31 protein-coding genes (1 of these 31 only partly in view) are annotated in these 42,264 nt (G+C 56.9%); 18 read left to right on the forward strand and 13 right to left on the reverse strand.

The features are described 5' to 3' along the window. The 3 genes in view from ACXAGD_RS20325 to ACXAGD_RS20335 are tightly spaced (each overlapping or abutting the next) and all read right to left on the reverse strand, a layout consistent with a single transcriptional unit that may run on beyond the window. On the reverse strand, positions 1-266 hold the 5' portion of the coding sequence (locus ACXAGD_RS20325) for a cytochrome c oxidase subunit 3 (protein ID WP_475213424.1). The gene continues 367 nt to the left of window position 1, outside the view; only the first 266 of its 633 coding nucleotides appear in the window; it begins with the start codon at positions 264-266; its stop codon lies off the left edge, out of view. Then, a complete protein-coding gene (locus tag ACXAGD_RS20330) occupies positions 263-2,347 on the reverse strand; it encodes a cbb3-type cytochrome c oxidase subunit I (RefSeq protein WP_475213426.1) in 2,085 nt (694 codons plus the stop codon). Before ACXAGD_RS20330 ends, ACXAGD_RS20325 begins: the two co-directional genes overlap by 4 nt. Continuing rightward, entirely contained in the window at positions 2,344-3,300 is a 957-nt protein-coding gene (locus ACXAGD_RS20335) for a cytochrome ubiquinol oxidase subunit II (protein WP_475213428.1), read from the reverse strand. Before ACXAGD_RS20335 ends, ACXAGD_RS20330 begins: the two co-directional genes overlap by 4 nt. A 186-nt stretch (positions 3,301-3,486) precedes the next feature. Here ACXAGD_RS20335 and ACXAGD_RS20340 point away from each other — a divergent pair, with 186 nt between their 5' ends. The 7 genes from ACXAGD_RS20340 to ACXAGD_RS20370 all read left to right on the forward strand — a co-directional run bounded on the left by ACXAGD_RS20340 (position 3,487) and on the right by ACXAGD_RS20370 (position 12,933). Further along, positions 3,487-4,722 (forward strand): lytic murein transglycosylase, encoded by a 1,236-nt coding sequence (locus ACXAGD_RS20340; RefSeq protein WP_475213430.1) that lies wholly within the window; start codon positions 3,487-3,489, stop codon positions 4,720-4,722. Positions 4,723-5,123: 401 nt separating this feature from the next. After that, positions 5,124-6,752, forward strand: a complete 1,629-nt coding sequence (locus tag ACXAGD_RS20345) for a peptide ABC transporter substrate-binding protein (RefSeq protein WP_475213432.1) — start codon at positions 5,124-5,126, stop codon at positions 6,750-6,752. Positions 6,753-6,818: 66 nt separating this feature from the next. Then, entirely contained in the window at positions 6,819-7,742 is a 924-nt protein-coding gene (gene oppB / locus ACXAGD_RS20350) for an oligopeptide ABC transporter permease OppB (RefSeq protein ID WP_475213434.1), read from the forward strand. A 10-nt stretch (positions 7,743-7,752) separates the two neighbouring features. Then, complete coding sequence (locus ACXAGD_RS20355) at positions 7,753-8,682, forward strand: ABC transporter permease subunit (protein WP_475213436.1); 930 nt, start codon at positions 7,753-7,755, stop codon at positions 8,680-8,682. Between the two features lies 1 nt (position 8,683). Further along, positions 8,684-10,489 carry an ABC transporter ATP-binding protein gene (locus ACXAGD_RS20360; protein ID WP_475213438.1) on the forward strand — a complete coding sequence of 602 codons (1,806 nt, stop codon included), beginning with the start codon at positions 8,684-8,686 and terminating at the stop codon, positions 10,487-10,489. 293 nt (positions 10,490-10,782) lie between these two features. Further along, positions 10,783-11,676: a UTP--glucose-1-phosphate uridylyltransferase GalU gene (gene galU / locus ACXAGD_RS20365; RefSeq protein ID WP_475213440.1), complete on the forward strand. Its 894-nt coding sequence runs from the start codon at positions 10,783-10,785 to the stop codon at positions 11,674-11,676. Between the two features lie 183 nt (positions 11,677-11,859). Continuing rightward, positions 11,860-12,933 (forward strand): DUF2793 domain-containing protein, encoded by a 1,074-nt coding sequence (locus ACXAGD_RS20370; RefSeq protein ID WP_475213442.1) that lies wholly within the window; start codon positions 11,860-11,862, stop codon positions 12,931-12,933. Between the two features lie 32 nt (positions 12,934-12,965). Here ACXAGD_RS20370 and fcl read toward each other — a convergent pair whose 3' ends face one another. The 3 genes from fcl to ACXAGD_RS20385 form a co-directional block, all read right to left on the reverse strand. Then, entirely contained in the window at positions 12,966-13,943 is a 978-nt protein-coding gene (gene fcl, locus ACXAGD_RS20375) for a GDP-L-fucose synthase (protein ID WP_475213444.1), read from the reverse strand. 10 nt (positions 13,944-13,953) lie between these two features. After that, positions 13,954-15,078: a GDP-mannose 4,6-dehydratase gene (gene gmd / locus ACXAGD_RS20380; protein WP_475213447.1), complete on the reverse strand. Its 1,125-nt coding sequence runs from the start codon at positions 15,076-15,078 to the stop codon at positions 13,954-13,956. A gap of 212 nt (positions 15,079-15,290) precedes the next feature. Then, complete coding sequence (locus tag ACXAGD_RS20385; protein ID WP_475213449.1) at positions 15,291-16,175, reverse strand: phytanoyl-CoA dioxygenase family protein; 885 nt, start codon at positions 16,173-16,175, stop codon at positions 15,291-15,293. Between the two features lie 103 nt (positions 16,176-16,278). Here ACXAGD_RS20385 and ACXAGD_RS20390 point away from each other — a divergent pair, with 103 nt between their 5' ends. Continuing rightward, positions 16,279-17,169 (forward strand): LysR family transcriptional regulator, encoded by an 891-nt coding sequence (locus ACXAGD_RS20390; RefSeq protein ID WP_475213451.1) that lies wholly within the window; start codon positions 16,279-16,281, stop codon positions 17,167-17,169. Here ACXAGD_RS20390 and ACXAGD_RS20395 read toward each other — a convergent pair. The 3 genes from ACXAGD_RS20395 to ACXAGD_RS20405 all read right to left on the reverse strand — a co-directional run bounded on the left by ACXAGD_RS20395 (position 17,142) and on the right by ACXAGD_RS20405 (position 19,559). Further along, positions 17,142-18,203, reverse strand: a complete 1,062-nt coding sequence (locus ACXAGD_RS20395; protein ID WP_475213453.1) for a helix-turn-helix domain-containing protein — start codon at positions 18,201-18,203, stop codon at positions 17,142-17,144. The genes ACXAGD_RS20390 and ACXAGD_RS20395 overlap by 28 nt on opposite strands. Positions 18,204-18,279: 76 nt before the next feature. After that, entirely contained in the window at positions 18,280-19,026 is a 747-nt protein-coding gene (locus ACXAGD_RS20400) for a hypothetical protein (protein ID WP_475213455.1), read from the reverse strand. Beyond that, positions 19,023-19,559: an RNA polymerase sigma factor gene (locus ACXAGD_RS20405; protein WP_475213457.1), complete on the reverse strand. Its 537-nt coding sequence runs from the start codon at positions 19,557-19,559 to the stop codon at positions 19,023-19,025. Before ACXAGD_RS20405 ends, ACXAGD_RS20400 begins: the two co-directional genes overlap by 4 nt. A gap of 84 nt (positions 19,560-19,643) precedes the next feature. On the opposite strand from ACXAGD_RS20405, the gene ACXAGD_RS20410 reads away from it, so the two are divergent. Both ACXAGD_RS20410 and ACXAGD_RS20415 read left to right on the forward strand, forming a co-directional pair. Then, complete coding sequence (locus ACXAGD_RS20410; RefSeq protein WP_475213459.1) at positions 19,644-20,582, forward strand: c-type cytochrome; 939 nt, start codon at positions 19,644-19,646, stop codon at positions 20,580-20,582. A 99-nt stretch (positions 20,583-20,681) separates the two neighbouring features. Further along, positions 20,682-22,988: a Tex family protein gene (locus ACXAGD_RS20415; RefSeq protein ID WP_475213461.1), complete on the forward strand. Its 2,307-nt coding sequence runs from the start codon at positions 20,682-20,684 to the stop codon at positions 22,986-22,988. 39 nt (positions 22,989-23,027) lie between these two features. Here ACXAGD_RS20415 and ACXAGD_RS20420 read toward each other — a convergent pair whose 3' ends face one another. Further along, complete coding sequence (locus tag ACXAGD_RS20420; protein WP_475213463.1) at positions 23,028-24,287, reverse strand: replication initiation protein; 1,260 nt, start codon at positions 24,285-24,287, stop codon at positions 23,028-23,030. 580 nt (positions 24,288-24,867) lie between these two features. On the opposite strand from ACXAGD_RS20420, the gene ACXAGD_RS20425 reads away from it, so the two are divergent. From ACXAGD_RS20425 to ACXAGD_RS20460, 8 genes are all read left to right on the forward strand, one after another. Beyond that, a complete protein-coding gene (locus ACXAGD_RS20425; RefSeq protein ID WP_475213499.1) occupies positions 24,868-26,253 on the forward strand; it encodes an AAA family ATPase in 1,386 nt (461 codons plus the stop codon). After that, on the forward strand, positions 26,246-27,331 hold the full coding sequence (locus tag ACXAGD_RS20430) for a ParB/RepB/Spo0J family partition protein (protein WP_475213465.1): 1,086 nt from the start codon (positions 26,246-26,248) through the stop codon (positions 27,329-27,331). Before ACXAGD_RS20425 ends, ACXAGD_RS20430 begins: the two co-directional genes overlap by 8 nt. Positions 27,332-28,470: 1,139 nt before the next feature. Continuing rightward, on the forward strand, positions 28,471-30,126 hold the full coding sequence (locus ACXAGD_RS20435) for a BCCT family transporter (RefSeq protein WP_475213467.1): 1,656 nt from the start codon (positions 28,471-28,473) through the stop codon (positions 30,124-30,126). A 110-nt stretch (positions 30,127-30,236) separates the two neighbouring features. Then, positions 30,237-31,046: a crotonase/enoyl-CoA hydratase family protein gene (locus ACXAGD_RS20440; protein ID WP_475213470.1), complete on the forward strand. Its 810-nt coding sequence runs from the start codon at positions 30,237-30,239 to the stop codon at positions 31,044-31,046. Positions 31,047-31,362: 316 nt separating this feature from the next. Further along, positions 31,363-32,862: a CoA-acylating methylmalonate-semialdehyde dehydrogenase gene (locus ACXAGD_RS20445; protein WP_475213472.1), complete on the forward strand. Its 1,500-nt coding sequence runs from the start codon at positions 31,363-31,365 to the stop codon at positions 32,860-32,862. 23 nt (positions 32,863-32,885) lie between these two features. Then, positions 32,886-34,163, forward strand: a complete 1,278-nt coding sequence (locus ACXAGD_RS20450; RefSeq protein ID WP_475213474.1) for a CaiB/BaiF CoA transferase family protein — start codon at positions 32,886-32,888, stop codon at positions 34,161-34,163. 22 nt (positions 34,164-34,185) lie between these two features. Next, entirely contained in the window at positions 34,186-35,049 is an 864-nt protein-coding gene (locus ACXAGD_RS20455; protein ID WP_475213476.1) for an enoyl-CoA hydratase-related protein, read from the forward strand. A 15-nt stretch (positions 35,050-35,064) separates the two neighbouring features. Next, on the forward strand, positions 35,065-36,033 hold the full coding sequence (locus ACXAGD_RS20460; protein ID WP_475213478.1) for an enoyl-CoA hydratase/isomerase family protein: 969 nt from the start codon (positions 35,065-35,067) through the stop codon (positions 36,031-36,033). Positions 36,034-36,369: 336 nt separating this feature from the next. Here the strand turns inward: ACXAGD_RS20460 and ACXAGD_RS20465 are convergent, their stop codons facing one another. From ACXAGD_RS20465 to ACXAGD_RS20475, 3 genes are all read right to left on the reverse strand, one after another. Continuing rightward, positions 36,370-38,883, reverse strand: a complete 2,514-nt coding sequence (locus ACXAGD_RS20465; RefSeq protein WP_475213480.1) for a CoA transferase — start codon at positions 38,881-38,883, stop codon at positions 36,370-36,372. Positions 38,884-38,978: 95 nt separating this feature from the next. Then, positions 38,979-40,640, reverse strand: coding sequence for a GMC family oxidoreductase (locus tag ACXAGD_RS20470; RefSeq protein ID WP_475213482.1), 1,662 nt, complete (start codon positions 40,638-40,640; stop codon positions 38,979-38,981). A gap of 15 nt (positions 40,641-40,655) precedes the next feature. Next, on the reverse strand, positions 40,656-42,155 hold the full coding sequence (locus ACXAGD_RS20475) for a CoA-acylating methylmalonate-semialdehyde dehydrogenase (protein ID WP_475213472.1): 1,500 nt from the start codon (positions 42,153-42,155) through the stop codon (positions 40,656-40,658). Positions 42,156-42,264 lie beyond the last annotated feature (109 nt).

Below are 42,264 nucleotides of genomic sequence, written 5' to 3' on the forward strand. Positions count from 1 at the left end.
GCCAGGCCTACCGTCAGACTGCTGGTCAACAGGATCAGCGTTTGGGCAAAGATGCTATACAGATCGAACAGCTCATGCGGACCCGGCCCGCCCGCCTGCGCGTCGATCATAGTGATATAGATCGCAAACATCAGGCCGAAATAGACCAGATCGCTCATCAAAAAGACCCAGAAGCCGAAGGTGACAACCTCGGTAGCCCGGTGGGCACTTTCATGGCGCCGTCCAAGGTTCAGACCGGGATAACTGTGAGTGGGCGCGCGCTTCATGTCGCGGCCTCCAGATCGGGGCGGGCGAGCCCACGATTTTCCGGAGCCGTTTCGTGATCGCGGTCCACGGCTGTGGCGCTGCGCACCAGATCAAGCCAAGCTTCGTGCTGTTTGCGCACCTCTTCAGCAGGGATGACTGCTTCAAAGTCGGTTTTGAAGGTCCAGGCGATGAAGGACGCAAGCATCAGAACCGTCGCCAAGATCGCCAACCACCAGATCCACCAGACCAGCGCGAACATCCAGACACCGCTAAGTACACATAGGGTAAACCCGATCGCGGTGTTGCGTGGCATCGAGATATCCTCGTATTCGTCCGGTGTTGGATAGGCCCCGCCGCGCTCCTTTGCGGCGGCAAAGCTGTCTCGGTCGGTCACCTTTGGGATGATGGCAAAGTTATAGGGCGGCGGTGGAGACGGGATCGACCATTCAAGCGTGCGCGCATCCCATGGATCGCCAACCGGCACGCGGGTTTTTTCGCGGTCACGGATGCTGACCCACAATTGGACGATCACCGACAACAACGCCGACAGGATCACCAACGCACCGAAGACGGCGATGATCATATAGGGGTGGAAACTGGGGTCTTCCCAACTGAACGACCGGCGCGGCATGCCCATTAGGCCAACAAAATACAGCGGCAGGAAGGTCAGCATGAATCCGACCGTCCACAGCACGACAGTGATGCGACCCCAGTACTCGTTCAGCCGGAACCCAAAGGCTTTGGGGAACCAGTAGTTATATCCCGCCAGCAGGCCGAACAGCACGCCCGGCAACAACACGTTGTGGAAATGCGCCACAAGGAACAGGGTGTTGTGGACCTGATAGTCAACCGTTGGATTAGCCAGGATCACACCCGACAAACCGCCAATCACAAACAGCATCAGAAAGGACAGGCCGTACAGCATCGGCACCGAAAACCGGATACGGCCACGATACAAGGTTGCCATCCAGTCATAGACCTTCACTCCGGTAGGAATGGCGATCAGCATAGTCGCGATTCCGAACACTGCATTGATCAGCGCGCTCTGGCCCATGGTGAAGAAATGGTGCAGCCAGACGGTGAAAGACAGTACCGCGATGCACATGGTGGCAATAACCAAAGAGTTATAGCCGTACAGCCGCTTTGCTGAGAACGTGGCGAAAATCTCGGAATAGATGCCATAGGCGGGCAGAACCAGCAGGTAGACCTCGGGGTGACCGAACAGCCAAAACAGGTTGGCATAGTTCATCATGTTGCCGCCGAGGTCGTTGGTGAAAAAGTGGAAATCCAGATAACGGTCCGCCGCAAGCATCAGCGCCGCAACACCAAGTGGGGGCATAGCAAAGATGATCAGGATCGAGCTGCTGATGATCGTCCAGCAATACATCGGCAGCCGCATGAACTTCATTCCCGGCGCCCGCAGCTTGTAGATGGTGACGGCAAAGTTGATCCCCGTCAGCGTGGTGCCGATGCCCGAGACGACGATGGCCCAGATCCAGTAGTCCGGCCCCACGCCGGGGTTGAACGCGGCACCGGTATAGGGTGGATAGGCTGTCCAGCCGCCGGTCGAAAACTCACCCACCACCAGCGAAACCATCAGCATCATGCCTGCCGAAACCGTCAAGCCGAGGCTGATCTGGTTCATCACCGGAAAGGCAACATCCCGCGCGCCGATCATCAGTGGCACCAGATAGTTGGCGACGCCAAACACAAAGGGCACCGCAACAAAGAAAACCATGATCGTGCCGTGAGTGCTGAAGAGCTCGGCGAAGTGTTCGGCTTCAAGGAAGCCATCACCCGGCCCCGCCGCCTGTTGAGCGCGCATGACCACACCCTCAAGCACGCCGCGCGCCAACATGACGATGGCGAAGACGATATACATGATGCCAATCTTCTTGTGATCGGCGCTGGTCAGCCAGTCGCGCCACAGCGGGCCCCACAAGCGGAACCATGTCAGCAACCCGACCACGACGACAACGCCAACAACAACGATGCCAGCGGCTGCATTCGCCACGATTTCGTTGATGTTTGGGGTCTGAATCAGACCTGCGATCGGGAATGCGTCCCAGTTCAGGCGGCCAAAGAACCCGGTATCTGTCATTGCGCAACCTCCTGTCCGAACTCAATCGTCCCCGGTTGCTGGTCAACCGGCAGAGGCTGTGAGCCATGATATCGGTGCAGGATCGAGTGAAACAGATCGCCGTCCTCCAGCGTGAAATACAAAGCGTTGAGCGGCATGAGAGGGGTTCCCAATGCCGCCTGCACCTCATCCCGGTCCGTGCGCATCGCCAACGTGCGGTAAGTGTCCTCGGTCAACGGAATGCCATGGGTTCGGACACTTTCAACCCAGGCATTGAAATCCTCGGGCTGCATGGCCTGGGTCAGGAACTTCTGTTTGGTAAAACCACGGCCATTATACTGTGTGTTTTCACCCTGCATCGTCTTTGGCGTGTCCGCCACCAGATGCAGCTTCGTCGTCATCCCGGGCATGGCGTATATCTGCCCTGCAAGCGCCGGGATCATAAAAGATTGCATAACCGTGTCCGTGGTCAGCGTCATTGCAACCTGCTGTTTGACAGGAATACCCAGCTCGCCGACTGTTGCGATACCCAGATCGGGATAAATGAACAGCCATTTCCAATCAAGGCCAACCACCTGAACGTTCAGCGCCGGGGTCTCGCCGAAAGCAGCCGAATAAGGATCCAGCCGATGCGTCGCCTTCCAAAGGTAGAAGGATAGAAGCGCCACGATTACCACCGGAACGCCCCACATCAAAAATTCGAGTTTGGCAGAAAAATCCCATTTTGGCCGATAGGCGGCGGCACTGCCTTTGCGTCGCCGATACCGCAAGGCAATCAACGGCACCAGAACCAGCACTGGTAGAACGGCCACCATGATCAGAACGGTCGCCCGCAACAGATGGGTTTTTTGGACAGCCGCAATCGGCCCTTGCGGGTCCATGAAACTGTCGGCGGCCCACGCCATTTGCGCCGAGGCCACCACAAGGGCGACCACACCAAACACTGCAAGTCTTGAAGGTCTGAGACCAGCCACGCCTGATTGTCCTTTTGTGCCTTCGTTTCGGCCAACTATCGGCAGAGTCAGGAATTTTCTCAAGGTTTTTTCCGAAACCGACGATTGTCCCCAACGTCACCGGGACAACCGTAGCAATAGGAATGCGTAAAACGCTGCCCAAGCTGCAGTTGACTTGGCCCTGCAGGCACGCGACACATTCCATTTATGCGTTGGATTGTTCTTACCCTTAGCCTTTGGTGCCTTTCGACAAGCGCCTATGCGCAGGATCGTGCCGCGATTGAACGTCAGTTCCAAGCGTGGCTACAAAACACGGTCTGGCCGCAGGCCAAAGCCAAAGGCGTTTCTCGTAAAACCATGAAGCGCGCTTTTGACGGTGTTACACTCAACTGGAAGCTGCCGGACCTTGTACCGCCGGGTCAGGCGGCACAGACGCCAAAAAAACAAAAACAAGCCGAATTCGGATCGCCTGGACGGTATTTCAACGCAGGTTCGGTTCAGGGGGCTACGGCTACAGGAAGGCAGATGGCGCGTCGACACGCAGCAACGCTGGCGAGGGTCGAGGCCGAAACTGGCGTGCCCGGTCGTATCATCCTGGCCATCTGGGGCCGCGAGAGCGGATACGGTCAGGTTCCCATTCGCCACAACGCGTTTCAGGTACTCGGCACCAAGGGCTTCATGAGCACCCGGGCCCCCTATTTCACAGACGAACTGATCGCCGCTTTGCAAATTGCCGAAGCAGGACACGCCCCACCAGGTAAGTTGAAAAGCAGTTGGGCCGGTGCATTGGGCCAACCCCAGTTCATGCCGTCGAATTTCCTGACCTACGCGGCGGATGGAAACGGTGACGGACGGTCTGATATCTGGGCCTCATCCGAGGATACACTCGCGTCGATCGGGAATTTTCTGTCGCAACATGGCTGGGTCACCGGGCGCGACTGGGGGTTCGAAGTAAACGTCCCAACCTCGGTTTCCTGTGCTCTGGAAGGGCCGGATCAGGGCAGAACCATTCAGGATTGGGCCGCAGCGGGCATAACACGTGTATCGGGCAAACCCTTTCCGAAACATGAGCTGCCGGGCGAAGGTTTTCTGATGATGCCTGCTGGGCGCAACGGCCCCGCCTTTATCGTAACGCCAAATTTCTACGTTCTGAAAGACTACAACAAGAGCGATCTCTACGCCCTGTTCGTTGGTCATGTCGGAGACCGCATTCAGTATGGCGTTGGAGATTTCAGCGCCCGATGGGGCAAGATCGGCAATCTGTACCGGTCTGATGTGGCCGCGATGCAGAGAGCACTAGAGCGCCTGGGCCATGATGTCGGCGGCGCAGACGGGTTGCCCGGGTTCAAGACCCGCCGCTCGATCGGACGGTGGCAACAAGCGACGGGGCGCCCCGCGACCTGCTTTCCCGAAACCAGCATGAAATCCGCCCTGAAGCCTTAGCGATTCGCAGTGGTCCTTACGTCATCTTGGCGGCCAATCTCGCTCCATTGGGGCAAGGGCAAATCGAAACCTTCACAAAAGTGTTAAGAACTGCCGAAGTTTCATTATAAAATTTCAGGGCCGGACCGGGATTCATACGCAATCCACCTATGGTTGCCCCTTTTTCAGGCAAAGGCTTTATCCTTTTTTGAAATAGTGCCACCTTCGGCGCCAGTGAAAGGCAACTTTTGCAAACACGTTCCCGACCTCAAACCGAGAAACAGCGACGCGGTGTTCATTGCGATCTGAAATAGCATTCATTGAACCAACGCCGATCGTTTCCGGGTCGGACAAACATGGCGGTCAGTGGCCATCCTGAAAGGACAAGGGTGCTGTGCCGCAAAAAACGGGAGTAGAACAACATGAACAAGTATATTCGTACCTCTCTGGCGGGGCTGTTGACCTCGACCATGATTACCGGCGCTGCTTTTGCCGCTGGTACCCATCCTGAAACCGGTGAGGCGCTGGCGGACGACCAGACCTTTGTCTATCGCCTTCTGGACGAAACCACGTCTTTTGACCCTCAGATCGTTGAAGACGTCGACGGCTCGGATATCGTCCGCGACCTGTTCGAAGGGCTGATGAACCAGGACGAAGACGGCAATCTGGTGCCCGGCGTTGCCACCGGCTATACCACAAACGACACCAAAGACGTTTATACCTTTACTCTTCGTGACAATGCCAAATGGTCCAACGGCGATCCGGTGACCGCCAATGACTTTGTCTTTGCTTGGAAACGTGCCGTCGATCCCGCCCTGTCCTCGCCTTATGCATGGTTCATGGAACTGATGTCGATCGAGAACGCGTCTGAAATTATCGCGGGCGACAAACCCGTCGACGAACTGGGCGTCACTGCGATTGACGACCACACACTTGAGGTCAAGCTAAGCGCGCCGCTGCCGTATTTTGCGCAGATGACCACTCATACCACCACCTTCCCGGCTCCTCAGAAAGTCATTGAAGAGCTAGGCAACGAGTGGACCAAGCCCGGCAACATCGTGTCGAACGGCGCCTACGTGCTGACCGAACACCTGCCGCAGGAACGGTCGACCCGTGAGCGCAACGAGATGTACTGGGACAACGAAAACACCATCCTCGACAAGGTCGTTGCGCTGGTCATCAACGACGAAAACGTCGCCCTGACCCGCTATCTGGCTGGTGAACTGGACCGCACCGACGTACCGGCGGGCCAGTTCCCGCGTCTGAAGAAAGAACACCCCGAAGAGGCCGTCAGCTATCCCCGTCTGTGTAACTACTATTACACGTTCAACCTGTCTGAAGGTGGACCCGAGGCGTTCAAAGATCCGAACGTACGTCAGGCATTGTCCCTGGCCGTGGATCGTAAGATCATCACTGAAAACGTCATGGCAGGTGGCCAACCGCAGGCCTACACCTTCGCGCCTGAAGCCACCGCCGGTTTCACCGTACCCGAAGTTGAAATGGCCTCGATGTCTCAGCCGGAACGGGATGAGCTGGCCAAAGAACTGCTGGCAGAGGCAGGCTATGGCCCCGACAACCCACTGAGCTTTGAAATGGTGTACAACACATCTGAGGCACACAAGAAAGTGGCCGTTGCCCTAAGCCAGATGTGGAAGCAGAAACTGGGCGTAAACGCCAATCTTGCGAACATGGAATGGAAAGTGTTCCTGGAAGAGCGCGGCAACCAGAACTTCGATCTGGCCCGTGGCGCATGGTGCGGCGACTATAACGAAGCTTCGACCTTCCTGGACCTGCTGCAATCGCAGTCCGGTTATAACGACGGCAAGTACAACAACGCCCGTGTTGACGAATTGTTGGCCGAAGCGAAAACTTCGGATGACCCGGCCCCGCTGTATACCGAAGTGGAACGGATCATCGCACAAGAGACCCCGGTTATCCCGATCTACCACTATGCTGGCGTCTATATGATCGACAGCGATGTCGGAAACTGGCCAATCAACAACGTAGAGCAGAACTGGTATTCCCGGAACCTCTACAAACGCGCCGAATAATCATCCTGAAAACACGCTTTGCCCCGAAAATCGCTTTCGGGGCAAAGCCAATAACGGGGGCATGAAATGCTTGCCTATATCATCCGGCGATTGCTAATCGCCGTTCCGACGATCTTGTTGCTGATCGTCGCCTGTTTCTTTCTGATGCACTTCGCGCCCGGCGGGCCCTTCACGTCAGAGCGGCCATTGCCGCCGGCGGTTCTGGCCAATATCGAGGCGCGGTATGGGTTGGACCAACCGCTGTGGAAGCAGCTTTGGGACTACCTGTACAACATCGTGGTGCATTTCGACTTTGGCCCGTCCTTTAAATTCAAGGACCGGGACGTGAATGACATCATCTCGCAAGGTTTCCCAATCTCGCTGACCTATGGTTCCTTGTCCTTCCTTGTGGCGACCATCATCGGCGTGGGGCTGGGGATCGCGGCTGCGATCAAGCACAACAGCTGGATCGACTATTTCGCCGTGGGTTTGGGGATCGCCGCACAGGCTTTGCCAAACTTCATCATGGGCCCGATCCTTATCTTGACCTTTACCCTGTGGCTAGGCTGGCTGCCCGGTGGCGGTTGGCATGGCGGTCAATGGCAATATCTGATCATGCCCGTGATCGCACTGGCCACGTCCTACATGGGGTCGATCGCGCGGATTACCCGTTCATCGATGCTTGAAGTTTTGAACTCGAACTTCATCCGCACCGCGCGTGCCAAGGGGTTGCCGACCAGAACCGTGATCTGGCGCCATGCTCTGAAACCTACCCTGCTGCCCGTCGTGTCTTATCTGGGCCCGGTCTTTGTCTACGTGCTGACGGGATCGGTCTTTGTTGACCTGTATTTCTCAACAGGTGGGCTGGGTCAGTCGTATGTGAGCTCGGCGCTTTCACGGGACTACGCGGTGCTGCTTGGGGTCACGATCCTATATGGCACGCTGACCGTCATCGTGAACCTGCTGACCGACCTGGCTTATGCCTGGTTCGATCCGAAAATCCGCTACTGAGGGGCCGGCAATGCTTGGAAAATCACAAAAAGCCGCCCAACTGGCTGAAGATGTCACCGACTACACGGTCATTCAGGGACGCTCGCTGTGGCAGGACGCGCGGATGCGCTTTGTCCGCAACAAGGCCGCGATGGCCAGCGTTTTCATTCTGGTGTTGATCGTTCTGTTTACGATCATCGGCCCGTATTTTGCCGTGTGGAACAACGAAGAAATCGACTGGAACGTCATGGGTGACGTGCGCGGCATGGGGATGCCGTCCGTCGAGACCGGGCACTATTTCGGTGTCGATGATCTGGGGCGTGACCTTTACAGCCGCGTCATTCAGGCAACAACGACCTCTTTGCTGGTTGGTTTGATCGGGGCGGCGACTGCCCTGCTGGTGGGCACCTTCTATGGTATAGCCGCTGGGTATATTGGCGGACGCACCGACAGTGTGATGATGCGTTTCGTCGATATCCTGCTGGCTATCCCGGCCACGCTGATCATCATCCTTTTGCTGGTGGTCGCGGGGCGGTCGTTCTTCATGCTGTTCATCGCCCTTGGTGCGGTCGGCTGGCTAACGATGGCGCGGATCGTTCGGGGGCAAACGCTGACCCTGAAAAACCGTGAATTCATTGAGGCCGCACGCGCCGCCGGAGTCAGCGAGTTTACCATCATGTATCGCCACATCCTGCCCAACCTGCTGGGGGTGGTGATCGTCTATGCATCGCTTTTGGTGCCCGAGATGATCCTGACGGAAAGCTTCATCTCGTTCCTTGGCCTTGGTATTTCAGAGCCCTACACATCACTGGGTCGTCTGATCGCCGAAGGCGCGGGCACGATGGGGTACGGCACCTTATGGCAACTCATGTTCCCCCTGGCATTCTATGTCGCCATCATCATCACGATGTTCTTCATCGGTGATGGTCTGCGTGACGCTCTGGACCCGAAGGATCGCTGATATGAGCCTGTTTTCTATTAAAGACCTGAGCGTCCAGTTCGACACACCGGATGGCGTGGTCGAGGCTGTCAAAGGAATCAGCTTCGACATCAATCCGGGTGAGTGTCTGGGCATCGTCGGTGAAAGCGGATCGGGTAAAAGCCAGACCTTCATGGCCGCGATGGGGTTGTTGCCACCGGCCGGACGTGCACTTGGGTCGGCCACATTGAACGGCAAGGAAATCCTGAACCTGCCGATCAACAAGCTGAACAAGATCCGTGGTTCCGATGTCGGCATGATCTTTCAAGATCCGCTGACGGCCCTGACCCCGCATCTTCGAGTCGGGCAGCAAATGCGCGAGGTTCTTCAAGTTCATGAAGGCCTACAGGGTTCGGCCGCGAGGGCGCGTTGTCTGGAGTGGCTAGAACGTGTCCGCATCCCCGAGGCTAAGCGGCGTTTGAACCAATACCCACATGAGCTGTCGGGCGGAATGCGCCAGCGCGTCATGATCGCCATGTCGATGCTGTGCAACCCCAAGCTGCTGATCGCAGATGAACCCACGACGGCGCTGGACGTGACCGTTCAGGCCGACATTCTTGACCTGATGGTGCGCCTGCAAAAGGACGAAGGCACCGCAATTGCCCTGATCACGCATGACATGGGGGTTGTTGCCCGGATGTGCGACCGCATTCAGGTCATGCGGCTGGGTCAGTTTGTCGAGACCGGGGATACGCGCGAAATCTTCCGCGCGCCGCAGCACGGCTACACACGTACGCTGTTGGATGCGATGCCCCGGATCGATGCTGGCGACGCGCCCAAAGCGCTGGACAATATCGACGAACCGCTGCTCAAGGTCGACGATGTCAAGGTGCACTTCCCGATCCACGTTTCCGGCGGGTTGTTCGGTCGCAAGGTGCCGCTAAAGGCGGTCGATGGCGTCAGCTTTGACATCCGCAAGGGTGAAACGCTGGGCGTTGTGGGGGAATCCGGTTGCGGCAAGTCCACGCTGGCGCGGGCGGTTCTGCAACTGATCGAACCCAGCGCGGGCAACGTCAGCTGGCTGGGTCATCCCATCGTCGGGCTAAAACGGGCCGAGCTGAACAAGTACCGCAAGGACCTTCAGATCGTGTTCCAGGATCCGCTGGCTAGCCTTGATCCACGAATGACGATCTCGGCCTCGATTGCCGAACCACTGAAGACCTATCGCCCCGATCTGACCGAGCGCGAACGCAAGGACATGGTCGCACAGATGATGGAGCGGGTCGGCCTGAAGGCCAACATGATCAACCGCTATCCGCACGAACTGTCCGGCGGTCAGAATCAGCGCGTCGGAATCGCAAGGGCAATGATCAACAAGCCCAAGCTGATCATTTGCGACGAAGCGGTCTCGGCCTTGGATGTATCCATTCAGGCGCAGATTGTGGAACTGTTGCGCGAATTGCAGCAAGAGTTCGGGCTGTCGATGATTTTCATCAGCCACGATCTGTCAGTGGTGCGTGCGGTCTCGAATCGGATCATGGTTCTGTATCTTGGTCGGATCGTCGAACTGGGTGACGGAGAGGTGATCTGTTCCGATCCAATTCACCCGTACACCAAGTCCCTGATCTCGGCTGTTCCGATTCCGGACCCGGATGTCGAACGGACTCGTCAGAGGCTAAAGTTGCCAGGCGAGCTGCCCTCGCCAATGGATCCGAAAGCCGCGCTTCGGTTCCTGCCCAGCCGGTTGGCCGCAGGGGAAACCAACTATGTTCCAAAGCTGAGCGAGGTTCGACCCGATCACTTCGTGGCCGAGCATGATCCGCTTGACGCGATAATGAACCCGACCTAACCCCCCTTGCCCCGAGGCCATTTACAGGGCTTCGGGGCAAGTTGAGAAATCTCGTCCGACTACGGCCCGGGCAGTGACCAGCCTAACGCCTCATTTCACTGCAAAGAGCGCATAAAACCGCAAGGTATGCGCGTGCGTGACCCGATCGTTTTGACTTATCCCCCCCCGGGTGGCACCATCTTGGGAAATCGCGGCCTGATTATCCGTTGGCGTTGAATGTTCATGCCACAGGCCCTAAGAGGTCCGCGTAGTAAAAAACTGTCAATCATTGATTTAGTAACTTGAGAGGTCAAATGGCACGTAAGGTCACAAAAGCGATCTTCCCCGTTGCGGGGCTTGGCACGCGCTTTCTGCCGGCAACAAAGTCCGTCCCGAAAGAGATCATGACTTTGGTCGATCGTCCGCTGGTGCAATATGCGATCGACGAGGCACGTGCTGCCGGTATCAAAGAATTCATTTTTGTAACGTCACGCGGAAAATCCGCTCTGGAAGATTATTTCGACCACAATCTGGTTCTTGAGCAAGAGCTGAAATCCAAGGGCAAGGACAAGCTGCTTGAAACGTTGAACAAGACCAACATGGAAAGCGGCGCGATTGCCTATATCCGTCAGCACAAGGCCCTAGGTCTGGGCCACGCTGTGTGGTGTGCCCGCCGTTTGATCGGCGATGAGCCCTTTGCCGTTATGCTGCCCGATGACGTGATCGCAGGCGACAAGCCCTGTCTTAAGCAGATGGTCGAAGCCTATGAGGAAACTGGCGGCAACATGGTTGCGGCCATGGAAGTGCCGGCCGACAAAACCAGCGCTTACGGCGTTCTGGATGTGGGTGAGAACATCGGCTCGGTCGTCCGCGCGCGCGGTATGGTCGAAAAACCTAAGCCTGAAGAGGCTCCGTCGAATCTGGCTGTCATCGGGCGATATATCCTGGGCCCCTCCGTTCTGTACAACCTGAACCAGATGAAAAAGGGCAGCGGCGGAGAAATCCAGCTGACCGATGCGATTGCCGAGGATATCGGGAACGGCGTGCCGGTCTTCGGCTACAAGTTTAAGGGTCAGCGTTTTGACTGCGGGTCCAAGTCCGGATTCCTTCAGGCCACAGTTGCCTTTGCACTGGCGCGCGATGACCTGCGCGAAGACCTGAGCCAATATCTGCACGACATCGTCGCCACAGGTCAGGCCGCGCAGTAGCGGACTGCCTAAAAACAGGTTCAAGTATTCCGGCCGGGGTGTTCAGCGCTCCGGCTTTTTTGCGCCTGCTTAAGTTAGCAAATGGTTTTTCGGGCGTCCGACCCGGTCAGACAGGATTCATACACGACACGGCAATGTGGCGCGCAATTCAAATGTCAGACCGACAACCTCAGGAGGACGCCCGTGTCACAGAACTCACCCCGCTTGAACCTGCCATTTCTACAGCCGTCGCAGGCGCAAAAACACGTCACCCATAACGAAGCGCTGCGGCAGCTGGATCTGATCACGCAACTGAGCGTGGCTACCACAAACGCCACGACCCCGCCTGCCGTGCCGGATCAGGGTGAGGTTCACGCTTTGGGCGCAGCCCCCACAGGGGATTGGACCGGGCAAGCCGGGAAATTGGCCGCGTGGCTGGACAATGCCTGGCATTTCGTCACGCCCGGCATGGGTTGGCGCGCGTGGGATGAAACGACCGGGCAACTGAAAATCTGGGATGGCGCTTGGGTTGATCCTCCGGTTGCGACGCAAAATCTGGATGGTGTGGGGATTGCCACCGGACATGACAGCACAAACCGTCTTTCGGTGAGATCTCCGGCGACGCTGCTCAGCCATGACGGTGGCGGGCATCAGCTGAAGATAAACAAGGCCAGCGCGGGTGACACCGCATCCTTGTTGTTTCAATCCGACTGGACTGGCCATGCGGAGATGGGACTGTCCGGCAATACCGGCTTTTCCATCAAAGTCTCGCCTGATGGCAGCACCTGGACCGACGCGCTGAGTTTAGATCCCGCGACCGGAACAGCCAGCGGCGCGGCGGTTCAGGCCAGCGCCGATGACACCACCGCCGGTCGTCTGATGCGGGCGGATTACGGCTATGGCCCCGGCAATCTGCTGGGTGTCGTAACACAGAGCAGCGGCGGCCCGACCGGGGCCGTCATCGAACGCGGGTCAAACGCAGACGGCGATTACGTGCGATTTGCTGATGGCACCCAGGTTTGCACCGCCTCTCTGACGGCCACCGGTTGCACGAATGCGGAAGGTGCCCTGTTCGCAAGCAACGCTGCGGTCTGGGGTTTCCCGGCGGCTTTCGCTGTGGGCTCAACCGTTACTGTATCCGGCAGCGGAGGTGCTACCACCCGTTTCGTGGGGTTTGACGCGCCGACTGAAACTCAGGTTGGGTTCAAGGTTCTGGCGACCGCGAATGATGCGACGGCGCTGACCCCAACGGCCACTGCAATTGGCCGCTGGTTCTGATCTCTGATTGCCCAGGGCTTTTGCCCGGGCATTTACTTGGCGCGCAGATCCGCGTCCGCCTGATCCAAGAACCAGGCGTAGGTTTCGCGGATCCCGTCTTCGAGCCCAACACGCGCGCGCCAGCCCATATCAGCCAGACGGGAAACATCCATCAGTTTGCGCATAGTGCCGTCCGGTTTACTGACATCCTGCGTGATCTTGCCGGAGAACCCTGTTGTTTTCGCCACCAGAGCCGCCAGCTCCGCGATCGAGACATCTTCACCACAGCCGACGTTAATATGGCTCAGCATCGGTTGGGTATTTGCCTCGTAAACATCACGCGGCAGGTCGAGCACGTACAGCGAGGCCTCGGCCATATCGTCCACATGCAGGAATTCGCGGCGCGGCTTGCCAGTGCCCCAGATCACCACTTCGTCCAATCCGTCCCGCTGCGCCTCGTGGAAACGGCGGATCAGGGCAGGCAGCACATGGCTGTTTTCCGGGTGGAAATTGTCTCCCGGGCCATAAAGGTTGGTTGGCATAACCGAGCGGTAATCGACCCCGTGTTGCCGGTTATAGCTTTCACACAGCTTGATCCCGGCGATCTTGGCCACGGCGTAGGGTTCGTTGGTCGGTTCCAGCACGCCGGTCAGCAACGCATCTTCGCGCATCGGCTGCGGCACCGCGCGTGGGTAAATGCAGGAGCTTCCCAGTTGCAGCAGGTGTTTTACACCGGCGGCAAAGGCCTGATGGATCACGTTACATTCGATCATCAGGTTGTCGTAGATGAAATCCGCCGGGTAAGTGTTGTTGGCATGAATACCGCCCACCTTTGCCGCGGCGAGAACCACAATATCCGGACGTTCAGTTTGCATGAAATCACGCACAGCGGCCTGATCAGTCAGGTCCAGTTCGGAATGCGTGCGGGTGATCAGCTCAAGCGCTTCGCCTGCGGCCTTGCGATCCTGCAAACGGCGCAGGATTGCGCCACCGACCATGCCGCGGTGGCCTGCTACGTAGATCTTGCGCATAGCGCCCTCCTCAGCCGTTTTCCAAACTTACCGGCAACTCATAACCATGCTCTTTCAACAGCGCATGGCGTTTCGCGGTCTTGAGGTCCTCGACGACCATCTCAGAGCACATTTCCTGAACGGTCAGCTCAGGCTCCCAGCCCAGCTTGGTCTTGGCATTGGTTGGATCGCCCAGCAGCGTTTCCACCTCGGCCGGGCGGAAATATTGCGGGTCGATGCGAACGATCACGTCGCCCGGTTTCAGAGCAGGTGCGTTATCACCTTCGATCGATTTGACCGTTGCAATCTCATCCACGCCTTCGCCAGAGAATTCCAGTGTAACGCCCAGCTCAACCGCCGACCATTCGATGAACTGACGAACCGAGTACTGCACGCCGGTCGCAATTACGAAATCTTCGGGGTTGTCTTGCTGCAGCATCAGCCACTGCATCCGCACATAGTCTTTTGCGTGGCCCCAGTCGCGCAGACTATCGATGTTGCCCATGTAAAGGCAGTTTTCCAGACCCTGCGCGATATTCGCCAAACCACGGGTGATCTTGCGGGTCACAAAGGTTTCACCACGGCGCGGGCTCTCGTGGTTAAACAGGATGCCGTTGCAGGCATACATGCCATAGGCCTCGCGGTAGTTCACTGTGATCCAGTAGGAATACAGCTTGGCCACCGCATAGGGTGAGCGCGGGTGGAACGGTGTAGTCTCTCGCTGCGGGATTTCCTGCACCAGACCATAGAGTTCCGAGGTCGAGGCTTGATAGAAGCGGGTTTTCTTCTCGAGCCCCAGGAACCGGATCGCCTCCAACAGGCGCAGCGTGCCGATGGCGTCGACATCGGCGGTATATTCCGGAGATTCAAAACTGACCGCCACGTGGGACTGCGCGCCGAGGTTGTAAACCTCGTCAGGCTGCACTTCCTGAATGATTCGTGTCAGGTTCGACGTGTCGCTAAGGTCACCATAATGCAGGTGCAGTTTGGGGTTGGGAACGTGAGGATCTTGATAGATATGATCGATCCGCTGCGTGTTGAACGATGACGCGCGGCGCTTAATCCCATGAACTTCATAGCCTTTTTCCAAAAGAAATTCAGCTAAGTAAGAACCATCCTGCCCGGTAATACCGGTAATCAACGCCTTTTTTGTCATCACTTTTCCCACGGAACACAGTTTGTTTAGTTGCCGTCTCAGAAACAGCAAGAACACCTGAAATGCAACCCAAGGAGACACTTAACGGGGAAAACTGATGGCAGTTTCCCGCCAGCACACTGTTTGGAAATGAAAGCGCTTAAAGCGATCAGACAGTTTGCGCCGCACGTGGCGCGACGCAACTCAGGGCTTCTGCGCTCAATCCTTTAGGATCAAGAAGCCCCATACAGGGGCACCTCGCTTTTGGCTCCATCCGCCAGCGCCTTGCTCTGATCCCGGCGTACCTGATCGTAAAGCGCCAACGCCTGATCCGAAAACAGGTGGCTGGGCGGTTCAACATGCACGAAATTGGATTGCCCATCCTGCCCGCGTGCCAACATGGCGTAGTCCCGATCCGCGACCAGTTGCTTTGCATTGGGATTCAGATAACGGATGGCTAGGCCGATCCTGCGGTCATCTGAATGGTTCGGACCCGAGCCGTGAATGGTCAGCCCATGATGCAACGACATCTGCCCCGGTGCCAGTTCGATATGGGTTTTGTCGTCCTCAGCCACGTCAACGGCAACCTCCTGCCCACGGGACAAAAGGTTGGTTTCGGAATAGGTATCGTTGTGTGGTAGGATCGGGTTCTTGTGGCTTCCCTGCACGAAATCCATGCAACCGCTTTCGACCGTCGCGGGGGACAGCGCGATCCATGCGGTGACCTGATCCGGCGTTTCCCCCATGCCCCAGTACGTCAGGTCCTGATGCATTCCCACGGTGTGATCGGTATGCGCCTCTTTGATGAAAAACTCGGCCGACCAAACCATGATGTCCGGGCCCAGAACGCCCTCGACTAAGTCCAGCACTCGGGGGTCCAACGCAACCCGGGCCGCCAACGGGATTACCAGATGCGCGTTCACACGCTTGTAGGTGTTCAAAGGCAGGGGCAAGTCCGTAGACAACCAGTCCTGCTCAAGCTGTTCCAGTTCTGCGCGAACCTCTGCGGTTTCCTCCGCCGAGAATACTGTAAGCGGAAAGAGAAACCCGTCTTCCCAATATTGTGCGGATTGGGCTGCGGTCAGTGCGGTTTCAGACAATTGGGCAGTTTGCTGCATTGCGTACCTCTTGGATGCGTGTCGCCACAGGATAGGTCACAAAGTCATAGCGCCAGCGCGCAACCTCTTGCCCGTGAGGATAAGTTCAGCTTAGCCTTAGTTCATGTCTTCCCGCATCCCCTCTCTCAACTGGCTGCGCGTGTTCGAGGCCGCGGCCCGCACTGAAAGCTTTAGCCGCGCCGCTGCCCAGCTGAACATGTCGGCGGCGGCTGTCAGCCAGCAGGTCAAAGCGCTTGAGACCCGGCTGGGCACGCCGCTGTTTCACCGTCACGCGCATGCAGTTACCCTGACCGAAGCGGGCCGGGCCTATCTGCCTTCAGTTCAGCAATCCCTGCTTATGCTGGAAACGGCGACCACGGGGCTATTTGGTGAAACGCGCGCGCATCGGTTATTTGTGCAGTCCGTATTGTTGTACGCGCATGGCGTGATTGCCGGTGGTTTGCCGGATTTTCAGGCCGCACACCCGCAGATCAACCTGTCCCTCACCACTGGCAATCTTGTTTCGGATTTCGCCAACCAATTCACTGATCTGCAGATCGTCTTCGGCAACCCGACGCTCTATGGTACGGAAAGCGACAGGGTGCTGCATGAAACTCTGTACCCGATGGCCCCACCGGAGATTGCAGCGCAGATCCAAAGCCCACAGGACCTGTTTCAATTCCCGCTGATCGAGGTCTCGACCCATCGCGCAAGCTGGCTGCACCTGTTCGAAACCCTGCGCCTGCCTGCCGGTCAGGCGCGTTTTTTCTTTGCCGACAACTCCCTTATGGCGGCCGAGCTTTCCGCTAGCGGCGGTGGTATCGCGCTGGCCCGTGCTCCCGCCTCGGATCGCATCATGCAGCTATCGGGCCTTGTCCCTTGCCTGCCGGACATTCAGATTGCCGGGCAAGAGGCCTATCATCTGGTCTATCCATCGCGCGCCGCGCTGCGCCCTCCGGCACGGGCCTTTCGCGATTGGCTGCTGGACTACAGCGCCGCTGTCCAAACCCGGTAACGCCCCTGCCCCGTTACCTCGCGGATCAGACCACGCCGGGTGAAGCGGTCGATGTTGCGCTGTACCGCCGCGCGTGACGCTTTGGTCAATTCCTCGGCCAGCGGTGCGGAAACCATCGGCCATGCTGTCAAAGCGTCGATCAACAGCGGCGGCGTTCTCCCGCTCAGCCCGCTGGTCGCCTCGCGCGCGCGTTGGTCCCAGGCACTGACCCGATCCAAATGCATCAGTGCGGCCAGTGCGGCCTGCCCTGCCCCGCGGACCCAAGCCGAGAGTTTTTCGTCAACCTCGCCTGTTCCACGCAATGCGCCGGGGCCTGACAGTGCCAGCGGCATGAACGTCGCTCCGCCCCGCCCCATAGTGGCCGCATGGCGAGCCGCGATGATGGCAGCCTCGGTGTCCTGCCCAATGCCTTGCGACAGCGCGCGCCAGGCGTGAAAGGCCATTGCGGCCTGCGTGACCGGGTACAGCCCATCGGAATTGTGCATCACTTCGGCTAAATCCGCCACGGCTTCCGGGGTGTCTTCAATACCCTGCGCCATCCGATCCAAAAACGCGGTCAGGCCGGTCTCCCACCCGCCTTCAGAGGGGCCGGGACCAGAAGTCAGCCGCCGCACCGCCCAACCCGCGCGGAATAGCGCCTGAACGTCATCACCGGTTGAACCGATGCGCAAACCCGTCCATAGCGCCAGTCGATCTACACTGATCCGATCTCCCGTCCACCAGCCCAGATCCGACACATCCATCAGTGCCAGTCGATGAGTCCACCCATCCGGACCCGCACGCAACCGTTCATCCAAGGCGCCAAAGATCGCGGCCAGATCGGCCAGTTCATAAGACAGCTCGGCCTGCGCCGCGCGCCAATCGCGCGGATCAAACAACATCCGGCGATCCACCTTGGGACCGGGGATCAGGAAGTCCTCAATCCCCTCCTCATCTTCGGGTGGAAGAAACCACAGATCGTCGTCTTCGGGCGGGTCCACGTCATAGATACTGGCAGGACCAACCGCATCGGCATCCTCGTCCGGATCTGGCATGACGGGCTTCTTTTTCATACCCGATATATTTCGGAGAATTGCCCTGCTTCACAAGGCGTTTTTGCGCGTTACACGCTTAACCTGCGAAACTTGCGGTTAGAAAATCCAGTTGCCCGCTCAGGTCGGTTTGGTCGTTGCTGCCGATCAGCATGTATCCATACCCGTCCTGCGCCCATGTCGCTGTGGCCAAACCGCTCAGAACCGCTTGTTTCACATCCTTGGCTGGCGCGCCTTCTCCTTGCCGGATCACACAGAAGGCAAAGGGTCGGCCATCTTCATCGGCAAACACAACCTGAACCAGTGGCTTGCCTTTGAATGACAGAACCTGCGCGCGTTTCAGCTGCAGACCCGGCAGCGCCTCAAGCTCTGCACGGTTCAGCGACCGGCCCAGTTGTTCCTCGGCCAGTGTGAATTGCACATCCAGCGCCTGAGGAGAACTGTCCAGCGACGCAATCGTATCGGGCACATAGAGCGACTGATAGATCGCCGCCTGTTCGGCCCAGCCCATCGGCTGAGGTCGTGTGGCCCAGAACGTGGCTGAAACCGCGATAACCGCAACCGAGGCCGCAACAGCCAGCAACCGCAATCCACCGCCCGCAGACCGAACGGCGACCTCCACCGCAGGGTCCGGCAGATCAACAACAGGCGTTTCAGAGGGCACGCGCTCAAACACCGATTGCACAACGGGAGCAAACGGGTCCAGCGCCATCAGGCGCTGCTCAAGCTCGGGGTCAGCTTCGATCGCGTTTTCGATCGCACTGGCCTCGGCCTCATCCAGATTGCCTTCCAGATACGCCAACAGCGTCTCATCGGAAAACTTCATTTGCCACTCCGTCGAACGGCGTCTGCCGCCTCATGCTGCATCACGGTTTTCAATTTCTGCCGGGCGTTGGACAGCCGGCTCATAATCGTTCCTATTGGCACGTCCAGCAACGCTGCAGCTTCGCGGTAACTATAGCCCTCCACGAACACAAGCATAACCGTCTCTCGCTGCGCTTCTGGCAGTTGCATCACTTGTGTAAACACCTCAGCGGCGAAAATATTCGTTTCTGTGTCTGGTCCGGTGGCAACTAATTCTGACTCGGGTGTTACAGATAGTGCCTGCGCCTTGCGTACCGACCGGGATCGCACCTCATTCAGCCAGATCGAGCGGCAGATCGTCATCAGCCAACTGTCTAGGCGGTCATGTGAAGTGACCTGATGGTGGCGCTCCAGCGCGCGCAGGCAGGTAGATTGCAGCAAGTCATCGGCGACATCGGACGCACCGGACAAAGCCAGCCCGAACCGCCAGACACGCTTCGAATGCGTCTGGATCGCGCCGCGCACGGCCTGTTCCGAGCTTATTTCAACACTCATCGAATAAATCGCGACCTGTGTGTGTTTGTCATTCACGGACCGGGCCCGCGGGCTCAGATTTGACATAACCCGAGGAGGAATGAAATGAAACTTCTGTTGAAGGCAGTCACGATTGCGTCGGCAATTGTTGCAACCCCCGTGCTGGCCGAAAGCTGGACTTTGGCACCCGAGGGTTCGCATCTGGCCTACGGCACCGTCAAAAAGGACACTGTGGGCGAGGTCAATTCATTCACCAGCCTCAGCGGTCACGTCAGCCCGGATGGGATGGCCGAGATCGAAATTGACCTGTCTTCGGTCGAAACCAATATCGACATCCGTAACGAACGCATGATCGAGCATGTGTTTCGCAAGGCAGGCACCGCCTCCCTGACCGCGCAGTTCGACATGGATGAGGTTTCGGGGTTGGGCGTTGGCGAAACCAAAACCGTCGATGCCGAGGCTGTTCTGTCTTTGGCAGGCACCGAGGTGTCCTTTGACGCCGAGATGTTTGTAGCCCGTTTGTCCGAAACCTCGGTCATGGTGTCGACCAATGACATGGTGTTCATCAGCACTGAAGACGCGGGCGTGAATACTGGCGTGGACAAGCTGATGGAACTGGCCGATCTGCCCGGCATCACCCGGACGGTTCCCGTGACCGCGCGTTTGATCTTCAACATGGATGACAAAAAGGCCGATGCAGCACCCGCTGCCCCGGTCACCGTCGCAGCCGTTACAGGCGACATCAAAGCCGGAAAGAAAGTATTCCGCAAATGCAGCGCTTGCCACAAGCTGGAGCAGGATCGCCACACAGTCGGCCCATCTCTGCATGGTATTATCGGTGCCACCGCTGGACAGGCAGATGGGTTCCGGTACTCAGCCCCACTGCAAGATTCCGGTGTAGTCTGGACTCCGGAAACCCTGACCGCGTTTCTGGCCGACCCAAAAGCCACCGTTCCGGGCAACAAGATGCAGTTTCGCGGCTTGAAAAAGGACGAAGATATCCAAAACGTCATTGCGTATCTGCAAGCCGAAACACAAAGCTGATTGGCCGTTGGATCAATTTCGCTCAGGCGGCGGCCTTCCCCTTTTCCTCACAGGCACTGCTGGCTAAGAAGGTCCTCCAGACATTTTCAGGAGGCCCCCTTGGACCGCATCGCCCGCACCATCGCCACCGAGATCAACGCCCGCCCAGAACAGGTGGGCGCTGCGGTGAAACTGCTGGACGAAGGGGCCACCGTCCCCTTTGTCGCTCGTTACCGCAAAGAAGTGACCGGAGGGCTGGACGATACTCAACTGCGCACCCTGTCCGACCGCCTGACCTATCTGCGCGAGCTCGAGGCGCGGCGCGAGACTATTCTGGGTTCCATCAAAGACCAAGGCAAGCTGACCGACGATCTGGTCAAGTCGATATCACAGGCCGATACCAAGGCACGGTTGGAAGACATCTACCTGCCCTACAAACCCAAGCGCCGTACCAAGGCAATGATCGCGCGGGAAAACGGGTTAGAGCCACTGGCCGATGCCATTCTGACCGATCGTTCCGCCAATCCCGAGGCTTTGGCACAGGACTACGTGACCGAGGCGGTGCCGACCACCAAAGACGCGCTGAACGGCGCGCGCGACATCATCACCGAACGGCTAACCGAAAACGCCACCCTTCTGGGCGAGCTACGCGACTTCATGCAACGCGAAGCCCTGCTGACCTCGAAAGTAATCGACGGCAAGGAACAGGAAGGCGCAAAATTCAGCGACTATTTCAGCCATACTGAGCTTTGGTCCAAAACCCCGTCGCACCGCGCTCTGGCAATGTTGCGCGCGTCAAAGGAAGGGATCGTGACGCTGGACATCGCCCCTGAACCCGAAGCCGGGGCCGCCCGAGCCGAGGCCATCGTGGCCGCCCATCTGCACACGCGCGGTGACGGCGCTGCAGACAAGTGGCTGCGCAAGGTGGCCGGGTGGACCTGGCGGGTAAAATTGTCCTTGTCGATGATGGTCGAGCTGATGGCGGATCTGCGCAGCCGGGCGCAGGACGAAGCAATTCAGGTTTTCTCTAGAAATCTCAAGGACTTACTGTTTGCCGCACCAGCCGGCGCAAAGGCGACCCTGGGTCTGGACCCTGGTATCCGGACCGGGGTGAAAGCAGCCGTGGTGGATGCCACGGGCAAAGTGGTCGCCACCGATACTCTCTACCCGTTTCAGCCCAAAAACGATTTGCGGGGGGCGCAAGCGACCATTCTGAACCTGGTTGCCACCCACAAAATCGAACTGATCGCCATCGGCAATGGCACGGCCAGCCGCGAGACCGAGAAGATGGTCGCCGACGCGCTGAAGCTGCTGCCCAAAACCGTGAAAGCCCCAACCAAAGTGGTAGTGTCCGAAGCCGGGGCGTCGGTCTATTCCGCCTCAGAATTGGCCGCGCGCGAATTTCCTGATCTTGATGTTTCGTTGCGGGGAGCCGTGTCGATCGCTCGGCGGCTGCAAGACCCGCTGGCCGAACTGGTCAAGATCGAGCCCAAATCCATTGGCGTCGGCCAGTATCAACATGACGTGGATCAGCACCGGCTGTCGCAATCCCTGGCTTCGGTGATCGAAGACGTGGTGAACGCGGTTGGTGTCGATCTGAACACGGCTTCAGCTCCCCTGCTCTCTCACGTCTCCGGGCTCGGCCCCGGACTGGCCGAAGCGATCGTGCTGCACCGAGACCTGAATGGCGCATTTCAATCGCGTAAGGAGTTACTGAAAGTCGCACGCCTTGGCCCTAGGGCTTATGAACAATGTGCGGGCTTTTTGCGCATACGCGAAGGGTCAGAACCGCTGGACGCGTCGTCGGTTCACCCTGAGGCATATGACCTGGCCCGGCGAGTCGTCTCTGCCTGTGGTCGCGACATCCGGCAGATCATGGGCCATGACGGCGCTTTGAAAGGATTGCGGGCCGAGCAATTCGTCAACGAAACTTTCGGCTTACCAACTGTGCGGGATATCTTTGCCGAGTTGGAAAAACCCGGCCGCGACCCAAGACCGAGTTTTGTCACCGCCTCATTCACCGATGGTGTCGAAGATATCACCGATCTGAAACCGGGGATGGTGCTGGAAGGCACGGTGACCAACGTCGCCGCCTTTGGTGCGTTTGTGGATATCGGCGTGCATCAGGACGGCTTGGTGCATGTCAGCCAACTGGCTGACCGTTTCGTCAAAGATCCACATGAGGTGGTCAAAACAGGACAGGTGGTCAAAGTCACCGTGGTCGAAGTGGATGTGCCTCGCAAACGGATCGGCCTGACAATGCGCAAAGACGGTGGTGCCTCTGCACGCGAGGATCGAGCCAGCCGCAGCCCAAGAAAGAACGACGCCCCTACCAAGACCAAAAGATCACAGCACGCAAAATCAGACAATAATGCACACAACAGCGCATTCGCTGATGCACTCAAATCGGCAATGAAGAACAATTAACGGTTCAAGGGGCTGTCCGCAGCCCCCTTACCCTGACGGTTAAGTGAACGCGTCTGGCTCTAGTTCTTTCCAGAAATCAAAAATGGCATTGGCGTTCAGACCCGAACGCCAGCCATGCGCCCGGAAATGTTCCCGGTCGAGATCGTTGTCGAGCCCTGCCACAAACAGACGTTTATCCGCATCCCTCTGTGTGGGGTTTCGCCGCGAAACCAGTTCCTCGACTATGGACAATTTGCGCGACCGCTCGGCCCGTTCTGCAGCACGGGTCGCATAAGCCTGATCCTCTAGCGCTTTCTCGGCCTCTCGTACTCGCGCAGCCTCCACGGCTTCGGGGCTGGGTTCGGCAGGTACTTCCTTTTCCGGAGGCTGGTAGTCGTCTCGCAACGCCGCCGACAAATACCCGACTGTTGATTTCACGTCGCCCTGCCCGCTGACGTAATCCAGCTTCTGCTGAACGTAGTCCTCGCCATGTTCAGCGATCCATTGACGCGCAAGCCGGTCCGATACCCCCTGCTTTCGCAGCGTCTTGTAGACTTGCAGATTGCGAACTCCGTCACTGTCGTCGATTTCGAACATTGCCTTTTGTGGATTACCCTTGATCAGAAAGCGGATGTCCGTGACTGTACGGCCCTTCTTCTGAAACTCTGGCTCGATGAGGATGTCCGAACTTTTGTTCACCTCGGCAACTGCAGGTTTGATGATCTTCGCGTTCAGGTGCTTGAAGCTGCTGTAATAGTCGCTGCCGTCGACCCCCATCAGCTTACGGAACACATCCAGCGCCCACCAGCCCGTCGAGCCCGTCCGAACAAAACGATAGCAGTTCTCATATAGCGCCAAACCGTGGCCCGAACTGAAGTTTCGTTGAATCTGGACATTGATCAACGCATAGATCTTCGGGTCGTACAATTTCTGCGCCAAAGCCGGAGAATAAGCATACTCGCAGATCCCATTCTTCAGCTTGGCAAAGCTGAGCAACGAAGACACACCCCATTCCTGCCTACCTTGCTCATCCAACATGTCCCATTCCGCGACGGTTTCGGCAAGTGCCCGCAGGCTGGCCCTAAGCGTATCGAAGTCGTTGGAGTTATAGCCGACCATCATTGCAAGGGTGCGCGCGTCAATTGTATGGGTCTGTGCCGAGGTCAAAGCGTCATAAGCATTCAGCAACAGGACATTTGAAAGCTTACGTTGCAGCAACGTGAGCTTACCGCTGATGTGAATCGCGGCTACGTTTTTCTTGACCGTCTCCCGGCGCAGTGCACCGGAAAGGTGATCCATATCCAATTGTGTATCCGGCATGATTCTGCCTGGCTGCTCGTTTTGATATTTCTGACACGAAAAGTACCTACGGATCAATTCAATTTGGGTACCCAAATACAGGAAGGGCAGAATCCTGTATCCGGGTACCTTGAGCGAAAAGTGCCTGAGTTATCCACAGAAGGCACGCAGCAAACTCTCTCATAGAGGCTCCTCAACTCGTTCCGCATCGACGGGGAAGAGCGAATTAGGGTCTAAATATTGAAAAAATTCAAAATCCTGAGAATCGGCCCTCTTCTTCCCGAAAGCTGGCTCCTCTCAACCCGTAAACAGGCACCTTACGTCCCGAAGACGGGTACCCCTAGTACTGTAAACAGGCACCAAAGAACATATTACTATCTGTTTTTAATACGTTTTTTTGAAGCAAAGATTCTAAAACTTCTAAAAATAATAAACTCTTTGTTGGGCTGTGTTTCCTTTTTTTGATGAGTTTCGTGGCGAAACCCATTGCTTGCGCCGAATTCTGTGGAAAACCTGTCTTCACAGGATAGCCTCGGCGAAGAATGTTCGCTATGTTGAGCAATATACGCCGGTAAGGCGAACATTATCTGAGGCATCGACAGTGAATAAATCTAACCAACCTCCCCTGCCGCCCTATTTGAATTTGGATCCTGAACTTGCAGCGGAAAAGTTGCCTGATCCTATCGGCACGTCTCGATTCGCAAAAGCCGCTACTTTCTGCGCGAAGGGCCGCGAGGACCTGGCGCGCCGGGGATACGCCCCGGATGGAGAGAAACGGCTGCGTCGCTTCTCTATTTGGGAGATCACCAAATATTTGATTCCGGTCGCCCCAGCACACTTGCGACGGGTATTGAAAGCCAACCCGGATCTGCCGCAGGGCGAGGGTGAGGCAGGTTCAAAGTGGTTCACGCTGGAGGAAGTACTCTCTCTTCGGAAACACTTCGCCGCCGAGGGGGTAAGCACCAAAGAATATCTGCCATATCGACCAGAGGGCTTGCCCGCCAAAGTGGTGGCCGTTGCCAACTTCAAAGGCGGTGTTGGCAAAACCTCGACTGCCGCGCATCTGGCCATGTCTGCTGCGCTGGATGGGTACAAGGTTCTGGTCATTGATCTGGACAGTCAGGGGTCGATGACCTCCATCCTGGGTGGGAATGTTGCGGATGAATGGCAAACGGTGTTTCCGCTGATCGCCAAAGATTACGCGCGTTCCGTTCAAGAGGAAAACCGAGTACGGAATGCTGCTGGTCAGCCTGAGATTCCTCTTGATGAGACCTTGCAGGAGGCCCTAAACACCCTACCCCGAGATGTCATCCAGAAAACGCACTGGCCAAACATCGACTTGATTGGTGCCCAGTTGAACCTCTATTGGGCGGAGTTTCAGATTCCGGTATGGCGCATGGGGCTGCGCAGTTGGCCTCTGTGGGATGGTTTGACCAACTTCCTGCACGACGAAGGCGTTCTGAACGACTATGACATCGTATTCCTCGATACGCCTCCTGCACTTGGGTACCTAACGATCAATGCGCTCGCCGCTGCGGACATCCTCTTGGTTCCCCTGGGCGCTTCATTTCTTGAATTTGACTCGACGGGTCGGTTCTTCGACATGCTCTATACGACCTTTGCAAGCATCGAGGATGGTGAGAATGCGGCTCAGCGTGCGGCGGGATTGCCCGAACTCAAATTCGAATGGGACGTGGTCCGAGCGATTATCACCCGGTTTGATGCCAGCCAGCAGACGGATATGGCGAATGTGATCCAGGCGTATTTCGGAGATTTCATGAATGCGTATCGACAAGATTACACGGCATTGGTGGGGCAGGCCGGTGAACAGGTCAATGGTATTTACGAAGCAGACTACCGGGATTTCAATCGGGACACATATGTCAGGGGGCGGGAAACCTTCGACCGAACCTACGCAGAATTCAAGCAAGTTTTGATCGGCTGCTGGTGGCGCGACGCTCAGATGGGAGGAGAGGCAGATGGCTAAACGTAGAAGATTGACTGCTCCGGATACTTCGGAACTCGAACAGCTCGAGGCCGGTTTCGCGGCGAAACCCTCTATCAGCCCATTTGAAACGAAGTCATCGACACCTCCGATCGCTCAGGTCGCGGCTGAGGCAGCGACTTTAAATGGCATGACCGCCGTTACCGATCGCTTGGCACTGGCCCAGGATCAGGGGGATGCCGCGCGTTGGCGAGACGCGCAGGATGCGGGCTTGGTCGCAGAGCCGCTACCCCTGGATCAGATTGATGCGGATTTTATTCGCCGCGACCGCATGGTCGAAGACGAAGAAGCCATGGCTGAACTGTTAGAGTCCCTACGCGTCCATGGCCTGCGCACCCCGATCGAGGTGACCCGGGATGGAGAAGGGTATGGGCTCATTTCAGGTTTCCGACGTCTGAATGCATTTCGGCGCCTTGCAGAAACGGATTCACGCTTCAACGAAATTCCTGCCTTCATCCGTCAGGCAGGTTCTGGTCAGGGCGCCTATGTGTCCATGGTCGAGGAAAACGAACTGAGGGCAAATCTCAGTCCCTATGAACGCGGCCGCATTGCGGTACTGGCAGTCGGGCAGGGGGTGTTTGCATCCACCGAAGCCGCCGTCGACGTCCTGTTTGCAGCGGCGTCCAAGGCCAAACGATCCAAGGTTCGCAGCTTTGCGATGGTGCACGAAGCGTTGGGCGACCTGTTGCAGCACCCTGTTGCCTTGTCCGAGAAATCCGGCTTGAAACTGGCTGCAGCGTTGCGAGATGGCGCACAGACCGATCTGCGTCAGGCATTGGCCGGGGTAGGGGAGTTGGATCCGAAATCGGAATGGGCCCTGCTTGAAGCGACGCTGAGGACAAAGCCCACCCTGGCAACGGACAAAGCGCGAGGAGGGCGACCTCAGCAGGTTCAACGCTTGTCGCCAGTAGCCCTTCCCGGAGGTGGCAGTATTCTGGCAGAGGTGTCTGCAGGAGAATTGCGCATTCGCGTTAAAGGTAAGGACATCTCTGCCGAAGACGGACGGGCCATTGTAGAACAGCTTGGAAGTTACCTCGGAGAGTTTCGCAGCGAAACCTGAAACTACACCATTCATTGGGTGTTTCGGAAGGGTTTTAGGTAGTGCGCAAAATGGTATTATTTTGCGCACCTAATAATATGCACGCCTAATATTAGAACGACGAAGCAGTTCGCATTGTGCTGCCGAACTGCCCAGGTTCGGTTGTTTTGAGAAGTCGTTTAAAGACCGGAGAGATCACGCCAGCCCAGCGAGTTAAGCAACCAGATCGTCGACCTGTTGAGATGGACAGAGTCCGGAAGTGAATTGTTCCTTGCGGATAATCTACGCATCTTTAGTCCCTTAAGCGCATCGGAAGTATCTGAATAACACCCAAGACCAGCATCATCGCTTAGGCGGCGGCTGTACTGGTCGGAATCGAGATGGCGCATTTGATCTGTAAGAGACAACTCTCGCCCTGATTCTGCCTGTTTTGTCAGTTTTCAGAACTGGCGGCCTAATCCCCTGGTTCGGTGTAAACACTTCGTTCAGACAAAAACTTCGCAACAGATCCGACTGCAGCACATGCTGAGACACGAGGTGCGGGTCTTTGGCTTGGTCAGCAAAGGTATTGAAAAATAGTATCCAAAATTCTCTGATACGGTTCCCGCGCCTCGACGGTTAAACGGTCAGTATTTAAGGAAAGCCTGGATGTAATCAAGTAAGTTAGCGAACGGTGTCATTGAAAAATTCAATAGTATACTCAGAATTTTCAGCATACTTAAAACGATATTTCTTGATTACATTGGCGAAAATTTAGGCTTCGGTGATTGGGAGGTCCAGCTTGTCTAAGAATTCAAAAAATCAATGTAAGGTACGATCCGACTGTCACTGATCTAGCTACAACCATTGTGGCGCGAAGCAACTCTGGGATTGGCTTCAAAGCGCACAGGACAGAGAAGGGAAAGCGGGCCAGAAACTCTTTACACGACTTCTGAGTTCATGGTTTGGCAAGGCAGGCGCCAGTGGCGATCTACACAGCTAGTTGGGCGATGAGACCCCAATAAGAATCCACCTGAAGGAAGTGATCGGCGGTTCAGGAGGGTAGCCCCCTTTTTCAATCAACCCGAGATAATGGCGGTCAGTACGAAAGTGACGTGCTGGCCTCCCAACACCTTTGCTGTGTGAAGGCACAGCAGTTGTTTAGACTGGAGGAGAAATACATGTCTAAAGAACCCCCAATGATGGATTTGCCCATCAAGGTTTCGGAGGGCGGATTCTATGACGGCTTTAGCAAAGACGTCACGATCGCTTCTAAGATCCTTGTTGGCGCACTGATTTTCTGGGCAATTGCATTTCCCGAAAACGCGTCGTCTGTACTAGGTGCGATGAACAGCTTTCTGCTGGCCAACTTCGCATCCTGGTACACCTGGGTAGTCGCCTTCTTCATCATCGTCTGCGTGGTGCTGGCGCTGATCCCGTCAACAGGCCGGTTGAAGCTGGGTCTGCCAGACGACAAACCCGAGTTCTCGAGCTTTTCTTGGTTCTCGATGATGTTCGGTGCAGGGATCGGCATTGGCATGCTGACTTTTGCAACTGCCGAGCCGATGTATCACTTCGCCAAGAACCCCGAGACAATACAGGGTATCGTCGAAGGCTCGACTGCTGAGAACGTGCGCTACGCCTACAAGTGGTCTTTCCTGCACTGGGGCTTCTCGGCCTGGGCTTGCTATGCGTTGGTCGGTTTGTCGCTGGGGTATTTCTCGTATCGCCGTAACCTGCCTCTGACGATCCGCTCGGGCCTGACACCTCTGTTCGGTAACCGCCTGTCGGGCGGTCTGGGCCACGCCGTTGATATTGTGGCTGTTGTCGCCACTGTTCTCGGTGTTGCGCAAACCCTTGGATTTGGCGTTGAGCAATTCGTCGCCGGGATTCATCGGATCGGCGTAGGAGATTGGCTGCTGAACGAAGATGGCAAAGCCACCACGGCGGCAATCGTTGTTGCGTTGATGGTCATCATGGGTGCATCGACTCTGTCGGCATTGTCCGGTGTCGGAAAAGGCATCAAATGGCTGTCGAACATCAACATGGGTCTCAGCTTCTTCCTGCTGGCGTTTTTCCTGATCTTCGGTTCTGCCATGTTCGGCATTCAGGCACTGTTTATCGGCCTGTATGACTACATCGTTGCCCTGCCGGGTATGCTGTTCAACGTCTGGCGCGCAGATGGCACTGAAACCGGTGATGCACTGGCAAGCTGGCAAGGTGGCTGGTCGGTATTCTACTGGGCATGGTGGATTGCATTTGCCCCGTTTGTTGGTGTGTTTCTGGCAAGAGTTTCGCGTGGTCGGACTGTGCGTGAATACGTTCTGGGCGCTATCATAGTTCCGTCGATGATGTGCTTTATCTGGTTTACGCTCGTTGGCGGCACCGCCATCGATCTGACGCTGGACGGAACGGCCGGAGACGCCATCACCGGAGCTGGTCAGCAGGCACAGTTGTTCGCGATGCTGGACGTTATTCTGTCGAGCGGTTTCGCTTGGGTCATGGCGGTAATCGTCGTCATACTGCTTCTGACCTATCTGGTCACGACCGCAGACAGCGCTGTTCTGATCGTGAATACCATTAATTCGGGTGGCGACGAAGGCCCTAAGGGTCGTCCGCACATCCTGTTCTGGGGCGCGGCCTTGGCGCTGGTTGTTGGTGCGTTGCTTATCATTGGCGGGTTGGGTGCTATCCAAACTGCTATGGTTATCGGTGCATTGCCGTTCAGCCTTGTGATGGCTTTGATGGGTGTTGCCTTGATCAAAGGTATCGTGCGCGACGGTCAACGTGAGAAACGTGGCATCAGCAGTGTTCATTCCGTCGAAGCCGCAGAATAAAACAAAAAAAACAATGGCGGGCATGGAAAAGGCCCGCCGTTATTGTATCTGGGCTGCCAACCGAAAGCCAATTTTAGTACGGCCCTCCCAATTTCAGGACTGAGACCCCGATGCTGACCTATGACCAACTGAAAAATTTGAAGAATTTGCGGGTCGAATGCCATGATGATGGCGTTTGGGTCGTTCGGTTGAACCGTCCACACAAACGAAACGCGTTGGATCTCGCCACGATCGACGAATTGGTCGAGCTGTTCACCAGCGCTCCGCGTCTTGGAGCTGCGGCTATTCTTCTGACAGGCGAAGGAAATCACTTCTGCGCGGGCCTCGATCTTGTGGAACACCATAAGGAAGACCGCAGCCCCGCGGACTTTATGCATGTCTGCCTGCGCTGGCATGAGGCATTCAACAAAATGGAATACGGAGGTGTTCCCATCATTGCGGCTCTGACCGGGGCGGTTGTTGGTGGCGGGCTTGAACTGGCCAGCGCGGCCCATATCCGGGTGGCGGATGCCTCAACCTATTTTGCTTTACCTGAAGGTCAACGGGGACTGTTCACCGGTGGGAGTGCAACCATTCGCGTAGCGGATCTGATCGGCAAGGCGCGAATGGTCGACATGATGCTGACTGGGCGCGTTTATCAGGGTCAGGAAGCAATTGATATCGGTCTTGCTCAGTACAGGGTTGAAGGATCAAGTTTTGACAAGGCGCTAGAGCTGGCTCAGCGTGCTGCAGAAAACCTGCCATTGACCAACTTCGCGATTTGTTCGGCGATCAGCCACATGCAGAATATGTCACCTTTTGACGCTGCCTATGCGGAATCTGTGGTTGCAGGTGTAGTCAATACTCAGCCCGAAGCGCGCGCCAGGCTTGAAGCCTTTGGCAATAAAACCGCAGAGCGAATTCGACCTAATCCCGAGTGAGGTTAAATGCCGGACTAGGTAGCTTCGTTGGGGTGCAATTCGGGGCAAAGTTGCGGAGAGGTGGTATATCGGAAATTTATTCGACCGGCCGCACAATCCGCTGAGTATGAGAGATGCAGCCCTAGAACTGATCTCTACAGTTTGTTTTTAGCTGAATGCAAAGACAAAAAACGGAACTTTGTTGACGGTTTGCCTTCAGGCTCGGCGTCATTGACGGGTTTCATATTAATTTTGTTTATAACAGGAGACTCGATTAGTCATTGGATTTCTCTGTGCTGGATTTGGGAGAGTGGGTCCAGCCAAGGAGGAGACATCCATGACGACGACGGATATCGGCCATTACATCAATGGTGAAGTATTTGCGGGGGCCCGCAGCAACACGCAGGACGTGTTCAACCCGGCAACGGGTGAGCTGACCGGCAAGGTTGATTTGGCCTCTGCGCAGGACGTTGATCGTGCGGTGACCGCCGCCAAGGCTGCCTTCCCGGCCTGGTCCAACATGCCTCCGATCCGCCGTGCACGCCTGATGAACAAGTTCCTGAACCTGCTGAACGACCATAAGGATGAACTGGCCCGCGCCATCACCGCCGAACACGGCAAGGTTTTCACCGATGCCCGTGGCGAGGTCGAGCGTGGCATTGATATTGTTGAGTTTGCATGCGGCATCCCGCAACTGCTCAAAGGCGATTTCACCGATCAGGTCTCGACTGGCATCGACAACTGGACCCTGCGCCAGCCTCTGGGCGTTGTCGCCGGTGTGACCCCGTTCAACTTCCCGGTCATGGTGCCAATGTGGATGTTCCCGGTCGCCATCGCGGCAGGCAACACCTTTGTGCTGAAGCCGTCGCCGACCGATCCGACTCCGTCGCTGATGTATGCCGAACTGATGAAAGAGGCCGGTTTCCCCGATGGCGTCTTCAACGTGGTTCAGGGCGACAAGGTGGCCGTTGACGCGCTGCTGGAGCATCCGGACGTGCAGGCGATCTCCTTCGTGGGCTCGACCCCGATTGCCAATTACATCTACGAGACTGGCGCCCGCCACGGCAAACGTGTTCAGGCTCTGGGTGGCGCCAAAAACCACATGCTGGTCATGCCCGATGCCGATCTGGACAAGGCCGTCGATGCGCTGATGGGCGCGGCTTATGGCTCGGCCGGTGAACGGTGCATGGCGATCTCGGTGGCCACTCTGGTCGGTGACGTGGCCGATAAGATCGTACCGATGATCAAGGACCGCCTGGCCTCACTCAAGGTCAAGAACGGTGTCGAGATGGATGCCGAGATGGGTCCGATCGTCACCAGGGCGGCGCATGAGCGCATCACCGGCTACATCGCCAAAGGTGTTGAAGAAGGCGCGGACCTGATCGTGGACGGGCGGGATTTCACGCTGGAAGGCCATGAGGACGGCTATTGGATGGGTGGCACCCTGTTCGACAATGTCACCCCGGACATGACCATCTACCGCGAAGAAATTTTCGGCCCCGTACTGTCCTGCATCCGTGTCGAAAGCTTTGCCGAGGGTGTGCAGCTGATCAACGATCATGAATTTGGCAACGGCGTCAGCATCTTCACCCGCGACGGCAACGCCGCGCGTGAGTTCGGCCGCCAGATCCAGGTTGGCATGGTTGGTGTGAACGTTCCGATCCCGGTGCCAATGGCCTGGCACGGCTTTGGTGGCTGGAAAAAGAGCCTGTTCGGCGACACCCACGCCTATGGCGAAGAGGGCGTCCGCTTCTACACCAAGCAGAAGTCCATCATGCAGCGCTGGCCTGAGAGCATCTCTAAAGGCGCCGAATTCACCATGCCGGTTGCACGGTAACCGTCTGGTTGGGAGGAGGAACCATGCAAAAACCTGAAGATGAAAAACTGGAAGGTGGGCCTCTTTCGGGGATCACAGTACTGGATTTCTCGCGTGTGTTGGCAGGGCCATATTGCACAATGGTGCTGGCCGATCTGGGCGCGCGCGTGATCAAGGTGGAAAAGTTCGGGACAGGCGATGACACACGCGCCTTCCCTCCGTTTGTTGACGCTGAAAGCGCATATTTCATGTGTTTCAACCGCGGCAAGGAAAGCATAGTTCTGGATGTGAAATCGCCCCGGGATCGAGAGCTTCTGGAACGTTTGTTGGACACCTCGGATGTGCTGGTGGAAAACTTCCGCCCCGGTGTCATGGACCGTTTGGGATATGGTGCAGAACGTCTTGCCAAGACACATCCGCATCTTATTTATGCGTCGATTTCGGGTTTTGGCCATTCCGGCCCGATGACCGATCTGCCCGGTTATGACATGGTGGTTCAGGCCATGGGCGGCGTCATGAGCCTGACGGGCTGGCCCGGTGAGCAACCTGCGCGTGTCGGCACCAGCTTTGGCGATCTGGGCGCGGCCTTGTTCGGCGTGATTGGCATTCTGTCGGCGCTGTACAAACGCACCAAGAACGCACAAGGCGAGCGGGTTGATATCGGCATGCTCGATTGCCAGGCCGCGCTGATGGAGACGGCTCTGGCGCGCTACGACGTCGAGAATGTTGTGCCGACACGTACTGGCGATTGCCACCCATCGCTGGCACCGTTCGAGACCTTCCAGGCTGCGGATGAGCGCTTCGTGATCGCCGCTGGGAATGACCAGTTGTTCCTGTTAATGGCCGATGCTTTGGAAGCGCCGGAACTGGCTCTGGACCCGAATTTTGCCAGCAACGATTTGCGTGTGCGCAACCGTCCCAAGATGGTTGCTGCCATTGAAGCGGTAACTTCGAAGAAGCCTGTGGAACACTGGCTGGACGCATTGAACGAGGCCGGTGTCCCTTGCGCCCCGATCAACACGATTGATCGCCTGTTGGATCATCCGCAGCTTCTGTCGCGCAACATGGTTGTTCAGGTCGAAGGGCAGGGCAAGAAACCGTTCCGAACTGCGGGCAACCCCATCAAGCTCTCGGCTTACAAAGACATGGACCCCAACGAGCCGCAGGTCGCGCCGGGGTTGAACGAGCACCGCGAGGCTATTTTGGCCGAAAAGATGGCTGGGTTCGAAGCCTATGACCACAACGTCTCGGCCAAGACACGCCAAGACACTGAAACGCCCGCTGAGGGTACGAACTGGACCGAGTTTGGTCTGAAAAGCTGAAACACATTCCAGGAGAGAACTCATGACGACCAGCAAGGTCAAAGCCAAAGCAAAACCTGTCAGCCTCAACACTGAGGCACAGGTAGAAGAAGCCGAAAAGAAACCAGTTCGTACCACGCTTGAAGAGATCATTGTCGAGCGCCGCGAAAGCGTCGGCCTGATCACTCTGAACCGGCCTAAAAGCTTGAACGCACTCAATCTTCAGTTGGCTTCCGAGGTCATGCAGACTTTGAAAGAGTTTGATGCGGATGATCGGATCGGTGCCGTAGTTATTACCGGTAGCCCGCGTGCCTTTGCAGCCGGCGCTGATATCGAGGAAATGGCGGAAAAGCACCTGGTGGACCTGTTGGCAAACGACATTTTTGCCGATTGGGATCAGATGCGGTTTATCAAAAAGCCGGTGATTGCGGCGGTCAGCGGCTTTGCCTTGGGGGGCGGTTTCGAACTGGCGCTGATGTGTGATTTCATCATCGCCAGCAATGACGCACAATTTGGTCTGCCGGAAATCAAGCTGGGTATTCTGCCGGGAATCGGTGGATCGCAGCGTTTGACCAAGTCGATTGGCAAAGCATTGGCCATGGATCTGATCCTGACCGGGCGCACGATCGGAGTGGACGAGGCCAAAAGCGCCGGGATCGTGGCCCGCGTAGTGCCAACCGAAGATCTGCTGCAAACCGCCTTGGAGGCCGCCCATCAGATCGGGGGCCTGAATGCCCCTGCTGTCGCCATGGCCAAGGAAGCGGTCAACAATGCGCTTGAAACAGGTCTTTCGGCCGGTGTGCTGCATGAGCGCCGTTTGTTCCAAGCTGCCTTTGCGACCGATGGTCAAAAGGAAGGCATGGCTGCATTCATCGCCAAACGCGCTCCTGTATTCCGTAACCGTTAACGGTAGCTCAGAGACGTGACCCATATTGTAGTCGAAAAGCAAGGCCGGGCCGGGGTAATCGGCCTGGACCGGCCAAAAGCGATGAATGCGCTGAACCTTGAGATGATCCGGGACATTGATCACGCGCTTAGCAAGTTTCAGGATGATCCAGAGGTTCACTGTATCGTCCTGCAATCGAACCATGACCGGGCCTTCTGCGCAGGTGGAGATATGCGCAGAGTCAGAGAACTAATCCTGGAAGGCAAATACGACGAGGCCGAGCGTTTTTTTGAGGAAGAATACGCTTTGATCGAACGGATCTCAAAATGCTCAAAACCCTATATCTCGCTAATTGACGGGATCTGTATGGGTGGTGGCATGGGGCTTTCGGTTCATGGGACCTATCGCATTGCAACTGAACGCGCGGTATTTGCCATGCCGGAAACCGCCATTGGTTTTATACCGGATGTGGGAGGAAGTTATTTTCTTTCGCGAATGCCGCACTGCGCCGGGATTTGGATGGGGCTGACAGGCGCTTCTGTTCGCGGCTTTGATGCTCAGGGGCTTGGCATTTCGACGCATATGACCGAAGTCGTGGCCCTACCCGAGCTGCGCGATGAGTTGTGCCATTCTGATCGACCCATCAAAGATGTCTTGTCCGGTCTGTGTGCCACTGTTGGTTATCAGCCAAGCACTTTGACGCTGGCAGAAACCACCGTGTGTTTTGACCAAGCGAGCCTTTGCGGAATTTTCGACTGCTTGGAGCGTCGGCACAGCAACGCGAAAGACAACGCATTGAAAGTGTTGAAGAACGTCTCACCCTACAGCTTGCAGGAAACCTTATCTCTTCTGCAAAACGGTAAGGAGCTGTCTTTGTCCGAATGTCTGCGGCAAGAGTTTGAAGCGATGCGCCGGGCAATCCGCCACCCGGATTTGGCCGAGGGCGTGCGGGCAGTTTTAGTCGACAAGGATCACTCACCCGACTGGCAGTCTGCGTCGCTTTGATTTCAGGTTCTAAGTCTAGCCTCGGATTAGTTCCGGCCTAATTGCAACAAGTGGTTAAACCAGTGCGTGCCTCTGCCAAAAAAGACAGGGCCAGCCATCAGGTCCAGCAAACATGGATTCTCGCTGACTAATCGATCCGGAGGATTGTCTTGTGCCGATATGTGACAAGTTTTACCCGCTAATCAGACTGCGGGTGGACCACGTTGCATCCGCCTAACGATTTCAGAAACAAAAAACTATCTGACTGTGGTTTGCTGTTCAGGAGTGCGGCGGCCACCATGTGCTTGGTCGGGCGATACCAACTCCTGTCGATGCCGCCCAAACCTAATGTGAAGTTCAACTTGGCAGGTATTCTTGGCTCCAGCTTTCGCTGACAATGCCATGTAGCAGCATTTTTTCGATTTCTGCGTCTTCGTAGCCTAGTTCTTGCAATACAGTGCGTGTCGAGGTTCCGAATTTCTCCGCCGGCGTCAGCGCATATACAGTGCCGCGTACGGGGCGGATCGCGAATGGGTCCAGTTGCGTGACGGTGTGGCCGCTTGGGTGGTCTTCATAAACTGAAAACGAATAGCTGCCCCGGTCGATACCCGGCGTTCCATCCGCAGAGCGTGCATTGTACGATCGGATCGTTTCGATGTTCTCGCAGATAGTGCCGCCTACGTCGGCGGCTTGAAGGCGCTCGGCCCAGTCGCTGGCGCGCGCTTGGTAGAAAGCGTTGGCCAAAAACGCATCACGATCTTCGATCGAAACATCTTCGAACCCTTCCAAGCCTTCAACCGTAGCCAGCCTCGGAACGTCTGTTTCATAGGCGCTTAGAAGGATGAAGCGATCCGACGAAGTGTAGTAAAAACGCGTCAGCGCGTCATAGCCGTTGATTTCTTGCCCGGCGGGTTCATCGAATAGCCCGCGGCGTTCATAGTCATAGCAGAACGGTATCTGTGCCAGACCGCTAAGCGCTGCAAGCGAGGTACGCGGACGTCCGACACGGCCGGTTTTCAGCTTTTGGTACAAAGCAGCAGCAACACCTAGCGACCCGCCAAAGCCGCACATCACGTCTATGGTGCCGACATGGGCATGCTCTTCGGGGGTCTCCATCGACCCACCGAACCGCAGCATGATGCCGGTAGTTGCTTGAACTAGATCGTCATATCCAAGGTAGTTCGACCGAGGTCCGCGACGCACACCACCAAAGCAATCCATCTTGCAGAAGATCGCCTCGGGGTTCAATTTCGCGAGGCTCTCTCGGTCCAGCCCCATGCCCTGCACTTGCGCATCCGTGGCGTTCCACACGATTACATCGACAGATTTCACCAGCTTTTCGAATACCTCGCGCCCCTCGGGTGATTTCATGTCGGCCAGCACCGACCGCTTGCCATTGCCGTGGGACAGGCTGAAAATCACGGTATTCCAGCAATCATAGAATGGGGTCGCCGGGTCCAACTTGATCACCTCGGCACCGAAACGTGCCAGATAGGCAACCGAGTGCGGACCTGCGATGACGTTGCACAGGTCGAGGATGCGTACACCGTCCAGCCAGCCCGTTTTTTCTTTTGCGGGCAAAGGTGCGGGAACCGAGGTTTCTTGCGCCTTCAACGCAGTCAGAGCGGTGTCGAAATCCACCCATTCGCGCGGTTTGGGCTCCAGCATCTCCTCGCCGGATTCTTCGAGCCAGACCATCGGGCCAGGTTGGGTCATGGTGCCAAACTCCGGGTCTTCGACCTCGACCATCAGACCGGCGGTTTCGGCGTGGTCGTCGTGGATCCATTCCTGCAACCAACGCTGAGGCGCGCCGGGGAACTTGCCGCGGCCAAAGATCTTTTCCCATTCTTTCGAGGTCCGGGTCAGAAACACTTCCTTCATCCGCTCCGCGATCTTGTCGGCCCAGAATTTCGGCAGTGGATAGACGCCCAGTGATACCTCATTCTTCCACTCGCTGACGGGCAGATAGGTGTCTTCTTCTTCGGTCAGGCCTTCTTCGACCAGCTCGTCATATATACCTAGCTTCTTGAGGCAGCGTTTGGCGTGTTCCTTGTGGCTGGGGCAGACGACATAGAACATGCGGCCGTCTTTGCACTTGTAGGACCGATAGAACGGGTCCAACAACTCCTGGAGATCGTCGTAAGAGACGTTCATCGGCAGGCCTTCGATGCGGCGGCGCTCAATCTCCAGCTCGCGTTGGGTTTTGTAGCGGTCAGGATAGTCGTCGATTTTGATCGAGTTGTAACTGAGCCCTTCCATCACCGCCGAGGCCAACGGTACTTCGATCTGGTCGCCATAGCCCGTCCGTTCACGCGATTGCAGCGCCAGCACAACCGAAGATGCGGCCAGCATTGTGCCATAGGCCGAGGCCAGCGGCAGTGGCGAAAAGGACGGGTTGATCCCCATCAGCACACGGTTCAGGCCCATATCCGTGAACACTCCGGACGAAGCCGCGATAACACTTTCATATGCGCGCCAATCCCGGCGCAGTTCGTCATTCGATGCGAAGCCGGGGATTGACAGGGTGATCAACTCGGGGTGCGCAGCGCGTAGTTCTCCAAAGTCCAGCCCTATGCGGCTCATCACGCCGGGGCGGAAACTCTCGACCAGAATGTCAGCCTCGGCGATCAGGTCGCGGACATGCGCCATGCCCTCGTCGGTTTTCAGATCCAGAGTCACGATCAGCTTGTTGCGGTTCAGCGTTGCGTTGGCTGGGCTTTCCCAAAGCGGGCCGTTGGGCATCTCGACGCGAATAACAGTGGCCCCAAGATCCGCAAGGATCATGGCGACGGCCGGACCGGCGATGTACTGGCCAAAGTCGATCACTTTGACACCGACAAGCGGCAGGTCGGAGGACGATTGGAGTGTCATGTGCATTATCCCTGCAGTTCTACGGGCCCTAGCCGCCCGATCTGACGAAAAGACCCGGGTCCGTCCATGAACCCGGGGTCACTTTTTTGGTTGTGTTACCGACCTTCCTGAATCCAGCGCGCGGCTTTTTCCGCGATCATCAGAGTCGGAGCGTTGGTGTTCCCGCTGGTGATCTCGGGCATGATGCTGGCATCGACCACGCGCAGGCCCTTGATGCCTTTGACCTTAAGATAGGGATCGACCACTGCGCTCGGATCATCCTCACGCCCCATTTTCGCCGTCCCAACTGGGTGAAAGATGGTGTTTGCGATGTCGCCCGCCAGCTTTGCCAGTTCCTCGTCGGTCTGGAACTGCACGCCCGGCTTCCATTCTTGTGGATTGTATTTCTTCATCGCGGGTTTGGACATGATCTCGCGCACCTGACGCAGGCTGTCTGCAGCAACCTTGCGGTCGTCGTCCGTGTCCAGATAGTTCGGAGCGATCATCGGGGCGTCGGTGTAATTGTTCGAGCGAATTCGAACATGGCCCCGGCTGCTAGGGTTCAGGTTGCAGACGCTGACGGTGATTGCGGGGAAATCGTGCAGGTCTTCACCGAACGCTTCAAGACTCAGCGGCTGCACGTGATATTCCAGATTGGCATGGGCACGGCTTGGGTCAGAGCGGGTGAAGGCACCCAGTTGGCTGGGCGACATGCTCATCGGACCCGACCGTTGCAGAGCATATTGCAGACCGATTTTGGCTTTACCCACAAGGCTGTTGGCCAGTGTGTTCAGGGTTTTGGCGCCATCCACTTTGAACACAGCACGGATCTGCAGGTGGTCTTGCAGGTATTCACCAACAGCGGGTTGGTCCAGCACCACATCGATGCCATGGGACTTCAGGAACTCGCCGTTGCCAATACCTGACAGCTGCAGGATTTGCGGCGAGTTGATGGCACCGGCCGACAGAATAACCTCGGCCGAAGCCTTCACGGTCACCGGCTGTCCTGCACGACACACAACTGCGCCGGAACAGCGCGTCGAGCCATCGGCGGTGGTGTCGAACGTCAGACGCTCGACCTGTGCTTCGGTCCAGATGGTCAGGTTCTGACGTTCTTTCGCAGGGCGTAGGAAACCTTTCGAAGTGTTCCAGCGCCAGCCCGATTTCTGGTTCACGTCGAAGTAACCAACCCCGGCATTGTCGCCCGCGTTGAAGTCGTCAGTTGACTCGATCCCGGCCTCATTGGCGGCTTCGGCAAACGAGTCCAACACGTCCCAGCGCAGGCGCTGTTTCTCGACACGCCATTCACCGCCATGGGCGTGCAGGTCCGAGAACCGGCTGTTATCGCCGGTTTTCGGATCGGCTCCGTTGTCCAGCTTGTAGTGGTTTTCATGCGCTTTGAAGTCGGGGATCGAGTTCTCCCAGCTCCAGTCATCCTCGCCACTCAGCTTGGCCCAATTGTCATAGTCCCGCGCCTGACCACGCATGTAGATCATGCCGTTGATCGAGGAACAGCCGCCCAGGGTCTTGCCACGCGGGTAGCGTAGGGCGCGACCGTTCAAACCTTTGTCGGGTTCTGTTTGATACAACCAGTCCGTACGCGGATTGCCGATGCAGTACAGATACCCGACCGGGATATGAATCCACGGGTAGGTGTCCTTTTTACCTGCTTCCAGCAAGAGGACCCGTTTTGACGGATCCTTGCTGAGGCGATTGGCCAGCAGACAACCGGCCGTGCCAGCGCCTATGACGATGTAGTCAAACTTTTCCACAGACATGGTCAAACTCCAGGATCAGCGTGCAACCGGCATGGTGAATTCGGCGCCTTTAGAGATGCTCTCAGGCCAGCGCTGCATGATGGACTTCTGCTTGGTGTAGAAGCGGACGCCCTCTTCGCCATAGGCGTGGGTGTCGCCGAACAGGCTCTTTTTCCAGCCACCAAAGCCGTGCCAGGCCATTGGCACCGGGATCGGAACGTTCACACCAACCATGCCAACCTGGATCTGGCGGCCGAACTCACGCGCGGCGTTGCCGTCGCGGGTGAAGATGCTGACGCCGTTGCCAAATTCATGATCGTTGATCAGCTGCACACCCTCGGCAAAGCTTTCGACACGGATGCAGGACAGTACGGGGCCGAAAATTTCTTCGCGGTAGATGGTCATGTCCGGGGTGACATTGTCGAACAGGGTGCCACCCATCCAATAGCCGTCCTCATGGCCTTCCAGCGTGAAATCCCGCCCGTCCACGATCAGGTCCGCGCCTTCTTCAACACCTTTGGCGATGTAGCCGGTGATGCGCTCATGCGCCGCCCTGGTGACGATCGGACCCATCTCGGCATCCATCTCGACACCGTTCTTGACCTTGAGTGAGGCCAGGCGGTCCTTGATCATCGGTACGATCTTATCGGCCACGTCACCGACCAGAGTGGCCACCGAGATCGCCATGCACCGTTCACCGGCCGAGCCATAAGCCGCGCCCATCAGCGCATCGACGGCCTTGTCCAGATCGGCATCGGGCATGACCAGCATGTGGTTTTTGGCGCCACCCAGAGCCTGAACACGTTTGCCGTGGCGGGCGCCAGTCTCGTAGATGTAATTGGCAATCGGGGTCGAGCCCACGAAGGAGATCGCCTGCACGTCCGGATGCTCCAGCAGCGCGTCAACGGCCACCTTGTCGCCCTGAACCACGTTGAAGACGCCATCGGGGAAACCGGCCTCTTTCATCAGTTCGGCATACATCAGCGACGGAGTCGGATCGGTCGGCGACGGCTTCAGCACAAAGGTGTTGCCTGCCGCGATGGCGACCGGGAACATCCACATTGGCACCATGACCGGGAAGTTGAACGGGGTCACACCGGCGACAACGCCCAGAGGCTGGCGCAGGGTCCAGTTGTCGATGCCAGTCGAGACCTGATCGGTGAAATCGCCTTTGAGCAGTTGCGGGATGCCGCATGCAAACTCAACAATATCAATGCCACGCTCGACCTCGCCACGGGCATCGGTGAAAACCTTGCCGTGTTCGGCGGTGATGGCGCGGGCCAGTTCATCCTTATGGTCGTTCAGCAGGTTCAGGAACTTGTTCATCAGGCGTGCACGGCGGATCGGAGGCATGTTGGACCAGGCCGGGAAGGCAGCCTTGGCGGCGGTCACCGCACGATCAACGTCCTGCGCAGAGGCCAAATCAACCTTGCCGGTCAGCTCACCCGTTGCCGGGTTGAACACGTCCTGCGTGTTGCTGCGGGCCCCCGCAAATACTTCACCATTGATGTAATGGCCGATATCCGTCGTCGTCATGGATGTCTCCTCCTTGGCTGGACCCACTCTCCCAAATCCAGCACAGAGAAATCCAATGACTAATCGAGTCTCCTGTTATAAACAAAATTAATATGAAACCCGTCAATGA

It is taken from the genome of Ruegeria sp. ABF4_144 (genome assembly GCF_056160045.1).

Coding starts and splice junctions, on each gene's coding strand:
- ACXAGD_RS20330 (WP_475213426.1), bottom strand. CDS start 2,347: ATGACAGATACCGGGTTCTTTGGCCGCCTGAACTGGGACGCATTCCCG.
- ACXAGD_RS20340 (WP_475213430.1), top strand. CDS start 3,487: ATGCGTTGGATTGTTCTTACCCTTAGCCTTTGGTGCCTTTCGACAAGC.
- ACXAGD_RS20345 (WP_475213432.1), top strand. CDS start 5,124: ATGAACAAGTATATTCGTACCTCTCTGGCGGGGCTGTTGACCTCGACC.
- oppB (WP_475213434.1), top strand. CDS start 6,819: ATGCTTGCCTATATCATCCGGCGATTGCTAATCGCCGTTCCGACGATC.
- ACXAGD_RS20355 (WP_475213436.1), top strand. CDS start 7,753: ATGCTTGGAAAATCACAAAAAGCCGCCCAACTGGCTGAAGATGTCACC.
- ACXAGD_RS20360 (WP_475213438.1), top strand. CDS start 8,684: ATGAGCCTGTTTTCTATTAAAGACCTGAGCGTCCAGTTCGACACACCG.
- galU (WP_475213440.1), top strand. CDS start 10,783: ATGGCACGTAAGGTCACAAAAGCGATCTTCCCCGTTGCGGGGCTTGGC.
- fcl (WP_475213444.1), bottom strand. CDS start 13,943: ATGCGCAAGATCTACGTAGCAGGCCACCGCGGCATGGTCGGTGGCGCA.
- gmd (WP_475213447.1), bottom strand. CDS start 15,078: ATGACAAAAAAGGCGTTGATTACCGGTATTACCGGGCAGGATGGTTCT.
- ACXAGD_RS20385 (WP_475213449.1), bottom strand. CDS start 16,175: ATGCAGCAAACTGCCCAATTGTCTGAAACCGCACTGACCGCAGCCCAA.
- ACXAGD_RS20390 (WP_475213451.1), top strand. CDS start 16,279: ATGTCTTCCCGCATCCCCTCTCTCAACTGGCTGCGCGTGTTCGAGGCC.
- ACXAGD_RS20395 (WP_475213453.1), bottom strand. CDS start 18,203: ATGCCAGATCCGGACGAGGATGCCGATGCGGTTGGTCCTGCCAGTATC.
- ACXAGD_RS20400 (WP_475213455.1), bottom strand. CDS start 19,026: ATGAAGTTTTCCGATGAGACGCTGTTGGCGTATCTGGAAGGCAATCTG.
- ACXAGD_RS20405 (WP_475213457.1), bottom strand. CDS start 19,559: ATGAGTGTTGAAATAAGCTCGGAACAGGCCGTGCGCGGCGCGATCCAG.
- ACXAGD_RS20410 (WP_475213459.1), top strand. CDS start 19,644: ATGAAACTTCTGTTGAAGGCAGTCACGATTGCGTCGGCAATTGTTGCA.
- ACXAGD_RS20420 (WP_475213463.1), bottom strand. CDS start 24,287: ATGCCGGATACACAATTGGATATGGATCACCTTTCCGGTGCACTGCGC.
- ACXAGD_RS20430 (WP_475213465.1), top strand. CDS start 26,246: ATGGCTAAACGTAGAAGATTGACTGCTCCGGATACTTCGGAACTCGAA.
- ACXAGD_RS20435 (WP_475213467.1), top strand. CDS start 28,471: ATGTCTAAAGAACCCCCAATGATGGATTTGCCCATCAAGGTTTCGGAG.
- ACXAGD_RS20440 (WP_475213470.1), top strand. CDS start 30,237: ATGCTGACCTATGACCAACTGAAAAATTTGAAGAATTTGCGGGTCGAA.
- ACXAGD_RS20445 (WP_475213472.1), top strand. CDS start 31,363: ATGACGACGACGGATATCGGCCATTACATCAATGGTGAAGTATTTGCG.
- ACXAGD_RS20450 (WP_475213474.1), top strand. CDS start 32,886: ATGCAAAAACCTGAAGATGAAAAACTGGAAGGTGGGCCTCTTTCGGGG.
- ACXAGD_RS20455 (WP_475213476.1), top strand. CDS start 34,186: ATGACGACCAGCAAGGTCAAAGCCAAAGCAAAACCTGTCAGCCTCAAC.
- ACXAGD_RS20465 (WP_475213480.1), bottom strand. CDS start 38,883: ATGACACTCCAATCGTCCTCCGACCTGCCGCTTGTCGGTGTCAAAGTG.
- ACXAGD_RS20470 (WP_475213482.1), bottom strand. CDS start 40,640: ATGTCTGTGGAAAAGTTTGACTACATCGTCATAGGCGCTGGCACGGCC.
- ACXAGD_RS20475 (WP_475213472.1), bottom strand. CDS start 42,155: ATGACGACGACGGATATCGGCCATTACATCAATGGTGAAGTATTTGCG.